General features: G+C 45.9%; 40 protein-coding genes and 1 riboswitch (1 of these 41 only partly in view). Of the genes, 26 read left to right on the top strand and 14 right to left on the bottom strand.

The features are described from left to right. From AABW11_RS14360 to AABW11_RS14300, 13 genes are all read left to right on the top strand, one after another. A protein-coding gene (locus AABW11_RS14360) for a tetratricopeptide repeat protein (protein WP_340105815.1) crosses the window boundary here: on the top strand, nt 1–824 show its 3' portion. The gene continues 397 nt to the left of window position 1, outside the view; 824 of the gene's 1,221 nt are visible here — the last part of the coding sequence; its start codon lies beyond the left edge, outside the window; its stop codon occupies nt 822–824. Between the two features lie 12 nt (nt 825–836). Continuing rightward, on the top strand, nt 837–1,976 hold the full coding sequence (locus AABW11_RS14355) for a cystathionine gamma-synthase (RefSeq protein ID WP_340105814.1): 1,140 nt from the start codon (nt 837–839) through the stop codon (nt 1,974–1,976). 15 nt (nt 1,977–1,991) lie between these two features. After that, nucleotides 1,992–3,170, top strand: coding sequence for an acetyl-CoA C-acyltransferase (locus AABW11_RS14350; protein ID WP_340105813.1), 1,179 nt, complete (start codon nt 1,992–1,994; stop codon nt 3,168–3,170). Nucleotides 3,171–3,543: 373 nt separating this feature from the next. Beyond that, on the top strand, nt 3,544–7,437 hold the full coding sequence (gene porU, locus AABW11_RS14345) for a type IX secretion system sortase PorU (protein ID WP_340105812.1): 3,894 nt from the start codon (nt 3,544–3,546) through the stop codon (nt 7,435–7,437). A gap of 55 nt (nt 7,438–7,492) precedes the next feature. Beyond that, nucleotides 7,493–8,629, top strand: a complete 1,137-nt coding sequence (porV, locus tag AABW11_RS14340) for a type IX secretion system outer membrane channel protein PorV (RefSeq protein WP_340105811.1) — start codon at nt 7,493–7,495, stop codon at nt 8,627–8,629. Between the two features lie 25 nt (nt 8,630–8,654). After that, nucleotides 8,655–11,873 carry a T9SS-dependent M6-like inactivated metalloprotease gene (locus AABW11_RS14335; RefSeq protein WP_340105810.1) on the top strand — a complete coding sequence of 1,073 codons (3,219 nt, stop codon included), beginning with the start codon at nt 8,655–8,657 and terminating at the stop codon, nt 11,871–11,873. Next, the gene (locus AABW11_RS14330; protein WP_340105809.1) at nt 11,874–15,248 is read left to right on the top strand and encodes a hypothetical protein; all 3,375 of its coding nucleotides are present in this window, start codon (nt 11,874–11,876) and stop codon (nt 15,246–15,248) included. Continuing rightward, complete coding sequence (locus AABW11_RS14325) at nt 15,245–16,210, top strand: hypothetical protein (RefSeq protein WP_340105808.1); 966 nt, start codon at nt 15,245–15,247, stop codon at nt 16,208–16,210. Before AABW11_RS14330 ends, AABW11_RS14325 begins: the two co-directional genes overlap by 4 nt. A 27-nt stretch (nt 16,211–16,237) precedes the next feature. Further along, nucleotides 16,238–17,083: a PASTA domain-containing protein gene (locus AABW11_RS14320; protein ID WP_340105807.1), complete on the top strand. Its 846-nt coding sequence runs from the start codon at nt 16,238–16,240 to the stop codon at nt 17,081–17,083. 14 nt (nt 17,084–17,097) lie between these two features. Continuing rightward, entirely contained in the window at nt 17,098–17,787 is a 690-nt protein-coding gene (gene rpe, locus AABW11_RS14315; RefSeq protein WP_340105806.1) for a ribulose-phosphate 3-epimerase, read from the top strand. Nucleotides 17,788–18,101: 314 nt separating this feature from the next. Then, entirely contained in the window at nt 18,102–19,010 is a 909-nt protein-coding gene (locus tag AABW11_RS14310) for a PhoH family protein (protein ID WP_340105805.1), read from the top strand. A gap of 32 nt (nt 19,011–19,042) precedes the next feature. Further along, complete coding sequence (locus tag AABW11_RS14305) at nt 19,043–19,834, top strand: MBL fold metallo-hydrolase (RefSeq protein WP_340105804.1); 792 nt, start codon at nt 19,043–19,045, stop codon at nt 19,832–19,834. Next, the gene (locus AABW11_RS14300; protein WP_340105803.1) at nt 19,831–20,622 is read left to right on the top strand and encodes a purine-nucleoside phosphorylase; all 792 of its coding nucleotides are present in this window, start codon (nt 19,831–19,833) and stop codon (nt 20,620–20,622) included. The genes AABW11_RS14305 and AABW11_RS14300 overlap by 4 nt, the downstream gene beginning before the upstream one ends. 1,153 nt (nt 20,623–21,775) lie before the next feature. Here AABW11_RS14300 and AABW11_RS14295 read toward each other — a convergent pair. Continuing rightward, nucleotides 21,776–23,254 carry a hypothetical protein gene (locus AABW11_RS14295; RefSeq protein ID WP_340105802.1) on the bottom strand — a complete coding sequence of 493 codons (1,479 nt, stop codon included), beginning with the start codon at nt 23,252–23,254 and terminating at the stop codon, nt 21,776–21,778. Between the two features lie 481 nt (nt 23,255–23,735). After that, nucleotides 23,736–25,031, bottom strand: a complete 1,296-nt coding sequence (locus AABW11_RS14290) for a hypothetical protein (protein ID WP_340105801.1) — start codon at nt 25,029–25,031, stop codon at nt 23,736–23,738. A 660-nt stretch (nt 25,032–25,691) separates the two neighbouring features. On the opposite strand from AABW11_RS14290, the gene AABW11_RS14285 reads away from it, so the two are divergent. The 3 genes from AABW11_RS14285 (at nt 25,692) to AABW11_RS14275 (ending at nt 28,253) form a co-directional block, all read left to right on the top strand. Then, complete coding sequence (locus AABW11_RS14285) at nt 25,692–27,056, top strand: TrpB-like pyridoxal phosphate-dependent enzyme (RefSeq protein WP_445263781.1); 1,365 nt, start codon at nt 25,692–25,694, stop codon at nt 27,054–27,056. 665 nt (nt 27,057–27,721) lie between these two features. Beyond that, nucleotides 27,722–27,949, top strand: a complete 228-nt coding sequence (locus AABW11_RS14280; RefSeq protein ID WP_340105799.1) for an addiction module protein — start codon at nt 27,722–27,724, stop codon at nt 27,947–27,949. A gap of 1 nt (nt 27,950) precedes the next feature. Continuing rightward, nucleotides 27,951–28,253: a type II toxin-antitoxin system RelE/ParE family toxin gene (locus AABW11_RS14275; protein ID WP_340105798.1), complete on the top strand. Its 303-nt coding sequence runs from the start codon at nt 27,951–27,953 to the stop codon at nt 28,251–28,253. Nucleotides 28,254–29,127: 874 nt separating this feature from the next. Here AABW11_RS14275 and AABW11_RS14270 read toward each other — a convergent pair. Beyond that, complete coding sequence (locus AABW11_RS14270; RefSeq protein ID WP_340105797.1) at nt 29,128–32,589, bottom strand: DEAD/DEAH box helicase; 3,462 nt, start codon at nt 32,587–32,589, stop codon at nt 29,128–29,130. A 410-nt stretch (nt 32,590–32,999) separates the two neighbouring features. Then, on the bottom strand, nt 33,000–34,088 hold the full coding sequence (locus tag AABW11_RS14265; RefSeq protein WP_340105796.1) for a Fic family protein: 1,089 nt from the start codon (nt 34,086–34,088) through the stop codon (nt 33,000–33,002). Nucleotides 34,089–34,847: 759 nt separating this feature from the next. On the opposite strand from AABW11_RS14265, the gene AABW11_RS14260 reads away from it, so the two are divergent. Beyond that, nucleotides 34,848–35,984: a Fic family protein gene (locus tag AABW11_RS14260; protein ID WP_340105795.1), complete on the top strand. Its 1,137-nt coding sequence runs from the start codon at nt 34,848–34,850 to the stop codon at nt 35,982–35,984. A gap of 533 nt (nt 35,985–36,517) precedes the next feature. Here the strand turns inward: AABW11_RS14260 and AABW11_RS14255 are convergent. Next, nucleotides 36,518–38,443, bottom strand: a complete 1,926-nt coding sequence (locus AABW11_RS14255) for a histidine kinase dimerization/phosphoacceptor domain -containing protein (RefSeq protein ID WP_340105794.1) — start codon at nt 38,441–38,443, stop codon at nt 36,518–36,520. Nucleotides 38,444–38,976: 533 nt separating this feature from the next. On the opposite strand from AABW11_RS14255, the gene AABW11_RS14250 reads away from it, so the two are divergent. Next, complete coding sequence (locus tag AABW11_RS14250; RefSeq protein WP_340105793.1) at nt 38,977–39,627, top strand: septal ring lytic transglycosylase RlpA family protein; 651 nt, start codon at nt 38,977–38,979, stop codon at nt 39,625–39,627. A 268-nt stretch (nt 39,628–39,895) separates the two neighbouring features. Here the strand turns inward: AABW11_RS14250 and AABW11_RS14245 are convergent, their stop codons facing one another. Then, entirely contained in the window at nt 39,896–40,267 is a 372-nt protein-coding gene (locus AABW11_RS14245) for a four helix bundle protein (protein WP_340105792.1), read from the bottom strand. Between the two features lie 256 nt (nt 40,268–40,523). Here AABW11_RS14245 and AABW11_RS14240 point away from each other — a divergent pair, with 256 nt between their 5' ends. Next, entirely contained in the window at nt 40,524–41,060 is a 537-nt protein-coding gene (locus tag AABW11_RS14240; protein WP_445263779.1) for a DUF6933 domain-containing protein, read from the top strand. Nucleotides 41,061–41,290: 230 nt separating this feature from the next. Here the strand turns inward: AABW11_RS14240 and proX are convergent, their stop codons facing one another. Continuing rightward, nucleotides 41,291–43,369, bottom strand: a complete 2,079-nt coding sequence (proX, locus tag AABW11_RS14235; protein ID WP_340105790.1) for a glycine betaine/L-proline ABC transporter substrate-binding protein ProX — start codon at nt 43,367–43,369, stop codon at nt 41,291–41,293. 221 nt (nt 43,370–43,590) lie between these two features. Continuing rightward, nucleotides 43,591–43,926 carry a ribonuclease E inhibitor RraB gene (locus tag AABW11_RS14230; protein ID WP_340105789.1) on the bottom strand — a complete coding sequence of 112 codons (336 nt, stop codon included), beginning with the start codon at nt 43,924–43,926 and terminating at the stop codon, nt 43,591–43,593. A 270-nt stretch (nt 43,927–44,196) separates the two neighbouring features. On the opposite strand from AABW11_RS14230, the gene AABW11_RS14225 reads away from it, so the two are divergent. The 6 genes from AABW11_RS14225 (at nt 44,197) to AABW11_RS14200 (ending at nt 51,002) form a co-directional block, all read left to right on the top strand. Further along, a complete protein-coding gene (locus AABW11_RS14225) occupies nt 44,197–45,321 on the top strand; it encodes an HNH endonuclease domain-containing protein (protein WP_340105788.1) in 1,125 nt (374 codons plus the stop codon). 15 nt (nt 45,322–45,336) lie between these two features. Next, complete coding sequence (locus tag AABW11_RS14220; protein WP_340105787.1) at nt 45,337–45,708, top strand: HIT family protein; 372 nt, start codon at nt 45,337–45,339, stop codon at nt 45,706–45,708. 24 nt (nt 45,709–45,732) lie between these two features. Beyond that, the gene (locus AABW11_RS14215) at nt 45,733–48,834 is read left to right on the top strand and encodes a DEAD/DEAH box helicase (RefSeq protein ID WP_340105786.1); all 3,102 of its coding nucleotides are present in this window, start codon (nt 45,733–45,735) and stop codon (nt 48,832–48,834) included. Between the two features lie 5 nt (nt 48,835–48,839). Next, on the top strand, nt 48,840–49,085 hold the full coding sequence (locus AABW11_RS14210) for a hypothetical protein (protein WP_340105785.1): 246 nt from the start codon (nt 48,840–48,842) through the stop codon (nt 49,083–49,085). Nucleotides 49,086–49,956: 871 nt separating this feature from the next. Next, nucleotides 49,957–50,193 carry a DUF433 domain-containing protein gene (locus tag AABW11_RS14205; RefSeq protein WP_340105784.1) on the top strand — a complete coding sequence of 79 codons (237 nt, stop codon included), beginning with the start codon at nt 49,957–49,959 and terminating at the stop codon, nt 50,191–50,193. 151 nt (nt 50,194–50,344) lie between these two features. Continuing rightward, nucleotides 50,345–50,461: riboswitch (SAM-I-IV-variant riboswitch) on the top strand. Between the two features lie 124 nt (nt 50,462–50,585). Continuing rightward, nucleotides 50,586–51,002: a hypothetical protein gene (locus AABW11_RS14200; protein WP_340105783.1), complete on the top strand. Its 417-nt coding sequence runs from the start codon at nt 50,586–50,588 to the stop codon at nt 51,000–51,002. 694 nt (nt 51,003–51,696) lie between these two features. On the opposite strand, the gene AABW11_RS14195 is transcribed toward AABW11_RS14200, so the two are convergent. Together AABW11_RS14195 and AABW11_RS14190 are read right to left on the bottom strand one after the other, a co-directional pair. After that, the gene (locus AABW11_RS14195) at nt 51,697–51,834 is read right to left on the bottom strand and encodes a hypothetical protein (RefSeq protein WP_340105782.1); all 138 of its coding nucleotides are present in this window, start codon (nt 51,832–51,834) and stop codon (nt 51,697–51,699) included. 551 nt (nt 51,835–52,385) lie between these two features. After that, complete coding sequence (locus AABW11_RS14190) at nt 52,386–53,573, bottom strand: ATP-binding protein (RefSeq protein ID WP_340105781.1); 1,188 nt, start codon at nt 53,571–53,573, stop codon at nt 52,386–52,388. Nucleotides 53,574–54,380: 807 nt separating this feature from the next. Here AABW11_RS14190 and AABW11_RS14185 point away from each other — a divergent pair. Next, the gene (locus AABW11_RS14185) at nt 54,381–54,617 is read left to right on the top strand and encodes a DUF433 domain-containing protein (RefSeq protein WP_340105780.1); all 237 of its coding nucleotides are present in this window, start codon (nt 54,381–54,383) and stop codon (nt 54,615–54,617) included. A gap of 984 nt (nt 54,618–55,601) precedes the next feature. Here the strand turns inward: AABW11_RS14185 and AABW11_RS20170 are convergent. From AABW11_RS20170 to AABW11_RS14170, 4 genes are all read right to left on the bottom strand, one after another. Beyond that, a complete protein-coding gene (locus tag AABW11_RS20170) occupies nt 55,602–55,745 on the bottom strand; it encodes a DUF3368 domain-containing protein (RefSeq protein WP_445263780.1) in 144 nt (47 codons plus the stop codon). Nucleotides 55,746–55,922: 177 nt separating this feature from the next. Beyond that, entirely contained in the window at nt 55,923–56,321 is a 399-nt protein-coding gene (locus AABW11_RS14180) for a hypothetical protein (protein WP_340105779.1), read from the bottom strand. Next, a complete protein-coding gene (locus AABW11_RS14175) occupies nt 56,305–56,532 on the bottom strand; it encodes a UPF0175 family protein (RefSeq protein WP_340105778.1) in 228 nt (75 codons plus the stop codon). The genes AABW11_RS14180 and AABW11_RS14175 overlap by 17 nt, the downstream gene beginning before the upstream one ends. 890 nt (nt 56,533–57,422) lie before the next feature. After that, nucleotides 57,423–57,641, bottom strand: coding sequence for a hypothetical protein (locus AABW11_RS14170; RefSeq protein WP_340105777.1), 219 nt, complete (start codon nt 57,639–57,641; stop codon nt 57,423–57,425). Nucleotides 57,642–57,671 lie beyond the last annotated feature (30 nt).

Here is a 57,671-nt window from a genome sequence, read left to right as displayed (position 1 = left end):
ACTCATTTGATCAGTATTTTGACCGGGTTATTGCTCATTTCAAGAATGCCGTCACCATCATACCGGACAGCATTGTTACCTACAACCTGATGGCTACGACGTACTACAGGCACGGCAATTTATCTGAAGCCATTAATACTTTGGAAGCCATTGAAGACAAAGGCTTTACACGCCCTCCCGAAACCTGCGAAAAGCTTGCATACCTCTATCTTGAGGCAGGCCAAATTGAGCAGTCAGTCAAAATTTATGAGACTCTTTCTGCAAATAACCCGGAATCAGAGATCTACCAGCAGGGCCTTGTAAACAGCTATATCCTGGGCGACATGCACACAGACGCAATCGCTTTACTGGAAGAGCTAACCGACGTTTATCCCAACAGGGTTCAGTATCGTGAGGCCCTTGCGACAGAGCGGTTCTACCAAATGAGGCATCGCATTTATGATGAAACACAAAATCCCGGATTTGAAACGTACGCTGATCAGGAGATTGATGAGTTGCTTTCGCAGTTAAACGAAATCGGCAGTATTTACAGAGATATTGATGAAACCTTACCGTCGTCTGAAGAGCGTCAGCAACGTATCGCCGCATTTTACGTAAGTGCTGCCGATATGCTTAATGAGCTGCAGCCACATGTAACCGATACCGCCAGCGCAAGACTGACTGAGCAGGAAGAGTTTTATCTGAGAGAATCAATTCCGTACTGGCAATCGCTTTATGAAGCAAATTCGGATCGAGCTGCCTACGCATACAGCCTGATAGAAGTTTATACCGAACTAGGCATGGAAAGCGAAGCAGAATTGTTGGAGCAACAAATCAATTTCTAAAAAAAGTATGATATGAAGTTCAATACTAAGACAATTCACGCCGGCCAGGCACCTGAAGCGACTACAGGTGCAGTAATGCCACCGATATTTCAAACCTCAACTTACGCACAAAAAGCGCCTAATGATCATCAGGGCTACGATTATGCACGTGTTGGGAATCCAACCCGCACAGCTCTCGAAAAAATGATTGCCGGGCTTGAAAATGCAGATCATGGTATCTGCTTTTCCAGCGGAGTTGCTGCAATTGATGCCATTATCAGAACCTTATCGCCAGGCGACCACGTTATTTCAAGTAACGATCTTTATGGCGGAACGTACCGGCTTTTTACTAAAATGTTTGAGCCTGTCGGCATCACATTTTCGTTTGTTGATATGACCGACAACAGCAAAGTTAAAGAGGCTATCACCGATCAAACCAAACTGATCTGGATCGAAACACCCACCAACCCGCTGCTGCGCGTTGCCGATATTGAAACACTGGCTTCAATGGCGAAAAAGCATAATATTTTAACGGCCGTGGATAACACCTTTGCCTCCCCGTACCTGCAGCAGCCACTTGATTTGGGTGCCGATATTGCGATCCACTCCACAACTAAATACCTGGGCGGACATTCCGATACCATTGGCGGAGCCGTTGCAACATCCAACGAAGACGTTGCAGAAGGATTACGCTTTCAGATCAAAACCACCGGAGCTGTTCCCGGCCCGATGGACTGCTATCTTGTTCTTCGTGGGATCAAAACCTTATCAGTACGTGTTCAGCGATCGATTGATAATGCAAAGAAAGTCGCCGATTGGCTGGTCAACTGCCCCGACGTAGCCCATGTTCATTACCCAGGTCTGGAATCACACCCACAGCACAAGCTTGCAGCAAAGCAGATGAAAGATTTTGGCGCCATGGTCTCGTTTAGCCTGAAAGATGACTCTATCGAAGCAGCGAATTCCCTGATGAGCAAAACAAAGGTGTTTACACTTGCTGAAAGTCTCGGCGGTGTTGAATCACTCGTTAGTCATCCGGCCAGTATGACGCACGGCTCCATCCCGAAAGAGGTTCGCGAGAAAGCCGGCCTGTTTGATTCCCTGATTCGTCTATCAGTTGGTATTGAAGACGCCGATGACTTAATCGACGATTTAAAACAATCTTTAAATTAATTTCCAAAGCACTTTATGAAAAATGTAGTCATTGTATCAGCCAAGCGTACACCCATTGGGTCATTCGGAGGCAGCCTGTCGTCGTTTTCAGCTCCCGAACTTGGAGCAGCCGCCATCCTTCAAGCCATCAAAGAGGCCGGAATTAAACCTGATGATGTTCAGGAAGTAGTTATGGGAAATGTATTGACAGCAGGAATCGGACAGGCACCAGCTCGCCAGGCCGCCATCAAAGCAGGCCTTTCTGACAAGACTCCCTCCACAACCGTCAATAAAGTTTGTGCATCTGGGATGAAGGCCATTATGATTGCGGCTGACCAGATTGCCCTTGGCCAATCAGACATAATGGTAGCTGGCGGGATGGAAAGCATGAGTAATGTGCCCTACTATCTCGAAAAACATCGGTTCGGCTCAAAACTGGGTCATGCTACAACTCTTGACGGCATCATTAAAGACGGCCTTTGGGATGTGTATAACGACTACCACATGGGAAATGCTGCTGAACTCTGTGCCAGTGAATGCAACATCAGCCGTGAAGAGCAAGATGAATTTGCGGTGATGTCGTATCAGCGGGCCATCGACGCCACAAACAACGGCCGGTTTGATGATGAGATTATTGAAATGAAGGTGAAAGGCCGAAAAGGCGATATCACCAAAGTGAATTCAGACGAAGAGCTCGACAAAGTCAACTTCGACAAAATACCTTCTCTTCGCCCTGTTTTTGATAAAGAAGGAACAGTCACCGCCGCAAATGCCAGCAGTATTAATGATGGTGCAGCCGCGCTTGTACTGATGAGCGAAGAGAAAGCAAAAAGTCTCGGGCTCAAACCCCTGGCTCGCATTCGCAGCCATGCCAGCGCAGCAAAAGCCCCCGAATGGTTTACCACGGCTCCGGCTGATGCCCTGCCAATTGCGTTCGAACGTGCCGGGGTAAAAAAGAGCGACATCGAGCTGTTTGAAATCAATGAAGCGTTTTCTGTTGTTTCGCTTATTAATAACCAAATACTTGAGCTGAATCCCGACATCGTGAATGTTAATGGAGGAGCTGTGAGTATCGGTCACCCGATTGGCTGTTCAGGCGCACGAATACTTGTAACGCTGCTACACGCTATGAAGCAAAAAGATGTCAGCCTTGGTGCGGCCGGTATCTGTAATGGTGGCGGTGGTGCCTCGGCAATGGTCATTGAATCTGTTTAAAATCAGATTCTTTTTTCTCCCAGATTTTAAGGGCGGTACGGCTCAAAAGCTGTACCGTTTTTTTTATGTCGCTAAGTAATTAACTTTCATGCCGATAGCGGACCGGACCTTCAAAAAATGGGTTAAGGAATTGATTTTCAAATTTCATGGGTGTATTATTCATGTGTTAAATTTAAACAAACCAACTCTATATAGAATAAAGCTACGATCACAGGACTCTTACAACTAATTAAAGAATCATGATTCAGCTTATTCTATCATTTTTTTTCGCATCAAGACATCTCCCCTTCCTAACAACAAATCGTATTTCTAGTCGAATAAAATAGATACTGTTTTTACAACATCTGATTAAAAGACTTAACGGTTTATTGTAATGCGTATAGCATCAATTCAAACAATCTTACTCCTGGTATCGCTTGTTCTTTATAGCGGTGCGGATGCTCAGCAGCTTCGTAAAGCGGCAGAAACAGACCGTTATACCGAGTATACGTTCTCGAATGACAGCCTCAAAGCCGTACACGCCCACGATTTTTTGATTGATGGCAGCCTGTCAGAATCCTATGAGGTCATCACACAACACTTGGTAACAAAACGATTCAGCAGTGATTCTCAATCTTTGATTCAATCGTTTTCTCTCTCACCCGACCAAACACCACTTTTTGAGGTAACAAACGCCGGAATCTACAGAGGGCAACAAAAAGCCAACCTTCTGTTCCATGCTGTTAGGTATAGCGAAAGTAATCCTGAAGAGATGATTGTAGTCAAAAACGCCCGATTCAGGATTTACAAGACACCGCGTACAAATCAGCGGCCTATCGTTTCACAAATGCAATTGGCACAAGATACCTCCACTCCTCTTTCTGATGGGGAATGGTATAAAATTCCCGTTTCTGAAAAAGGAATTTACGCTCTTGGCTCTGATTATTTAATAGAACTGGGCATAACAGTTGAACAGCTTAATCCCGAAAATATTCAGATCTGGACAACCCCCGGGGGTGAACTGCCCAGACTCAATGCTGCTGAACGCCCTCAGCTAGCTCAGATTCCCATTCTTGTGGAAGGAGAAGCAGACGGCAGTTTTGATGAGTCGGACCGGGTAATTTTCTATGCCGATTCTCCTCACCAGGAATTCAGAGATACAGAGTCCAACTCATTTTCACATCAACTCCATCGGTACAGTGAAAATAATTACGTGTTCCTAAGGATTGACGGTTCGGAGGAATCACTTCGTCAGGAAACAACTGATGTGACCGGAACCGGGCCTGTAATCACCGAGTTTAGAGACTTTAGATGGATTGAAGAAGAACTTGCCAAATCCGAACCTACGATCCGTTCAGGGCTGGAATGGTACGGGATGCGGCTGAGTAACTCAGCAGGCCAGCGGCAACGCACAATTTTTGATGACACGATTCCGGGACTGATTTCCGGCCGGACGATGGATATCGACATTCGATTTATTGGCCGCAGCACGCAGTCGATGGGTATGAGCTTTTCCTATGGCAATGAGAATTTAGGATCTTCGAGCGTGTTACCCATTAATAATTACAGATCTGAAGAGGGCATTTCTGGACGGTCTCGAACCTTGAGGGCAGCAGCAACGGTTCAGGATTCAGAGCAAATTCAGCTTACCGGGCAGCTCAATGCATCAGATCCGACCAGCGAAGGAATGATCGACTGGATCAGGCTCTCGTACGACCGGCAGCTTATCACCGACAACGATTATCTCTACGTTTACTCACCGGGTAATGTCACTGGACAGGTTGCTACATATGAACTTCGCGGCTTCACGGCCCAGCCGCTGGTTATGGAGGTGTCGGACCCGCTTCAGCCCGAGTTACTTGATGTATCAGGAACTGCTGCGGAGATCAGTTTTTCCTACAATCATACCGAAGATAACCGATTCATAGCGCAGGCATCGTATTTTACACCGGAACCCGGTGAGCGTATTCCAAACCAAAATTTACGGGGAATATCCATCAACCCGGATTACGTAATCGTCACCTCCGAATTTTATACCGATCTTGCCAGCGAGTGGGCCGACTACCGCAGGGAAAAAGATGGATATGAGGTTGCCGTTGTCACTCAGGAGCAAATATTTAATGAATTTTCGGGAGCCACACCGGATGTGACCGCTATCCGGGATTACATCAAATTTCTTTATGACCTATCCATGGAATCGGGCCAGGAGCCGCTTCAGAATTTGCTGCTTTTTGGAGATGCAACCTACGACTACAAGAATATTGTTGGTGGATCACTTGTGAATCATGTATTTACATTTCAGAGTGACGAATCCCTGCACAGGATAAACAGCTATGGAAGCGACGATTATTACGGCTTTCTTGATGATACTGAAGGAGAATGGCTGCCAAACAGAAGCAACGAACGGCTGGATATCGGGGTCGGGCGATTTCCTGTTTCAACCCTTGCCGAAGCCCGGGTGTTGATGAATAAGATAAGAACGTACGAGAGCCCGGAAACAACCGGCGACTGGAAAACACGATTTACATTTGTTTCGGATGATGACTTTCCCGATGTGCAGACCAATCGTGACCTTCATCTGTTGAATGCAGACGGCACGGCCCAGGTCATTGACGTGGTAGAATCAGCCACTAAAATTAATAAGATTCACATGCTCTCCTACCCTGTAGAAACATCGGCAGCCGGCCGCAGGGTACCCGGTGCCAGCAATGATATGATTCGTTCCTTTAACGAGGGCTCGCTTATTATCAATTATTCGGGACACGGCGGACAGTTTGTTCTTGCCGATGAGCAGCTTTTTACCACGGAGATGATTTCGAGGTTAAAAAATAGAGACCGACTCTCAATCTTTGTGACTGCCACATGCCAGTTCGGCCGGTTTGATGACACCAGCGCACGGTCCGGGGCAGAACAAACACTTTTATGGGCAGAGGGCGGTATAGTATCAGCCCTGACCACAACCCGGGTTGTTTACACAAGTTCTACGGCGGGAAGTAATAATTTCGGGTTAAATATTCAGCTTACGCGAAAGATGCTCGAGCGCGACGAAAACGGCCTGCCGCTTCGCTTAGGCAACATCTACAAAAACACAAAGAATACAAGCCAGGGATCCGGCTTTAACGCACGAAAATTTATTCTGCTGGGCGATCCGGCCATGCGCATCGGGCTTCCTGAACAGAGGACAGAAATCACCCGGATTAACGACGTTGATCTTCAACAATTTCCGGACAGTACACTTCAGATTCGTGCACTTGACACTATGAGTTTAGCAGGACAAGTTACAGACAGCCAGGGTAATTATCTGCCCGGTTTTAGCGGCCAAACCACTATAACCGTATTTGATTCGGAGCGGGTAGTAAGTCTTCCAGACAGAGATTGGGTACAGGAAGGACGGTGCTACACCGGCGACTGTAAGTATACTGTTGAAAACGACATTCTGTTCAATGGACGGGTATCGGTAGAAAACGGCCGGTTCAACACGGAATTCATTATCCCGCGTGACATCTCCTTCACGCCTGACAATGGCAGGGTACTCGCGTACACATCCACAAACGGTACAGATGGTGCCGGCTCTGTAAGTAACGTCATTTTTAATGGTATCAACGAAGACGCGCCTGCAGATTCAGACGGGCCGACACTCGATGCCTATCTAAACGACAGAAATTTTGTTAACGGAAACTTGGTGGGCAGCTCATCGACGCTCATCGTAGACCTCGAAGATGAAGCAGGAATCAACACAACAGGAACAGGAGTAGGACATGAGATCATAGCTACAATCGATACAAATCCTCGTAAAACCGTCGTTTTAAACGAATTTTATCAGAGCAATCTTGATGATTTTCGGAAAGGACGTATCGAGTATCCCCTCGACGAACTGCCGCAGGGGAGTTACACGCTAACCGTTCGGGCATGGGACGTTTACAACAATCCGGAGGAGGCGACTATCCACTTCGAAGTTGCCGACAGTGATGAGCTGAAAATCCGGAATGTGTATAACTATCCAAATCCCATGAGCCGCAACACGCGGTTTATATTCGAACACAATCAACCCGGCAATCAGCTTGATATAAGTATCCGTATTTATACACTCAGCGGAATGCCGGTCACGCACCTGCAAGAATCACAAATAACCTCGAATTCTTATGCTAACATTGAATGGAATGGTCTTGACCGGGATTATGATCGCCTGGCTAATGGTACTTATATTTATGTGCTTAGGGTTGGAACAGATACCCCAGAAGGAAAGCAAACAGAGGAAAAAATCGAAAAACTTGTCATAATCCGATAACAACACATTAAGTAAGGAATATTTCCGTTATATTTTATAAAACTCTAGATTTATTATGCGAAAAATAGCTTTATCTCTTACTGCACTGTTTTTAATGACAGGTGCATTCTTTACATCTAACGCACAAGTTGGCATTACAGCTGTACCTTTTCTGCAGATTGAACCTGACTCCCGCGGAGCCGGAATGGGAAATACAGGTGTAGCCATCGCCGATAATGCGTCTGCTATGTTTTGGAACCCTGCCGGGCTTGCCTACCAGAGCCAGAACCAAATCAGTATTACACACGCCAACTGGCTGCCTGCCTTTAACGCAGACCTTTTCTATGATTATGCTGTAGGAACGTACTACGTAGAAGGAATTGGTACCATTGGTGGTCACATCACGTTTCTGAATCTTGGTGAGCAGGTGCGTACAAGTTCTGATAATGTAGAACTTGGCCGCTTTAATAGTTTTGAACTTGCCGGCGGCCTGTCTTACGGTTTTGAGATAAATGAAAATTTCGCTCTCGGTACGGGCTTTCGATTTATCTACAGCTCGCTGGCTGAAGGTGATGTGGGCGGCCAGAAAATCAATCCCGGAGCCAGTGTTGGGGTCGATCTTGCGGCACTCTATAAGTCCAATCCATTTCAGATCGGTTCACGAAATGCGAACGTAAACGCGGGATTCAATCTCTCAAATATTGGTCCGAGCATTCAATACACCGATAACGCCCAGAAAGACCCCCTCCCAACTGTATTGCGTGCAGGATGGGCATTTACAACTGAGCTTGACTCACGCGGCTACAATACGCTGACAATCGCTAATGACGTGTCCAAAATTATGGCGCGTAATGAGCAGACAAGCGGTGATGGTGAAGGCGGAGATACATTTGAAGCGATGAGTTCTTTTGAAGCCCTTTTCAACTCCTGGGGCTCTTTCGAGCGCGATAACGGAACTGAAGTGGTTACGCTTAGCCTGCTCGATCAGCTTATGTTTGGAACAGGGCTCGAGTACTGGTATAACAATCAGTTTGCGCTGAGAACCGGCTACTACCATGAGCATGAAAATAATGGAAACCGCCGATTCCTCACCTTTGGTGCCGGACTGCGCTATAACATCGTTGGCGTTGACTTTAGCTACATTTACACTATAGAGGAAGATCACCCGCTTGCAAACACTATTCGATTAAGCCTGTTGCTTACGTTTGAATAATCGCTCATTTTTTTAGCAACGTTTTATGGCTTTATCAACTTTAGTAAGCAGCACGTCTCGAGGAATTGTGCTGCTTATTTTTTTATTTCTTGGGCCCGATCACCTCTATTCTCAAGTATCTCTATCTCCATATTCTGTGGCTTCCAAGGTTAATTCTGTTTCTAACAGTACCCTTTCGGATGGGACACTCCATATTGTTGCGGTGAGGGTTGAGTTTCAGCCCGATACAACGCGGTTTACCTCCGGCGACGGAACTTTTTCGGACGACAGCATTCCCTACCTGCAAAATGAATCTGTAACGATCGATCCCCTTCCCCACGATAAACCATATTTCGAAGCTCACCTTGAGTTTGCAAAAAACTACTTTTCCAGGATGTCTGATGGTGCATTGAATATCAGCTATCAGCTTCTTGATGATGTGTACCGCCTCCCGCAGCGTATGGAAACTTACTCTCCGATTGGCGAAGACCCCGGCTCTGAGCCTCTTGCCGATCTCGCACGTGATGCCTGGGAAAATGTTGCTGAATCGGGTAATCTCGAATTGGGCCTGAATCCGGGTGATCAAATAGCGTTTGTGCTTTTTCATGCGGGCGTGGGACGGGATATCGAACTTACAGGAACCATTCTCGATAAAACACCGCAGGACATTCCCTCGGTTTACATCAGCAGAGATGCATTTGGCCGCCTGTTTGACGACCCATCATTCAGCGGGTTCCCCATCGATAACGGAAATTTACTGGTAGACAACACGCTTATTCTTCCCCGGACGCTTACACGCGCAGGTGAGGATGTGACCGGCTCTGAAGTTATTTTGCAGCTCTCCATAAACGGAATGGTTACCGCACAGATCGGCAGCCACATAGGTCTGCCCGACCTTTTCAATACTGAAACAGGAGAATCAGGCATCGGGAGGTTTGGCCTGATGGATGGCGCCGGCATATTTGCCTACAACGGACTGTTTCCGCCTGAACTCTCAGCCTGGGAAAAAAAACATATGGGATGGGCAGATCCGGTTGAAATCGACTACAACCATGACGGAGCCATCACACTGCCCGCTTCATCCCTGCGCCAGCCGAATAGTATTGCAAAGGTATCTCTATCGAGCCAGGAGTACTTTTTGATTGAAAACAGACACCGCGAAGCCGATGGAAACGGTACAGGAACCACCCTGACCTTTCAGCGTCCCAATGGCAGCCGGGAGACACGAACATACACCAATACCGACACCACATTTGTGTTTCAGCTATCAGACTTTTCAGAAGAACTCATTCCGGGCGTCGTTGTTGATGTATCGAATTACGACTTCGCGCTGCCCGGTGGACCAGCCGAAGTGCTGGAGGAAACGGATGGAAATGATGAAAGAATTCTGAACGGCGGGATGCTAATCTGGCACATTGATGAGGGCATCATTCAGCAGCGCCTCTCCGCCAACCGCGGGATAAATGACGATCCGGATGCAAAGGGTGTGAATTTGATGGAGGCCGACGGTGCCCAGGATATTGGACGGCCGACTGCCATCGGTTTTTTTGAAAACGAAGTAAACGGGTCAGCCTTCGATTTTTGGTGGAGCGGCAACGATGCGTCGGTCATTACATCTACGCAGACTATCACGCTTTATGAAAACCGGTTCGGGCCGGATACAACTCCAGACAATGACAGTAATTCAGGGGCCGAGTCTCCTTTTGAGCTGTTTGATTTTTCTGATAATCTGCCTTTAGCAAACGTCAACATACAGCCTTTCAATACCGGTGAGAATCTCTATGAAGTTATTGAAACTACCCGCTTGGGAAGTTTAGGATTTTCAACACCTGCAAATGATCCATACTGGAACAGCTATCCACTATCTATTGTAGCCCTCACCGGGGATAGGGAATCTGAGTCTGTTATTCCGTCAAGAAACGGTCTTCTATATAGATTTTCGCAGGGCGATATCCTTGGGTTTACGGAAAACTATTCCCCACAGCAACCATTGGTAACATCCAATTATAATATTTTTGCCTTGGCCCCAAATCCCGCATCAAGCAGCCAGGAATTTGTCGTTAAATTTATTGAGCGTAATAGACGAGGTTTCTCATCCTTTTGGGAATTTGCAATTGAACCTAATCAAGGATTCGTGAGCAGTCCAGTCCCAAATTTTGTGCAATTTGATGGAACAGATACCAGAGCCACAATAGCCTCAAAAACGATTGAGCCTGATTTTTACTCCGCACCCGGATTCCGCACTGCCCAAATTCAGGGGTATGAATCTTTTTTATCAAATGACGGTGAGATTTCAATCACGACTCCATCAGGATCTTTAAACGGAAATATGTTACTGCCAAACAGTCCATACAGCAAAAAGCATATTGGATTGATTGAAAACCAGGACGGCACCTATAAAACGTACCTGTTGATTGAGAACGATATCATATTGATCGATACTGAATCGGGTAGTGACATGCAACAACGAGTACTTCATAGCTCAGAACATCTTGAATGGCCCGCACTTGTTGATCTGAATGCATCAGGCAATATTGATTTTATTTTTGTTGATCGGGAAAGAAACGAGATTGTAGCCAAAAATCTTAATGGTGCTGTTCTCTCAGGCTTTCCAATCCAGGCGCCTGAGGATGCTATTTTCAGAGGAACACCACTTATTTCGGATATCGACAGTAATGGCGAACCGGATTTCATCATCGCAGCTCAAGCCTCAGAATCGTTGAATCTATATGCTTACAACTCAGACGGCGACCCCATCGAAGGATTTCCACTGCTTGTTGGCGGATACCCTGATACATCAGTAGAGTTCATTCACCCAGCCATGAATGACGAGTATTTAACGGCGGTGAGTCCTGCCGGTGATTTCAGGGTTTGGCGGTTTCCCAACGCTCAAAACACGCAGTGGGAATCGCGGTACGGAAACGGCGGAACTAACAATCTGACGGGCCGGCTTTTAGATTCGGATGTTCAGGAACCTGCCTTTACGGTTTTGAACAAACAGGAAACGTACAACTGGCCCAATCCTGCATCAGACGAAACATATGTACGATTTCAAACATCAGAGCCGGGTGATGTTCAGATCCGGATCACCACAACGAGCGGCCGTTTGATTTACAACCAAACTCATCCGTCACGCGGCGGCTCACCCGAAGAAATCCGAATCGATACATCAGGCTGGGGAAGCGGCGGCTATCTCGCCGTGATTGAAGCAACGGTTAACGGTGACACTGAACGCAAACTTGTAAAAATAGCGGTGGCCCGATAAGTGACTTTCAGACGACTAACATACCATGCCGCTATCTCTCTTTCGCTATTGTGGCTGATTCCTGCGGCCGGTGCCCTGGCTCAAACCAGTCCGCAGTTTTATGATTATCCGCATAACCATCTCCCATGGTTCACTATCGAAAGCGAGCATTTTGAGATTCATTACCAGAAAGGAAGTGAACGCAGCGGCCAGGTTGTATCCAGAATCTCCGAAGAGATTTACGAACCCATCACCTCACTCTACAACTACGAGCCTGACGGTAAGATCAGTATTGTGCTGCGAGATCGCGAAGACTATTCCAATGGTGCCGCTTTTTTCTTTGATGATAAAATTGAAATTTGGCTTCCCGCGCTCGATACTCCCCTTCGCGGCACGCATAACTGGCTGAGAAATGTTATCACCCACGAGTATACGCACATTGTGCAGCTCCAGGCGTCTATGACGCGTACGAAGACTGTGCCGGCTATTTATTTGCAATGGCTATCATACGAAGGTGTTCGCCGTCCGGACGTGCTGTATGGATTTCCCAACGGCATCATAACAATGCCTTTTGCGTCGGTTGCCATCCCGGCGTGGTATGCGGAGGGAACGGCCCAATATCAGCGGGCGGGCTTGTCTTACGATTACTGGGATTCGCACCGTGATATGCTTTTGCGATCGCGCATCCTAAACGACACCTATCTCTCCTTTACGGATATGGGGATTTTCTCATCAAAAACGAGCATTGAGCGGGAGACCAACTACAACCAGGGATTTGGATTCGTAATCTACCTTGCCGACCGGTTCGGTGAACAGGTGATTGCCGACATTTCTCATGCAGCGGCTGACAGTGGTAAAACAGATTTTTCGAAAGTTATAGAAGCCGCTACAGGTATACCCGGTACGGCCCTGTTTGCTGACTGGATTGAAGAACGAAAAGAGCATTACCGGCTTCAAACCGCCGGTCTAAGCTACGAAGAGGTTGAGCATGTTGTGCCTAACGGATACTTCAATTTTTACCCAACGTTCGCTCCGGATTCCACCACCTTTGGTTATCTCACCAACTGGAATAGAGATTATGGAACAACGGCACTTGTTGTCCAAACCGACTCCGGCAGCGTGTCGATTGATAATGTGGGCGGACTACAGGATATGGATTCCGATCAATCCTATCGAATGGCACACGGTTTCGGCGCAAACCTCTCTCTTGATTTTATCAGCAACAAGTTCTCTTTTTCATCCGACAGCAAAGAGCTCGTTTACAGCCGGTCTGAGAAGAACAGGGTTGGGGAAACCTACCAGGATCTCTATCTGTTTGATCTCGAAACCGAAAATAAGCGGCAGATCACGCAAAGCGCCCGAATACAGGATCCGGCATGGCATCCATCAAGCCGGCAGGCTGCAGCAGTTCAACAGACAGACGGTACTCAGAATCTCGTGCTTGTCAACCTTGATGATGGAACAACCGAACTACTGACGAATTTTGATTCCGGTGAAACTGTCTTTACACCGGTCTGGCACCCTGATGGCACCACAATCTATATCGCCTCGGCTCTTGATGGAAATCGTAACCTCTATTCATACAGCATAGACTCTCGTGAACTCACGGCGCTTTTTGAAAGTAAATACGTTGATTACAGAGATCCATCGATCGATCCCCAGGGCAATTTTCTCTATTTCTCTTCTGATGATGAAGGAATATTCAATATTTACCGGACTGATCTGGGTTCAAATGTGACTGAAAAAATTACCTCGGTCATAGGCGGTGCATTTATGCCTGCTGTTAAAGGGGATCAGCTCTATTTTTCTCATTATATCAACGATGGATATAAGATTTCAAAAATGACTCTGCCGGATGAGCCCGAGGTCGTCGCTCTTACCGCCCCAGAATCGGCTCCCCTGTTCACAGAAGGTACTGCCGACAACATGATGGAGCGCCTCCAGGTGTTAAATCGCCGCAGTGATACAGATATTGGATCACTTCCTTTTGAGCCATCATCAAACCAAACCGAACCTGTCGAATTTGACATTGACACTGAGTTTGAACCGGACAGCCGTACCTGGAGTCCCTATTCGGAAACCATCACCAGCCTTAACATCTTTCCTGTGGTCAGGTTTGATAATTATTCTAAATTAAACGGTGGCAATGCCGATCTGCTTACCTCTGGCCAGTTCGGCTCACTTGGTGAAAATCTCTGGCGGGATATGAAGCTTGGCGCCTACTTCTCATCTCGCGATGTCACTGAAAAGATCAGCCTCTTTGGCGGTGCTCTTTTTGGATTTGGCTCGACCCCGGCCGATGGCGTTGGCGACTTTATTTCTCCCGGGCGACTCAACGACCTCGACAGAGATATCTTTCTTATTTTTGAGCATCGCGGCATTCCGTTTATCGAAACCAGCTGGTCGCCCACGGTCAGCATTGAGCTTTACAACCTGAAGCGAAATGTTCGAGACGGACTCTCGATCGAAGAATTTCCGTGCACCTCATGCCTTCCCGTTACTAAAAATGTAGACATTCGATACTCAATCTGGGAAGCTAATCTCTTTTTACGAAGTAAGCTGAACCGCTGGAGCCTGCTGGAACTTGGCGCCAACTACTCTCCATACAGCGTGTCAACCGATGGGTTTTTATCGGAAGAATTGCAGCAGTTTGTTCCCGGAAGCACGTCGGACTATTTTAAAGGGAACACCTTCTCGGCCTCTTATATCGCCGAACTGATTGAGCCGTCCAGAAATATGGATATCACCCCAATCGGAATTAAAGGTCAGTTTACCTACCGCTTCCAGCCGAGTCGCCTGCTTAACGAATTTGAAGTGAATGACGGTATACTTTCGCCTGTCTACGATAAGATTTCGAACCACTCGCTTGAGCTGAAATATCGCCAGGGTTTTTCATTGCGCGGGGATGATGCGGCTATGATTACCACACGTGCATTTTCGTACCTCAATAAGCCAGACGACTACTTCTATCTTGATTACATCGGCGGGCTAACCGGCTTGCGATCCTATCCATTTTTTGCCGTTGGAGGACAGCGCACAGCGTTTCTTCGTGCCTCATACCTGACCCCCCTGTTCCAATCGATCAACAAACAGGTAGGGCCGTACACGATAGACAAAGTATTTGCACATTTTTACGTCGAAACGGGAAATGGCTGGGGCGGCCCGCTTGACATTGGCAACGGGCTAAAGTCCGGCATTGGTACTGAACTTCGGTTTGCCTTTAATAGCTACTACCTGTTTCCCATGAAGTTTTTTATTAACGGCACCTATGGACTAAATCGCTTTGATATTCGTTTCCCTGATGACTTCATTACCGGCTCCGGAGATAGCACGGTGTCTTATGGCCGTGAATTTTTGCTCTATTTCGGTTTAACGTTCGATTTTGATCTTTTATGAAACTAATCGCTGCAACCATTTTTATATCACTCTGGCTGCCTGCCCTGATTTTTTCTCAGCCGCTGATATCGAACCTTGAGCCGCATCAACAAGCAGAACAGCAGCCGGCCGCTTCTATCTCTGAATCTGATTTTATCCGGCCGGTTTTGATGCGGGATCAAACCAGCCCGGCGTATGATAACAGCATTCAGAAGCTTTTTACAGAAAAACCAGGCCTTGCCCTGCTTTCATCAGGATTGATTCCGGGAAGCGGTCAGTTCGTAAATAAGAACTGGATCCGCGGCGGCCTGTACGCGGCTCTTGAAGTGGCGGCCATTTACATGGTCGTAGAATTTGATAACCGGGGCGATCGCGGCAAGCGTCGCTACGAGACATACGCCGATCAAAACTGGAGCGTTACGCAGTATGCAAAATGGCTGGTAGACTATCACGACGTAAACGGACTCGATAATTCTGCCCTTGAAAATCTACGAACGATGGTGGATGGAGTTGAGCCGGCATTTGATACAGACACCGACTGGAATAATATTGACCTTGATATCCTGAGGGCTGTGGAAAGGCAAAGCCGGTTTGTGACGCCGGATAACCTGTCCAATAGTAATTTTTCGCATATCCTGCCGGCATATGGTTCCCAGCAGTATTACGAGCTTATTTCAAAATACTACCAGTTCCAGTCGGGATGGCAGGATTATTATAGCTTTCACGAGGCAAACAGTACCAGCCCGTTTCTTATCTCTAGAGACGGAACGTATGCAAGCAACATGTTCTTCCGCGGAGCATCACTGGCCGATGATTTCAATAACGATTTTCGGACATCAAAAAACTTCCGGCTTATATTAATAGCAAACCATGTTCTATCTGCTTTTGACAGTTTTTTCACATTTAAACTGAAACAAAACCAGGTTCAGGCAACTACAAGTATGGCTCCCTCGCAGTATCTTCAGCTGAAAGTCAATTTCTAAACTCTATTTACATTTTTTAATTACTTCATGGATATCATCAAAAAAATTCTGACCAGCAAATGGTTCTACTATATTTTGGGTGGCGGCACTCTATTTGCGATCCTGATTGGTGCGCTGGCCAACTTTGTCATTATGCCGGAATACACCAACTACAATGAGGGCGTTACCGTCCCCGATGTGACTAAAATATCGCTGGATGACGCCCAGACGCTTCTCACAGATTACGGGCTTCGCTATGAGGTTCTCGACAGGCGGGCAAACTCCGCTTTTCCGGCCAACTATATTATTGACCAGTCGCCGCAGCCGCTGCAGCTTGTGAAACCAAATCGTAAAGTATATCTGACCGTAAACACCGAAGTGAGTCCTAAAGCGGTGGTTCCTAAAGTGGTGGATTTATCATTCAGAAACGCAAAAATACAGCTCGAAAACTACGGCTTTACTCTTGGAACGACGAGCTATGAATCAAACCGGTTTAGAAATACGGTTCTCAGGCAGTCACTTACGCCTGGTGATACTGTTGACCGCGGTGCAGCTGTGAACCTTGTGATTAGTGACGGTCTTGGCGACAGGAGGGTTACCATTCCTGACATTGTAGGATTGAGGCTTTCCCAGGCGCAACAACGGTTACGCCAGACGGGGTTGCGAGTTGGAGAAATTCGTTTTCAACCGAGTAGAGAAGAGCCAAATACTGTGTTATCTTTCAGCCCCGACGTTGAAGAGCTCACTGAAGGTGAAGAGCTTACCCTGCTGGTGGCTGAACGTTTTGACGCGCGTGAGGAGTCCGAATCGGGTGCCGTGGGTGCAGACACAACGATGTCCGCCTCCGATTCTATGCAGAGAATTCAGGCTGATTCAACTGACAATAATAACTGACATACATTTAATTAATGGCATTCGAAACCCCATTATTAGCACCATCACTTCTTGCTGCTGACTTTACCCGATTAGGTGAAGAGATTAATGATTGTCTTTCGGCAGGCGCACAATGGCTTCATTGCGATATTATGGACGGTCATTTTGTGCCGAACATCAGCTACGGCCCGTTTATCGTTGATGCGGTAAGAAGCGCTGCTCCCGATACTTTTTTGGATGTTCACCTGATGATTGAGAATCCTGATAAATACGTTGTGCCCTTTTCTAAAGCCGGCGCGAACATGATTACGGTTCACCAGGAAATATGCCCGCACCTTCACAGCACTATTCAGCACATTAAAAGTACCGGGTGCCAGGCCGGGGTTGCCATCAACCCGGCGACGTCAGTTGACCTGCTCTACCCCATTTTGCCTGATGTAGACATGGTACTGGTGATGAGCGTAAATCCCGGATTTGGCGGACAGTCTTTCATTGATGCGTCCTATCAAAAAGTCTACAAGCTAAATGAAATTCGAAAGCAGATGAATATGACGTACCTGATTGAAGTGGATGGCGGCGTTCAATCAAATAATGCAACCAAGCTGATACAAAAGGGAGCTGATGTTTTGGTTGCAGGAAGCAGTGTATTTAAAGCAGAGAGCATTCCGGGGGCCATCAAAGAAATCAGAGCCAGAATGAATGCCGGCAGAGCCGATATAGTTTAATCTGACTAATAATCTGCTTATTTTGGGGAGCTAGGCAAAGAAGTCTTCCGCCGGCTGGCGGAGAGATTGCCCCGAAGGGATCCCAATGGAAAGAGGGGTGTTCATCGGTTTTTCAAAAATCTGATAAACATCCCCCTATGTCCCCTTTATTAAGGGGGATTCTGATATTTATTAATTAATCTCGAATTCAGATTTAATCTTTTATTTCCACTTTAGAACACAGGCTTATCAAAACAGAAGAAGAAGATCAGAAGAAAACAATTCAAATTGAAAACGCTGACCCGATTGTTGTTCTCGGGTTTGATGATAAAAATTTGTCACAGCTCGAAAAAGCATTTCCGGACGCCACCATAACGGCTCGGGGCAATAAAATTAAGCTGAAAGGACCCGAAGGTGACGTTGAAGACCTTGCTGATATCATTCGCGAGATGATATCCATGGTAAAGCGCGGCAGCCAGCTCTCATCGCAGGATATATCAACACTGCTTGCACTGGCTGATAAAGTGGAAAGCACAAAATCGTTATCGTCACCTACCTTTGAGCAGGATACCGGCGACATTATACTTCATACACACACCGGTGAGGCCGTATCGGCAAAAACTTCCGGGCAGCGCAACATCGTAAAGGCTTCTGAAAATAACGACATCCTATTTGCCATTGGCCCGGCGGGAACGGGGAAAACATATACATCCGTGGCACTTGCGGTCCGTGCCCTAAAGCAGCGCCAGGTGAAACGTATTATCCTTGCCCGGCCGGCTGTGGAGGCGGGCGAGAATCTTGGATTTCTGCCCGGCGACCTGAAAGAGAAAATCGATCCATACCTCCGCCCTCTTTATGATGCCCTCGAAGAGATGATTGAGTATGATAAGCTGGAGTTTCAGCTGTCGAAAAATGTGATCGAAATTGCCCCACTCGCATATATGCGTGGCCGAACATTGAATAACGCGTTTGTTATTCTTGATGAAGCCCAGAACGCTACCAACACGCAGATGAAAATGTTTCTGACCCGGATTGGCTACAACAGCCGGGCAATTATAACGGGCGACATCACCCAAACTGACCTGCCAAGAAAACAGGAATCCGGTCTCATCGTTATTCAAAATATCCTGAAAGATATCGACGGAATTTCGTTTGTTTATCTTGATCAAAGCGATGTAGTCCGTCATAAACTTGTACGCGACATTATCGAAGCGTACGATAAGTTTGAAGATAAAAAACGATAACTTTCAGTTCAGCTACCGACCGACGCAAACTCATGGTTAAAGTAATCCCCCTTTATGAAGGAACGTTCTCAGTTGCCATCGACAAAATTTTCAGGCGAATAGACAAAAGCGATCCCCCGCACAAAAACGCCCTTAAACTCTCCATTAACCCGTTTTTGATACAGGACGACAATCAAAATATTTTGTTTGATGCTGGCCTTGGTGATCTCCTCGGGCAGGATACAAGTATTGATATGATTCTGGGTAATCTTGAGGAGCAGGGTGTTTTAGATTTTGAAGTCACCGACGTTTTTCTAAGCCATCTCCACTTTGACCATATGGGTGGACTGGCTCATCAAAAAAACGGTTATTGGGAGCTTACGTTTTCTGAGGCTGATATATGGGTCTCTGAGGCAGGATGGAAAAAGCTGTCTGAATCAATAGACTCACAGGATGAGCGAAAACGAGACTTTTTTCACTTTTTAGACAGTCATGCAAATCTCCAGATGTTAACCGGGAATTCATCAAACCCAATATCAAATATTCGGGTTGAAACTATTGGCGGCCATACGGAACATCATCAGGCTCTTTACTACGAAAATGTGGACCACAAGTACGTGATGGCGGGAGACGTCATCGGTACGCGCAGCGCTATCAATCGATCGTATGCGGCCAAGTATGATTTTGACCCCAAGCAGAGTATGAAGGTCCGAAAAGAAATCCAGGAGCTATCGTACAGTGAGGGACATGTTATTATGGCCTATCACGAAACAGATAATCCGATGTTCAGGCTTACAGGGTACGATGACAATAAAGGGTACAAAATAGAGAATATTAGCGCATGACATTACCCGGCAATATCTACAGTATTAAACAATTCCTTCTTGAACAGTCATTTCCAGAGACAATTGAAGCAGCGGTCATTCTCGGCTCCGGACTTGGAGAGTTCTCAACCGTCATTGAAAATCCAGTTTCGATTGCATACGGTGATATTCCCGATTTCCCACAAACATCCGTGCAGGGACATTCCGGAGAGCTTATTTCCGGAACAGTAGCCGGAAAGTCCGTGATCGCTTTTTCCGGGCGGTTTCATCGTTACGAGGGACACCCTTATTCAAAAACAGTATTGCCGGTCCACCTGGCTCAAGCATTCGATGCCGGCAAACTCATCATCTCAAATGCGGCTGGTGCCATCAACACTGGCTTTAGGGTTGGAGATTTGATGGTAATTGATGATGTTTTCAGGTTGTTTGAGCATGTTTCGGCAGCTCCATCTGAAACATTTCGATACAATCATGGAGAAACAGCTGCGCGTGTTCGCCGTATAGCAGCTTCAATTGGACTGGAAGTTCAGCGGGGAACCTATCTATTTGCGCAAGGGCCATCCTACGAGACGAAGTCCGAAATAAGGGCATTCAGGATTCTGGGCGGGGATGTGGTTGGAATGAGTACACTGCCTGAACTTGTGGAAGCGGCCCGGCTGCAACTGCCTGCCGCAGCCATTTCCATGGTCACTAATATGGCAGCGGGCGTAGTGGCAGGAAAGCTGGATCATAAACACGTGAAAGCAGCGGCCGAAAGCCGCAAAGATGACTTTGCGCGGTTGGTTACCGAGCTGATAAAAGAGTTGTAAACGTTTTGGACACAAACCTGCCCTCCGCACGTGTGAGACTTCGAAAAGCGGGCCACTGGTAAGAAGTAAGAGGACCTGATAGAGTGCGTTAGCTCCTGTAAGCGTTCGGGTTACAAATATAGCGAGTAACGAATATTGAAGGCCGAATGTCGAAGTAAAAAACTTCCTTATTCGACATTTGATATTCAGTGTTCGATATTTGGTCAAAAACCGAGGCTTGACAGCGTGCGAAGCTCCTGTAAGTGTCCGGGTTAAATATATCGAATAACGAATATTGAAGGCCGAATTTGGAGGTGATTCCTAATATACCGGGATAACTTCTAATTCCTGCATTAACACCTTCTCAAGACTCATGACTCCTTAACCCGCAACTCTTCAAGGAGCTCTCTGCGTTCGCACGCTTGGAGGTTGCTCAACTCACGAGAGGATAGGTCTTACGATAGATTTCTGAATGAATTGAGCTTATTAATTCAAGCCATTTTACACAGCGCTGCATTGCCGTACCTCTCTTAAAGGGGTTCTGCGCATGATATGAAATATCCTATTCTTGTTCGAACTTTAAACCCTGCCACTGGTCCACCTTTCAACTGAGCAAAGTTAGGAGATCGCGGATCGGAGTCCGCGATGACGGTATCACGTTTCTGAGTCTGATAAACGCGTCATACCGCACCACGATGCGGTATCTCCCATTCTTGTTCGAACTGTAAACCCTGCCACTGGTCCACCTTTCAACTGAGCAAAGTTAGGAGATCGCGGATCGGGGTCCGCGATGACGGTATCACGTTTGTGAGTCTGATCAACGCGTCATGCCGCACCACGATGCGGTATCTCCCATTCGTGTTCGAACTTTGAACCTTGCTATTGCTTCACCTTTCAAATGAACTAAGTTAGGAGATCGCAGTCAGAGTCCGCGATGATGGTACCACGTTCGTGAGTCTGATCAACGCGTCATGCCGCACCCTGATGCGGTATCTTCCGTTCAATATCGAACTTTAAACCCTGCCACTGGTCCGCCTTTCAACTGAACTAAGTTAGGAGATCGCGGATCGGAGTCCGCGATGACGTTGATGTGTATGCGAGATTACTACAGAATTTAGTTCTTAAAACGTTTAAATCCCCTCTCGGGTCGGCGACCCGAGCTACATGGTCTCAATCACATCAGTGACTTTTGATTTCCATACTTATCTAAATACTGTTTCAGCTTCACTTTCTTGCGGGTACTTTCGCTGGTCATATAGCGAAGTTTTCCAAAGATGGGCCTCTCCTGCCACGCCCGGTCGAATCGTCCCAGACACCAGAAGATGCCCGAATAACTGTTGGGGTCGCGTCCGTCGATGGCATATATATTGTTCAGATCAATCATGTACTCTGCCGCCGTTTCATAATCCGGGGTCCATTCAATGATCTTTTTACCCCAGAGCATTCGCAGATAGTTGTGAATAATTCCCTCCTCCCGCAGCTGTGTTTGCGCCGCGTTCCAGATTTCGTCGTGGGTCTGGGAATCTTTAAACTCATCGTAGCTGTAAATATACTCTCTGGGATCATCGCGGTGCTCATCCATGGTTTTCTGAACCCAGTCGGGCAAACTGCTGATCTGGTCATAATCGGGCCTGTGGTGGGCAAAATGGTAGCCTACTTCCCGCCAGGTAATCACCTCATCAAGAAAACCATCTACGTTGGGATCACCATTGAAAAAGCCGCCGGTTGAGCCTTTATTAAATGTGATTTTATCCAGGTCCCACCCTTTAGGCTGATGCTCCAGTACAGCCTGTACAATTTCATGCTCCGAAATTTTACCAAAATGCAGCCACGGGCTCAGCTGACTGGTTTTCTTCTCGTCCGGATCATTGCGTTTGTCGTCATACTCCAGCAACGCATTTTTGATAAATTGCCCGAGCATCCCGGTGGCCGCTGACCGTGTTCCTTTCAAATCGATGGGATGAACGTCGTGGTCGATGTCGAGACTTGAAATAAATTCCGGTATGTTATTCAGTGCTTCTTTAGCGCTGGGTAGTTCATCAAATATAGACTTCTCGAAATTAATTTTTTTACCGTTTTCAAGTTCGTCCAGTGGATTCTGCTTAGGCGGATGTGTATACGCCTCAATAAAATGCTTCTGCATAATCTTTCGGAAGAAATAAGCGCTGTATGGATCTTTTTCGGTGAGCCCGAGCGGGATCAGGCCGTTGCTGTCAACTGTGATGTAAGGAAGATCCATCTTATCGGGATATCGCTCATTCCGGTCCCTCATAATAAAGACCGGGTATTCGTCTGTGACCAGCACAGATGCGTTAGATGCAAGATTTTTCAACAGGTCTTCGTACTGTCCCGGCTCTTCTTCCACAAACGACACGTAGTTCAAATCCTGGTCGGTTGCATACTCCAAATGCTCCTTCATTCCCTGCATCATAAACGTATGCGAACGGTCGGTTGCCCAGGGATAGTCGCATGAGAACGCCTCAAGGATCAGGAGCGGCTTGTCCAGTTTATTGGCCCAGCCGACAGCATATTCCAGTGCAAAATTGTAGTGGAATCGCCGATTGATCTGCATCCAGTAGAGGACATAATCTCTATCGGTATTGGGTTCATGTTCGTTTCGTTTAAAGACGCGGTGGCTATTGAAGTTTTTCATGGTGTTAGTAACAAGAGTTGAAGAATTTCAATTCCGGACTACCCTGGCAAGAATTCAGTACCTGATCATGCGATAGCTTCTGTCGGCGTTCCGTTTTCGGACTCACCCCCGGCCCCTCTCTACGTTGAAAAGCGCTCCGCAAAAAAGGGGGACTCGTTGGCTGGCTACGAATCTAAAACAACGTGTCATGCCGTACAACGATGCTGTATCTCCCGTTCTTGTTCGAACTGTAATCCCTGCCACTGGTCCACCTTTCAACTGAACTAAGTTAGGAGATCGCGGATCGGGGCCCGCGATGACGATACCACGTTCGTGAGTCTGATCAACGCCTCATGCCGCACCCTGATGCGGTATCTCCCATTCTTGTTCGAATTTTAAACCCTGCCACTAGTCCACCTTTCAACTGAAGTAAGTTAGGAGATCGCGGATCGGGGCCCGCGATGACAGTACCATGCTCTAAACCTCTTTATCTCGCCGGATTTCACACCCGAACGAATTTGTTATACAGGTTGGTTACTCGCACCTGGTCAGGGTAATCGGCATCGTAGATGTCAGCATTTGAGGACGTGGTGCGGGTTTCGAGCAAGGAAAAGCGCTCGAGGGCTGCAAACAGATCTTCGTAGAGGAGATCAAACTCTATTTCGGTACCGCCATCTTCTCCAAATTGAAGTTCGAGCTTCACCGAAAAAAGCAGAATATCATGAATCAGCTCTTCAATGGATACCCATTCCTGCGCGTGCTCCCTTAACTGACACAAAATAAACGGCACACTATACTGCAAATGCGGAAATTCGAATGTACTGCCCAGGTAGCCCAGGTTCATGTCTTTAAAATATGTAGAGAAAAGCCGCCGGTAAAGCTCTCCCGCGTTCTCATCTTCCAGAAGATACTCAAGATCATCTTTTAAGCGGATTCTTATATCGCCATCTTTCTCTTCAATCAGGCCTGACAGTGTGAGCATCACCCGGATGCCGTGTAGCAGCCAAACATCTGTTTCGTCAAGCTTTCCATTTTTGTAGGTTCTTATATTTTCGATGTAATTCTCCGGCCAGCGCATCTCTTCCAGTAATGTGCGCACCACTTTCCGTTTTAAGTTCCCAACCCGTGTCAGCTGAAACGTTTCCTCATCATTCAGGATCATCAGAAACCGGCGGGCATTATAGAAAAAGAAGCTCTGTTCTACCTCTTCCTTTGGCAGATCGCCTTTCAGGTAAATCGGGGAGTCGGGTTGAAGCCAATTGCACTCTAGCATTTCTTTAATCTTTTCTGATGACGGCCCTATGCTGTGCTCCGCAATTTGATCATATGGATCTAAATAATACTCAAAATCATCAAACGGGCCGGATAGCTCATTATCCAGGAAATCATAAAATAGATCGTCTTCCCAATAATCCTCTCCTTCAATGTCTGCAAAGAACCGCTCCAGGAATCGCTCTTTTTCATATTCCCCGAGATGACTATTATCCCACATCGTCCCCTCATAGTTGATAAGAGCCCCTCTATCCCCGCATCGCCGGCACGTCCATCGAACCTGTTTTGGCAGATCAATTTGAGTAACCTCTATAGTGCCATCGCACAGTTCGCCATCCTCCATCTCTTTCCGGCAGAAAAATCCAGACTCCAGTTTGGTCCCTGAGGGTACCGCTGTAGCTAACTGCACATATTCGGTGTAGATATCCATCAGCTCCTCCTCTTCCTCGGGCATAAAAAGGAAGGCTTCAGAAATTGGATCCGGAAACTCTGAGACGTCGATGATGGTCATGTTCTCTTTTTTCATGACGGTGTGCATTTGTTGAAGAGGATTACTTTTTCAAATGTACTATTTGGCTTATAAAATATCGACCGCTGATTGATAATTATCGAATAAATTGATTTTCTGGATTATTTCGTAAGTCATGCCGCACCCCTCCCTAACAAAGGGATCTCTGCGGGGGATGCGGCATCTCCCGTTCTCGTTCGATCTGTACAACCTACCGTTGGCAAACTGCTTCTCAGGGCGTAAATGGGAGATCGCGGATCGGGGCCCGCGATGACGAAACCACGTTTGTGAACCTAATCAAAGCGTCATGCCGCACTCCTTCTCGCACAGTACAACTGCAGGGCGACTCTATCCTGTTTAGAGTCCCTTTTTTTTGAGAATAAGAAAGAAATAAAGTGAATTCAATATCTGTCTCTCCCTTTACCTGGATCCATCTCAAACAAAGGCTTGTCAAAACTCATACCGATAACAAAGAGACCCTTCGGCTGAGATTGGGGTGACAGGTGCGTTGGTTGGGGATGTTAAGAAGCAATAGGCTATCAATTCATAAGGTGTTTCCAGGCCTTTCGGGTCGGCGACCCGAGCAACATTTCCATGTTGGAATTTCTCTATTCCTTATTATTTTAAGCAGTCTTCTGACGTTAACCAGAATTGTATCTAAAAAAACTCTACCCCGTTATGAATCGAAAAATCCTGCTCAACGAGTCCGACATTCCCACGCACTGGTATAATATTGTGGCCGATATGCCCAACAAGCCGCTGCCGCCGCTGAATCCTAAAACACGCGAGCCGGCCGGACCGGATGACCTGAGCCCGATCTTTCCGATGGGCCTTATTGAGCAGGAGATGTCGGCAGAGCAGTATATTGAGATTCCGGACGAGGTTCGGGAGATCTACAAAATATGGCGCCCTACCCCGCTTTTTCGTGCCACTGGTCTCGAGAAGATGCTCGACACCCCCGCAAAAATCTACTATAAGTACGAAGGCGTAAGTCCGAGCGGATCGCATAAACCGAACACCGCCGTTCCCCAGGCCTACTACAACAAACAGGAAGGCGTGAAAAGTATAACCACCGAGACGGGCGCCGGCCAGTGGGGTACTGCCCTTGCGTTTGCCTGCTCCCAGTTTGATATGAACTGTGAGGTGTACATGGTACGGATCAGCTACGACCAGAAGCCGTATCGCAAGATTATGATGAATACCTTTGGCGCAGAGGTGTACCCATCACCAAGCGACCGTACCGAAGCCGGGCGGAAAATCCTGGCCGAAACACCCGACACCAGCGGAAGCCTGGGCATTGCCATCTCAGAGGCGATTGAGCGGGCCGTGGGCGATGACCAGACCAAATATTCACTGGGATCGGTGCTAAACCATGTGCTGCTTCACCAGACCATCATCGGCCAGGAGACGATCAAACAGATGGAATATACGGGCGATTATCCCGACATCATCGTGGCACCTCTGGGCGGCGGGTCCAATTTTGCGGGCATCACCTTTCCATTTCTGAAAAACAACCTGACTGACGGCCAGACCACACGTTTTGTGGCCGTGGAGCCTGCCTCCTGCCCCAAGCTGACCCGCGGGAAATTTATGTACGATCACGGCGACAGTGCCGGCTACACACCGCTGCTGCCGATGTACACGCTGGGCCACAACTTTACACCGGCCGCCATCCATGCGGGCGGACTCCGCTACCACGGTGCGAGTGTACTGTGCAGTCAGCTGCTCAAGGATGATCTGATTGAAGCGGTTGCCCTGCAGCAGCTTGAATGTTTCGAGGCGGGAGTGCTATTTGCCAAGGCGGAAGGAATTATCGGAGCGCCTGAAGCCAATCACGCCATAGCGCAGGTGATTCGTGAGGCCAAGAAGGCCAAAGAGGAAGGAACCGAAAAAACGATCCTGTTCAACATGTGCGGTCACGGTTTTGTGGATATGTCGGCCTATGAGGATTACTTTGCCGGCAAGCTCAGCGACCATGAGATCGAGGAAGAAACGCTTACTGAGAATATTAAGGAGATTGAGGATCTGCAGCCGGGAGAGTGAGATTTGAGTCTTGAGTCTTGAGGCGTGAGGCGTGAGTCCTAAAAACGCGGCATACCGCACCCCTCCCTAACAACGGGATCCCTTATACGGGGGATGCGTTATCTCCCATTCTTGGCGAAATTATGAAACCTGCTATTGGTTTACGTTTTACCTAAGCAAAGCTGGGAGATCGCGGATCAGGGCCCGCGATGACGTTGATGTGGAAAGACGACCTGACAGAATGCGCCATCTTCTGGCAGCGTCCGGTTTTATTGATTCATGGCCTTATTACGATATTTGGCTTAATCAAAGCTCATGATTGTTGAATGGGAGTGAGTCTTCTCGGATGAGAGCTTCGATTTACTTGGCTTGATGCAAACCAATATTAATATATCTTAGTGCTTTACGAATCCTTCTCGGGTCAGGCGACCCGAGCTACATGGCGACTCGAGAAACGTGGACTCACCTCCTAGTCTTGGAGTTTGAGTTAAATCAGTTTTCATAAGAAACCGGGTACATTGCGTCTCAAATCGAGGGCATTGAGTTACACAAAAGATCATATGCCAGGGACTGCGATGATGTTTTACTCGGTGAATAATTGATGGCAGAATAAAACGTTTTACACAAGTACTTTAAATTACGACATGCTTTATCTACATTAAAAAAAAGTCAATCCATCTTTTACAATGCCAATACCTGAATCAATTGAGAAAAATGTTTTAAATCTTGACAAAAAAGACCGTCTTCAGCTTTTACTTAAACTGCTTGAGAGTCTTGAGACGACATCACAGAGTGAAAATCGAATAGAAGAATGGGTACATGAAGCAGATACACGTTATCATGTATGGAAAGCGGGAGAGATGAAAACAGTTTCTGAAGACGAGGCTTTCCGGGAACTTCGCAAAAAGCCATGAGATGATTATTGAGTTTTTTGATGCTGCTTTACGCGATTTAAAAAAGAGCAAAGAGTACTATTCGAAAATAGATTACGGTCTTGGAGAACACTTCCTCAACGATATTGAAGGTGCCCTTAATAGCATCAAAAAGTTTCCAAAAGCTTCTGCGAAACATCATAAATTTTCTCACCTGAGGCTGAAGCATTGCAAACGGTTTCCTTTTACGATTATCTATCATCCTGATTTCGATACAAATATAGTATTCATTGTTGCAGTAGCTCATCAAAAACAAGAACCAAACCACTGGTCTGGCCGGATCTGATAAGTTAGTGATAGAAGCACAATCTGTGCAATTGCTTTTGTCAAAGCCCGGCGTTTTGAATATCGAATAATTAATATTGAACGCCGAATGTCGAACGGTTGGAATATCGAATTCTAAGGAAACCGACGAGGACCTGACAGCATGCGACAGCTTCTGGCAGTGTCCGTGGATGGTAAGTGTTTTGGGCGGCGTGGTCAAACCTTGCAAGAATGGAAGCGTAATACGCCGCCCTTCCACTCCAAAACGCCCTGTCATGTCGACCGAATCCCGGCGTCCTTTTCGATGGAATGAGCGGAGACACCTGTCCGACACCCGGCTGATCTCCTCGTACTGGGATCCGTCTTGAACAACGCTTTACAAAACTTTTTTCAAAAAAATCCCTCAGCTCCATCCGGAATGACAGGTGCGTCGTTTTAAAGATATTCAGTCGTAAGGGGATACCAATTTTTAGTGTGTTTCGAGACCTCTCGGGTCAGCGACCCGAGCTACGTGGACTCACTCCAATCCCAAACGACGCGTCATGGCGCACCATGATACGGCATCTCCCATTCCTGCCCGAACCGTAAACCCTGCCATTGGTTCACTTTTTATCTACGCGAAGTTAGGAGATCGCGGATCAGGGTCCGCGATGACGATATTAAGATTCTAAGCCCAAACAACGTGTCATACCGCACCCAGATGCGGTATCTCCCATTCTTGCCCGACCTGTGAATTCTGTCAATGGCTCAACTTTTATTTATGTAAAGTCAGGAGATCGCGGCTCCCCCGCAAGGGATCCCTTTGGGAAGAGCCCGCGATGACGGTCGTGGGTTTGATTATTGAGCTTCAATAAAACTTCGTCTCGGGTCGGGTAGGCGACCCGAGCTACGTGGACTCACTCAAATAGCGCGATCAAGTCCTCTTTTTCAAGCTCTTTGAAGATGCCCGACTCAGCAACGACCAGTTTATCGGCCAGCTCCCGTTTGCGATCCTGCAGCCGGAGGATTTTCTCTTCAACTGACCCGGGCGTCATAAACCGGTAGACAAACACATTTTCTTTCTGCCCGATTCGGTGCGTCCGGTCCATCGCCTGGCGTTCAGCCGCGGGATTCCACCATGGATCCATAATAAAAACGTAGTCGGCGCCGGTCAGGTTTAATCCTTCACCTCCGGCTTTCAGGCTGATCAAAAAGAGCTTTTTTGACTCATCTGACTGAAATCGATCTACCCTCTCCTGACGGTCTTTGGTCTGGCCGTCAAGGTACTCATAGCTCCAGTTTTGCTTCTTAACTTCCGCCTCTACCAGCTTGAGAAAGCCCACAAATTGCGAAAACACAAGCGCCCGGTGGCCTTCACTAATCAATTCCGACGCGAGTTCTGTAAACCGTTCCAGCTTTGCTGATGGCGCATTTTCACCCTGAATCAGTTTGGGTGCGCAGCTGATTTGTCTCAGGCGAAGAAGGCCTTCCAGCACGGTAAATCGCGCCTTGTCGATCCCTTTTTCATCTATCGAATCATTTACCATTTCGCGATACACGTTCCGATATTTTTCGTAGAGCAGGTGCTGGGCGTGATCCATAGGACAATCGACCAGCGAAGAGGTGAGTGGCGGCAGATCGGTGGCCACCTGCTTTTTAGTGCGCCTCAAAATAAACGGCGACACCATTTTATGCAGCATCTTCTCCGCCATCTTATCACCCTCTTTTTCGATCGGCTTTACCCACCGATCGCGAAATGATTTTTGATTTCCTAACAGACCAGGATTCAAAAACTCAAATTGTGGCCAGAGATCCATCGTGGTGTTTTGCACCGGGGTTCCCGTCAGACAAAGCCGGTTTTTTGCGCTGATCTTACGAAGCGCCCGAAACGTCTTGCTGTTGGGATTGCGAATGGTATGCGATTCATCAAGTATGGCGTAGTCGAACGTCTTTTTGCTTAGCAGGTCGATGTCATTTCTCATCGTACCATACGTCGTAATGAGCAGATCCACATCAGGCAGCTCCTCTTTTTCTTCGGCACGATCGGTGCCGTGGTGGATATTAACTGTAAAATCCGGTACAAACTTTCCCGCTTCAGCCATCCAGTTTTGCACGACTGATCGCGGCGCGATAATCAGGCTGTTCAACCGCTTACCTTCCATTTCGGACACTTTTTTGAGCATGGCCAGCACCTGGATCGTTTTTCCAAGCCCCATATCATCGGCCAGTATACCTCCAAAACTGTAGCGGTTCAAAAAAGTCATCCAGGAGAGGCCGGCGGATTGATATGACCGAAGATCACCCTTAAGCCCTTCGGGTGAAGAAACGTCTTCAATCTGTTCAAACGACCGGATACGTTCGGCGTATTCCTCAAAACCGACGTCAGCCTCGTAGTTGTCCGCCTCTTTCCCAATTTCCTTTACCACAGGCGCGGCGATGCGCGAAACTTTCGCATGACCTTTATCCATATCACCTTCTGTGAGTTTCAATAGCTTTTTAAGCTGCTCTACCCACTTCTCCGGCAGTTCGCCCAGCGAATCATCAGCCAGCCTGACGTACGTTTTGTTTTTCACCAACACGCGTTCAATATCGCTCATGCTGAGCTCCATATCCCCAAACGACAGAGAGCCCTCCACCTCAAACCACTGTTCACCGCTCGACACGCGGAAGGAGCTGGACGTCATCTTTTTAGGCGGAGCGTAACGGATAAGATCTTTCTGGCCAAAGATCTGGAATCCTGACTCCGAAAGTTCAGGCAGCTGCTCCAGTGCCCACTCCAGCGGGTCACCTTCAGGATTAAAGTGCCACGACCCGCCATTTTTCACCAGGCCGTGATCTGCCAGCTTTTGCAAAAACTGCTCCTCTTTTTCCCGGTTCCGCCGAACAGACATCAGCAGCGGACTCTCCTCATCCTGTTTACCAGAGAGCTCAGCCGGTGTCAGCAGTTCATCCCCGGCATACATACTATCAATTTCAAATCCGTCGTACCCAATTTTGAGTTCTGCCTGAAGTGTGTCACCGAACTCACTCAGGTAGAGACGCGGCTCCGGATCGGGTACAGAACCGCGAACTTTCAGATCATCCGAAAATTCAATTTCCATGCCTGTCTCCTGCATCATCGGGTAGAGATCTCTCAGAAAAGATTCCAATCTTTCTTCCGGTACTTTAATAGACTTTCCTTTCGTAGAATTATAAAGCTGAAGTGCCAGGTCGTTTGCCTTCAGTTTTGCAATCTTACCATCGGTCAAAATCCATACGGGATCGGTATTCACAAACTCCACATTTTCATCCCCATAAAACGTGCCGTCACATTCTATTTTGCAATCAATATTGAGTGAGGTTCTGTTCTGTGCATCGGAGCTGCTGCTTCGGCTAATAAGAACCTTAAGCTGAAATGTCTCTTTTAGAAACGGTGTTAGTTCAGACGGTTTTTTATCCAGTTTTACGAAGAGCGGGCGATCTTTTGCCAGGTCCAGAACCTCCCCGATCGACACTGATTTGCTTGAACGCGCTTCACTATAATACGTTCTTACACTATAGGACTGCCTTAAGAGATTCACAATCATCTGGTCCCTGGAGTTTTCCGGCGAGACCATTGACCAGGGATCGATGTGCCTAGTGCCATAACCTGAGCTCTTCTTCATGCTATTGAGCAGCGGATAGACCTTTTTCGGATAGAGATCCCACTGGCCGTTTTTCCGAACCAGCATGTACTCCAGCTCCTCACCGCCCGGGGAATATCCATTGCTGAGGGACTGTTTTAGCGTTTTTTCAAGCTGCCGATACGCGGGACTGGCTCCTTCACCCTCTTGAAACAAATCCAGCCGCTGTTTTTCTGCCAGCGCAAAGGCTGCCGCAACCACATGCTTACATACAGTTCTGCTGTATATCAATGTACGAAAAGCCGGACACTCACAACTCTCCTCATCCTCAATGGTTCGGTCAGCTGGAATAGTAACACGGTACTTTCGTGATCCAACCACAACAATCTCATACTCTTCTGACAATGCCGTTTTTGTGATCGTTTCAACCCGGTTCTCTTTGAAATAATCGAGTCCCCGGTTGTATGTCTTGTACTCAGTATACTGTCTTAAGCTCAGCAGATACTCCTCCAGCTCGGGTTCCACGCCCAGCATACCATCCTGATCAGGATTTATTGGCGTCGGTTTTTTCTTGAAATCGAACGGCAAATTGTGGAGAAATTCCAGTATTTCATGATGCCGCTTTTTACCGATACCCGGCAAGTCAATAATATCATCCAAATCCACCTGCAGCAGATCTTCAAGGCAGAGAATATTGGCTTTATCAAGGGTTGAAACAGTTTGGGAATCCAGCCTCATCAAAACCGGATCTTTTACTCGCGAATAGTAGCTGTACATAGATAGAATCGTCGTAAAATTGGGATAAACTGTGCAAACTACAGAGCTGCAATCTCAGGTTTCTTTAATCAATAAAAGTAAGAAAAAGCCGGCTCAAAAAAAGAACAGACAAATATCGAATATTGAATAACCAACGCCGAATATCGAAGTGCTGTTTCCTTCATCATTCGAAATTCAATATTCAGTGTTCGATATTTGTCAATCCCTGGCAGCATGCGCCGGCTCCTGTCCCTACTAAGGGATCTCCAATTTCTGGCCCAACTCAATATCCCGCCATTGAATAACTCTTTCCCAATGCACAAATGGGAGATAGCGGTTCGGGTTCCGCGATGACAGTACCACGTTTCTAAGCCTCATCAACGCGTCAACGAATCAACGATTTTTTGGCTCTCACAACTGCAGTTTTTCCCTTATGTTGCCAGCAACTCGTACAGCCCCACGTTCAAAAACAAGTTTTCGCGGCCCACTTGTTTGCTTTTCAAAATCCCTGCATCTTCCAGCTCTCGCAGATAGTCAGCGGCTGTCTGACGTTTGGCAATTCCGCGATCCACAAGATGTTTCACCTTGCAATACGGCTGTTCGAAAATCAGCTCTATCAGCTCCTTCGAGTAGACGCGGTCTGGCAGCCTCTCTCGCGCAAGATCAAGCGTGGACTCCAGCAGTGTCATGATCTCACTGATCTGTTGCATCGTCTGCCGGGACGTTGTTTCCACCGCTTCCAGCATGAACAAAATCCACGGCTCCCACTCCCCGTCTTCGGTTACCCCTCGCAAAAGCCGGTAGTACGCCTGCTTCTGGCTGATGATGGCGTCACTAAGGTATAGCACCGGCTGGTTCAGCAATCCTTTGTCAATCAGGTAGAGAATATTAATGAGCCTGCCCGTGCGGCCATTTCCATCCTCAAACGGATGAATTGCTTCAAACTGGTAGTGTGCCACCGCCATTTTTATCAGCGGGTCCACACGATCCTGAGCGTTGAAATAGTGCTCCAGGTTTTCAAGAAAATTGCGGATCAGCCCTTCACCCTCCGGCGGCCAATAGATGATCTTTCGCGAATTTGGATTGGCGATCACCGTGCCCGAATCCTTACGAATACCCTCTGTGGTCTCTTTGATGGTTTGCATCAGCATTATAAACAGATCGGTCGTAAGCGACCGCTCCCTCTCCCCCAGGCGTTCCACCCCCTGCCAGAGCGCCTGACGATAACGTAGCACCTCTTTAGTCTGAGGATCCACTTGCGTATCGTCTGCGGAGAGTGCCGTGAAAAGTTTGTCATTGGTTGTGACCACATTCTCGATCTCCGAACTCGATTTCGCTTCCTGCAGCGTAATGGAATTCACCAGCATCGATGGGTTGGGAAGGCTTTCCGATTTGCCTTTCAGCTCACCCAGCACCCGGTTTGCCCTGATGGCCGCTTTCAAGACGGCGGGGGTTTCTATTTCAGCCTCGGGAGGAAGCGGCGGTAAGGTGTTGTACGGTTTATCCGGGCTGTAGGACATGTCGATGGTTTCGATAGGTTTATTTAATGTGTCGAAATATACGTTTTTTATCGACACATAAAAGAAACATGTCGATAGCGTGAACAGGTTACAAGTGAGTTGATAAGTGTATTTGCTAATCCATTAATTAGGAATTTCGGGACTCGCTATCAAAAAAATAGAATATCGAATATTGAATCACGAACGCCGAATATCGAAGTGCGATTCCTTCGACGTTCGTTATTGATTATTCAATAATCGATATTTCCCTCACTCCTTCGACATTCGTCATTCAATATTCAGTGTTCGATATTTGTCAATCCCTGACAGCATGCCTCAGCTTCTGTCAGCGTCCGACTTTAAGGCTGGAAAAAAGGACCTTGCAGAGTGCGATAGCTCCTGCAAGAGTCTGGGGTTGGACTCACCCCTTGGTCCCCTCTCTCCGCTCGCAAAGAAGGGAACTCATTAACTGACTTTAAAACCTAAACAACGCGTCATGCCGCATCCCGAGGCATCGGGACGGCATCTCCCATTCCTGCCCGAACTGTAAACCCAGCTTTTGTTCATCTTTCAACTGAGCAAAGTCAGGGGATCGCGGATCAAGGGTCCGCGATGACGGTTGTGAGATTATGATTTGTATCAGCGTTTATAAAAAGTACATGGATTTTAAGGCCGCATCACCCCCAAACATTAATTATTTGCATTTTTAATGTTTACTATTCTAAATTCCATTACTTTAAGGCCGGAATACTACCCATACATTAATAATATTGAGTTTTAATGCCCGATAAATCCCTTTACCCTATCAATCCCGATCGAACCCAGCCGTGGAATGATCTGCCGGATCTGCCCATTGCCCCGGAACTCTACCGGGATGTGGAGATCTACGAGCAGCTTGGCCAGGCAAAGGAGGCGCTGGCGCTGCTAACCGGACGAAGTATCGCCATTCCAAACCCGGCGATGCTGATCAACTCCATCACCCTGCAGGAGGCGAAGGTATCCAGTGAGATTGAAAATGTGTTCACTACCGATGATGAGCTCTACAAGGCGGTGAGCGACTCCGCAAACGATCACGAAGCTTCTCCATCCACAAAAGAGGTGCTACGCTATCGGGAAGCATTATGGGACGGTCATCACTACCTGAAAGAGAACGGGACCTTCGACCGCGACTATTTTATCCGTCTCTACCGCATTATCCAGGAGAGCGGAGATGGGATACGTCCCCCGTTTGCACGGACTTTCATCCGCATGGGCGGCACGGGACCGAATGCGGGAAAGCCGGCCTTTACGCCTCCCCGCGGAAAAGATGTGGTAGAGGCCAAGCTGGATAACCTTGTCGATTTCCTGAATAGCCCCGAATCAGAGCCGGCAGATCCGCTGCTGAAAATGTGCATTGCCCACTACCAGTTTGAGGTGATCCACCCGTTTCGCGACGGCAACGGGCGTGTGGGGCGCATCATGAATATTCATATTGTCACACAAAACTCCCAGCTTGATCTTCCAATTCTCTATTTGAGCCGGTACATCCTGGAACACAAACAGGAGTATTATGAGTACCTGGCCGGGATCTCACGAGCAGGCCACTGGAAGACATGGATCCTGTTTATGCTGAACGCTGTGGAGTGGACCTCCCGGCTCACGTTGCGTAAAGTCAACGATATCATCGAAAACCGGGAGGAGATTCTGCAGGTCATACGCGACCAGACCAACATCCGCCGCCCCGAAGACCTGGCCGAGGCGATCTTTACACAACCCTACACCAAAGTAACCCACCTGACTGACCGCGGCCTCTACGCTGAAAATACCGCGCGTAACTATCTGAATGAGCTGGCCGATCTGCAGGTGCTGAATAAGAAAGAGATCAAAGGACGGCACTACTATATTAACCCGGCATTGACCGAGATTTTGGCGTATTGATGCTCGGTGCATGAAACTGAGGACCTTCAAGCGTGCGTAGCTCCTTGCAGCGTCCGCTTTAAAGGCCTGAGATACGTCGTTGATTCGTTTATTAGAAAATTCGGGAAATATGAAAAATGGGATTCGCTATCTGAATTGGTATTCATCATCACCAATTCAACATTCGTTATTCCATGTTCGATATTTGTTATTCTATTCCGAACACTGGCAAATCGCATTGCAGTGCGAATATGGGAGATCGCGGATCAGGGTCCGCGATGACGATATGACGATAGGTTAATGAACTTACAAGACGTGTTGGGTCTCGATGACGGTATTAAGTTTCTAAACCTAATCAACGCGTCATGCCACACCATGATGCGGTATCTCCCATTCCTGCCTGAACTGTGAATTCTGACAATGGATAACTCTTCCGCAGTGCAAAAATGTGAGATCGCGGGTCCGAGCCCGCGATGACGGTCGTAGGTTAGGTTAATGAGCATTAATATAACGTCGTCTCGGGTCAGGCGACCCGAGCTACAAGGCGGCCCGAGTTACGTAAACTGACCATCAGAACTCCCTTTTCCATTAGTCTTGGCAAACACGAGGGAAATCATGGCTCTATCGGTTTTATTATCTATGGTGTAGGTACCGCCAAACTGGTTCAGCAAAGAGCGAAATAGCTGTAGCCCGATGTCGTCTGCGTCATCGTCTGACTCAGTAAGTGTAAAACAAGACTTACCGGATGTCTGAATCTTAAGCGTCACATTGCCCCTGTTTTCTGAAAGATTAATTGACACCGGATGCTCGTCATCGTTAATAGAGCCATAAATCAGCTGGTTGATGGCCAGGGCAAACGGTATGGCCTGGTTGATATTCAGATCCACCCGCGTTGCATCAATGTCGATATCAAGCCGATCTTTCCCCGCGGACCCTGATGATACCGCAATCGACACAAGATCCTTCAGAAGGTCACCAAACGGCACTCGTGAAAAAGAGTCACTTTGATACAGGTTTTCATGGACCAGCGCAAGGGATTTAATCCGCGTTAATACCGATTGAATCGATGTAAGTTCTACCTCAGAATCAAGAGTACTCATTTCAAGCTGCATGATGCCGGATATCATAGCAAGATTGTTTTTTACGCGGTGATGAATCTCTGCAAGCATCATCTCTTTTTCCAGGAGTGACTCCCTGATTTTCTTCTCTGTCTCTTTTTGCCGGGTGATGTTCTGCAATATCCCCGATACTTTCACAACCGCGCCCAGCTCATTCCGCACCGCCTCACCCCGCTCTATCACGTGAATGGTGTCTCCACTCTTCGTCATGCAGCGATGTTCAAAGGGATCCATCGTCCCGCCTCCAACAACCTTCGCTACAGCCTTTTCAACAATGCACCTGTCCTCTTCCGGCACCATGGTCAAAAACTCGGCTACAGATGGCGTGTATGTTTCATGAGAAGTTCCAATCATGTTATGCATCTCTTTAGACCAGACAAGCCGGTCGTCCTGCGGATACCACTCCCAATGCCCGATGTCCGCAATACGCTGGGCCGTTTGCAGAACTTTCAGCGTTTCTCGGTGAGTTTCTTCGACCTCTTTTACCTCTTGGATATTTCGCCCTGTGGCATACCACAATCTCTCTTTTTCAGAGATCACAATTTCAAACCAGAGGGACTCGCCATTCTTGCATCTCACCTGTGTTTGATGGGTAAATCGCCGGCCTGATGCGGCATCCTGCTGCGCCCACTCATTCAGCTGATCAAAAAATTCGGTGCCCGGACCCAGGGTTGCCAGGGGTTTTCCTTTGAGCTCCCCCGGCTGATATCCCAGCAGCTGATCCATTTCGGCATTGAGATCTGTAATCTGGAACAGGTCCGGGTTGATGATGAACATCAGGTCGGCCGAATTTCTCAGGAATGTGGCTTTTTTCTCAAGTTCCCTGTTCTTTTTCTTCAGGTTCAGCCGCGCCTCAACTTCTCCGGCAAGGATCTGGAGACTTTCCAGCTGGTGATCAGTGAGCTCCCGTGGCTTTCGGTCTATCACGCAGAGTGAGCCGATATTGTGGCCTCCTGATCCTTTGATATTATATCCTGCATAAAACCTGAAATTAGGATCTTTTACCACCAGCGGGGAATCCCTGAACCGGTCGTCCTCCAGGGTGTCGGGGACAATCATCCTGTGGTCGGCCTGGATGGTATGGCTGCAAAAAGCCACATCCCTTGGCAGATCAGTAATTTCAATACCAACCGATGCCTGTGTCCATTGCCGGTCGTCGGCAACCAGGTTGATCATGCTGATTGGAGAATCACAGATGCGGGCGGCAAGACGAACAAGCGAATCCAGGTCGTCATCCTTTTCGATGGGAAGCACCTGGTATGAGGAGAGCTCCCTGAGTCGTTGTTCTTCCGCTAATTCAGAAGTATTGTCTTTAAAATTGGTAACACGAGAAACGTTTTTCAGAGTCGATGAAACAGCCAAGATACGTTGAATAGGTTCGGTTCATAAATGCATTACGGCGAGATTTATTCGCAGCCGAAAGCGAGACCTAAAGCATTGCGTGTCATGTTTATCGGGAAAATTGACGCTGTGCTTAACAAAGATAGGAGTATTTTTTTGTATTTGCTCTGTCAAAATCGGACGTCACATTAGCACTAACCCAGGACCTGACAGCATGCGCCAGCTTCTGTCAGCGTCCGGCTTTAAGGTTGAAAAAAGGTCCTGACAGAGTGTGCCAGCCCTTGCAAGAGTCCGGTTTAGAATATCGAACACTGAATAACCAACACCGAATGTCTAAGTGCGTTTCCTTCATCATTCGATATTCATTATTCAGTGTTCATTATTTCCTCCTTTGACATTCGTTATTCATCTGCTCATCATTCGACATTCACCGCCTTCGATATTCGTCATTCAATATTCAGTGTTCGATATTCAATATTCGTTATTCATGATTCGATATTCGATATTTCAATATTTTGTAATCTACACGTTAGTTCTCACGTAAAATTCCGCTCATGAAACAGAAACTATTACTCGTTCTACTTCCCGCCATATTCATCTTGGTTGTTGCCGGCTGTTACGAACATCCCAAACAAGAAAAAATAGAGCAAGGGGATGTTATCCAGACCGGAAAGGCGAGCTGGTACGGGCCGGGATTTCACGGGCGCCTCACCTCCAGCCGTGAACGGTATGACCAGGACAAACTGACGGCCGCACACAGAACGCTCCCTTTTGACACCATCGTGGAGGTGGTTAATAAAGAGAATAACGAGACGGTTGAGGTGCGCATCAACGACCGGGGTCCGTATGCGGGCAACCGAATCATTGACCTCTCTCGAGCAGCGGCCGATGAGATTGGCATGATCGACGAGGGAGTGGCCGAGGTGGAATTGATTCTTGTTGAGGCGGGCGGACCGATGCCTGAAGATATAAACCAGCGGACGTACACCATTCAGCTCGGAGAGTATAACCTGGAATCGTACGCCGCTCAGTTTGCCGACGAGGTGGGAGACGGCGTTCGTGTAGAGCAGCGATTTCCGCGCGGCAACGACCAGCCCGTCTATATGATCTACTACGGCAGCTACACCTCCATGAGCAGCGCCAGAGAAGATCTCGAAGACCTGCGCGACCGCGGATTTGACGGCTTTGTTCGAAGAACAAACTGAGGACAAATATCGAATAATGAATAATGAACGGTTTAAAATATCGAATAACGAATAACAAACGCCGAATATCGAAGGCTTAGAATATCGAATCCGTCGAAGGCCGGACAAGTAATGAATAACCAACGCCGAATGTCGAACAGTTCGACATTCGATATTCAATATTCATCTGTTCGTTATTCCCTTCCTCCTTCATCATTCGTTATTCATTATTCAGTATTCAGTATTCAGTATTCGATATTCCCCGTCTTCGACATTCGTTATTCATTATTCAATGTTCATTATTCTTTTTGGCGGTTTGAATGCTTTTTACAAAAATTGCAATCAGCTCGTTAACTTCATTGAGGGTATTGATGATCTGGTTTGCATCCTTCAGAAACCCCTTCTTCCGCATGATCTTCATATTTATCCTTGTCTCGCGCAGCTCCTTCAACATTATGCTGATTTTATGAATAAAATCTTTTCGTGATTCCGCACTCTGCGCCTCACCATACACCAAAGCCGGCGACGTTCCTGACCGAATGGTTTGTCCCGATAAATATCTGCCGGCATCTGTTCGCGGAAGTGCTTCTGCAATATCAATTGACTGCGCAGCAAATTCGATCAAACGGTCTTCTAAGTCATAATTTTCTCTCTTCATCATACTCTCCATTGATAAGTTGTCTCCGCTTCTGTTTCAATAGTATGATCAAATTTTCGCATTTCACTTACAAAAATCTTTCAAAGATCGAATCCGTCGAAGGCCGGACAAGTAATGAATAACCAACGCCGAATGTCGAACAGTTCGACATTCGATATTCAATATTCATCTGTTCGATATTCGATATTCCCCGGTGTTCGGCATTCGACATTCATCTGTTCAATATTCAGCGTTTGTTACAATTTCCTTACCTTCCGGCATGATCTTTATACGCTGCACCCAAAAACTATTGAAACGAATGAACGGTACGGATCCCCTGCCCGAATCTCAAGAAGAACCCACTTCAGACGGACGGCTGGGCGAGTGGTATGCCAACGTGAAATCTCTGCCGTTCCGGGGAAAATCGGTGGTGATCTTTTTTAATGTAAACACCTACATCACGATCCTTGTGCCGGGCAACGGAACCCGGAAGATGCTGCCGGAATTTGTTGAGCGAACCGGCCGCCTGCTGCAATGGCTGGATGTTCCGCAACCCCTCATTGATGAAGAGATGGACGCGATGCAGGAGATCCGCCTGCTCAAAACCGACAGCCGAAGTATCCTGGGAAGCATGAATGATGTCGCTCATCATCTTGATGCTTATGTTGATTACCACAGACTTTCATCCGCGGAACAGATGGATTGGGATCGCCAGGAAAGAATTCTTACTGAACATATTTTTGGCGCGATTAACAAACGCAGGTCTGAGGGCGTCACCTATCCAAAACATTTGGTGAAGAAGATTTTTGAGATTTAATGGCAAAAACTGAGGACCTGTCAGCGTGCGCCAGCTCCTGTCCCGAGGGATCACTTTGTGGCCAGCGTCCGGGTTTTCGGACTCACCCCTTGATCCCCTCTCTACTCGCTCGGCTCGCAAAGAGGGGAAACGCGTTAAATGAATCAAGCCACAATTTGGGCGTCATACCGCACTCTGATGCGGTATCTCCAATTCTTGACCGAACGATGAATCCTGCCAGTGGCAAAATCTTAATTCCCGAACCATCGATTTTTTATCTGCTGATATTCACCGTTTTCCAGCAAGTTTAAATACCCCAGGTTGATCTCTTTTCGGAGTTCACTGCCCCTGGGAAGGGCAAAGCCATAGTACTGTTGCTGAAAAAGCTGTCCCGTAACCATCACCTCTCCATACCCTTCTCCGGAAGCAAAATGCTGTAGAACGGGAGCATCATACACTATAGCGTCCGTTTTTCCATCTATAAGTGCCTCGGCCGCTTCGCGCACCGTGGGGTAGGTTGAAGGGCGTATTCCGTTCTCCGTCAAATAATAGTCAGCAGCGCTGTTGCTCACGGTCGCCACTTTATGTCCATAAAGATCTTCCACATTTTGAATGTTACTTTCTATTTCCTGCAGCGTAATCGTACTCGTTACGGTTGCTGTGAAGTAGGAAAATGCAAAGTAGCCTGCAAATATCCATATCAGCCCGAAAATACGGCCGGGAATTCCCTTTGGGGTTTTATCACCGTAGCCAACCGTGGTCACCGTAACCGCCGCCCACCATATGGACACCCCGAGACCGTTCCAGTAGCTGTTGGGAAAGTCACCGCCATTGTTTTTCTCGGAAAACCAGATAATGTGGGCGGAGATAAGAAGAATTCCGAAAAAGAAAATAAAAATGAACATGACCTCTTTTGAAAAAATAATGCCGAGTATAGCAATTGGAATGGTGCTGATGCTGCTCTCCTTCTGCGGAATCATAATCTGCAGACCGGTTTCGTAGTACGAGTGCGAAAACTCCAGCATCTCTTCACGGGATGACGTAATTCCCAACGCCGCCGTAGCAACATCCGCCTCCCCGCGTTTTACATCATCCAGCATTTTTGCAATGCTGTTCACACTGTATATGGAATACTCGAGGCCAATCTCTTCAGCAATCGCATCAAACACGTCGATGCTAAATCCGCTATATTTACGATCTTGATAGACAACGAGCGGTTCTACCTGCTGCGTTACAACCCGAATGTGGCGTTTACCATCGGCTGAAGAGTCGCCACCGGCAAAGGGTGACCCGCCGGACCCGTTCATCTCTCCAAAAGGATCTTCAAATCCCGCCATCGCAAGCCGACTGCGCAAATCCGCTTTGTGGTTGTTTATCCACACCCGGGCGTGTTCCCGAATGTCCTGCAGGCTTCCGTCACCTTCCGCCATCGCCGCGTTCTGCTGCTGGATATCTTGAAGAGAGATCCGCAGCTGCTCAAACAGCGCCCTGAGATCGGGATACTCCCTTAGAAAATCGCGGTTTGCCACTACACGGATGTCATTCAGATCATACCCAAGCGTAATGGGGTTTCGGGCGGCGCCCTCAAGATCGTTGATCTGCTGCCTTCCGCCAGCTGGCGGAACATGAAGCCAGAGAACCTCGCTGCCCGGCGATATTTCCCCAAGCGTCCAGTTTGGGGTCCACGTATAGAGCAGGAGCGGCTCTCCATTTTTGAGTCCTTCAATTGCGTTGCCGGCCATAGGGTTGTAATCGCCATATATCTGCTCCGTCGTTTCCTGCAGCCCCAGCTGTTCCAGATGATCGTTGATACGCGCATGACAGCTCCAGTCGATATTACACCCAATAAGGTCGGCTTTACCGTTTCCGTCACGATCGAAATGCTCCGCAATTTCAGGGTCCCGCAGCTGAGCAAGCGACTCTATCCCCAACGAATCCGCCGATTTGGCATCTACCAAATAGCCCTGAAGTGCTCCCTGCTCCACTTCATACCCAACCGGTTCAATCTTGTTGTACAGACCGCGCCGGCTGATCAACGGATCATGAAGTGGAAACCAGCCATTGACCCAAAAGTCGACCTCACCGGACGCTGCTGCACTATAGAATTCTTCTGCCGTCATTGTTTGTGCGGGAGCAACATCGTATCCCATCTCCCCGGCAAGCAGGCGAAAGACCTCGGCCTGAAACCATCCGGTATCCCACGTAGCCCGGGCCACCTGCAGCTCTTCCTCCTGGTTAACCTGATCCTGGGCATGAACCCCGGCCAGAAAACCGGATATTAAAATGATTGCTAAGGATTCAACTATCACTTTCCAATACGTCAGGGGCATATCTGTCTATATCTTTATTTTAGAGCGGCTCTAAAATAGTTGATATTATTGGGATTACACAGAAGAGTCGGTAAGGTGGGCGTTGAGAGGACTGATTTTCATGATGTTTTCCTTTTGTTTTAATATCGAATCATGAATATTGAACAAGGGAATATCGAATAACGAATCATGAACGCCGAATTCGAACAGTTCGACATTCGATATTGAATATTCAGTGTTCGTTATTCGGTTTCAATCCTTGTTTCCCACCCGTCGTACGTTACTTCAAACCGGTTGGCGATGTCGTTGAAATAGGTCCAGAGATTGTTCATCGTTTCCATCGTCGGGCGCATCCACTTTTCGGCGATGAGCAGATAGTCGGGTGCATCGCCGCATGACGTACCGCAGTATTCAATTCTCATCCCCAGTTCCTGCAGATGATGTGCAAGGCGGTAGATATTTTCTTCCGAGTCGGAATAGAACCAGAACGTTGTAGGACGCTCGGCGTCTGGATCAGCATCCAATTGTTCAATAATCTCCTGAATCTCTTTGTTCATTTTTGATATGATCGGGTCCATTGGCTTCTCCTGATTTTTTAGAATATCGAACACCCAATATTTAACGCCGAATGTCGAAAGCTTCGCTATTCGAAATTCAGTGTTCGATATTCAACTGTCTCTTTTCTGTATGAGCGAAAAACCGCCAATGCCTTACAGTTTTTATCAAAGATGGTAGATTCTAACAGTTTACGATCGGTGTTTCTTTTTTGATCTGGATTGGTATCTTGGGGCAAGCGTGATTTAGTACTAATCAGCCGGTCAGATATTCCGGCAACTATCATCCAGGCTTTGAATACGCAGATTCTTACAGCTATTCTTTCTAAAGACAGCAAGGACTCAACCTACAAGTATGCTCTGTTGCGTGCGATGGTTCAGTGTGTGACGGACCAAAACCCTCATAAAGGGAAAGCTGAAAATAACTGGATTTCGTATCCTTTTGGGCTTCTGATTTATTACTGGATCCTCTACTATTATCCGATATTTTCCTCTGATATTTTTATTCCTCAAAAGAATGGTGAAAGTCCGGAACTTAGAAGAGGTACCACGATCGCCTTCCGCCGTGAATTCAATTCCGTGATTGAATTTTATAAGGATAAAGGCGGTCTTCCCCAGTTTCGGTTTGATCTGATTCACGTAGGATTACCTGAAACGGTACAAAGAAAAGTAATTGTTCTACTCAGAGAGATTCAGAAAACTATCAAAAAAATGCCCATGAAGCATCTGGGTTTCTATGAGTTTGGAAAGCATTACAGCCTGGTGAATTTCAACACTGAAACCATCAAAACACCCTCCTATTACGGATTGATTCAAGAGGCTGGTCAATTTTATATTCTTCCTGAACTCCATCAGCTTTTAGATGAAATCGGCCCTCTGATTATTGGACAGGATTCAATTATTGATGGCTGGGCAGAGTTTACAGCACAGGCTTCACGACGGGTTGAAGGAGTTGACCCGATACCGAAGGAAAAAATATTGACTGTGCTGACAAAAGCCGTACAGGTACCACGGGATATTACCCAGGTGAAGAAAATTCTCAGAGGTACGGAAAGCGACAGTATCCGTTGTATCTGGACAGGCGTTCGATTGTCAAACAGATATCATATTGATCACGCGGTACCGTTTAGTCTGTGGCAGAATAATAATCTGTGGAATTTGGTTCCGGTAAAATCCTCGATTAACCTGAGTAAAAGTGACCGGATACCCTCCCCGAAACTGATTCATGAAAGCTCGGACAGGATTAAAGAAGTTTGGAAGCTTTATTCCGGAAAGTTCGGCAAACAGTTTGAACAGGAGATTTATGAAGGGCTCGGCACCGGGCTTGATAATAATATGGACGATGCGATTCATGCATTGATGAACAAAAGTGAATACCTGATCGAAAAACGTGGATTTCAGAAATTTGAACCGAAGTAAACCGAAAATCGCCAGATGAGTTTAACCGTATTTTCAGAGATACCGGAATCCGACTGGCGCCACAGCAGCCGACATTTTTTTATTATGCCTGACAAATACCCGGTAAGCAGCGGCCACCTACTGATTATTTCAAAAGAGCACCGCCGTGATTTTTTTGAACTGATTGATGAAGAGAAAAAAGAACTGCCGGAACTGATTACCACGGCAAAAAAACTGATTGAAAAAGAACACAATCCAACCGGCTACAACATTGGGATGAACTGCGGTGCCTCAGCAGGACAAACGGTCTTTCATTTCCACTGTCATGTTATTCCAAGGTATGATGGAGATATGGATGATCCGCGTGGTGGCGTGAGGCATTCGATCGAGGGAAAGGGGTATTATTGACAACTATATTTTTACTAGAAAAGCATGATTAAAGAATTTCTTCAAGAAGGTTTATACGACGAATTACTATCCAAAAAGAAAAAAGAACTTCTGAAAAGTGAGATATTTGACAAGCAATTAGAGGAGGTTGACCCTGCAGAGTTTTCAACATATGCTGCAATTTATCTTGAACGGTTTCTCAGAATTACGCTTGACAATTTTAAAGAGAAAGAACGTATTGAAAAAGGCTTAGAGCTGTGCAATTCGTTCATAAAACAACTAGGAGAAATCAATAAGAATTTTGATGAAAGTGATTTTGCTACAGAAGAAATTCTTCTATCTGTACTAAATCGGGAAGGCAATAGTATCAGAAAAGCCAGTGATTTAAACCACCCTGGGATTCCACTCTCCCAATCTGCACTACTTGTTAATGCCCGTGATGAATATAGAATTGGATTCGAATTAAAGAAGGAATTAAAAAGTGCAGACCGTATCGATTTTATCTGTTCGTTTATCAAATGGTCTGGTTTAAGATTACTCAAAGAGGAGATAAGGAAATGCATAGATCAGGAAGTTGAAGTTCGAGTCATAACAACTGTATACATGGGAGCAAGTGATAAAAAGGCAATTGATGAACTCCAAGAAATGGGGGCTAAAGTAAAAGTCTCATATGATACTAGACGAACAAGGCTTCATGCAAAAGCTTGGTTGTTTCATAGAGATACGGGATACAGCACCGCATATGTAGGTTCATCAAATCTTTCTGCAAGCGCCCAGACAGATGGACTAGAATGGAATGTTCGAATTTCAAATATTGAATCACCACACTTGATTCAGAAATTTGAAGCTTCTTTTGAAAGCTACTGGAACAGTGAAGAATTCAAGACTTATAATGGAAGCGAAAAAGAAAAGAAAGTCCTTAGCGAGGCGTTAAATCAAGAGAATACGGTAAATTTTGATCAAACCTTTTTTGATATAAAACCTTATTCATTCCAACAAGAGATTTTAGAGAAGCTTGAATTGGAACGACTGGTTAAAGAGAACAAGAAGAATTTAGTTGTAGCAGCAACAGGTACTGGAAAAACTGTTATTTCCGCCTTTGATTATAAGAACTTCACAAATGAATTTGATGGTGAGCCTAAATTACTTTTTGTTGCTCATCGAAAAGAAATATTAAAGCAGAGTCTTCAAACATTTCGTCAAGTTTTAAAAGAGTCGAATTTCGGTGAACTTTTGGTGGATGGGTTTATGCCTAATGGTTGGAATCATGTTTTTGCATCTATTCAATCACTTCATTCCGGGGAATTTAAATTCAAACCGAATCACTTCGACGCGGTAATAATTGATGAGTTTCATCATGCTGAAGCAAGTACTTATCGAAGGCTCTTGGACTATATTGAACCTCAATATTTGTTGGGATTAACTGCTACACCAGAACGGACCGATGGCAGAAATGTCATGGACTTCTTTGATGGTAAGGCAACTGCTGAGTTAAGAGTTTGGGATGCAATTGAAAAAGGGTTGCTTTCACCTTTTCAATATTTTGGTGTTCATGATAACACAGATTTGTCAAACGTAAACTGGGTTCGAGGAAGGTATGATCAAAAGGAACTAGAAGAACTGTACACAAGTTCAGACGACCGTATTGCCTTCATTGAAAAAGAGCTAAATGACAAAGTTAAGAATCCACTTGAAATGAAAGCTTTAGGGTTTTGTGTGGGAGTTCAACACGCAGAATATATGGCCAATAAGTTCAATGCAATGGGAATTCCAAGTATTCATTTATCAGGAAATTCGGATCGAAGTATTCGGGATTCAGCAATTTCTGAACTTAGAAAAGGAAAAGTTAACGCTGTTTTTACTGTCGACTTATTTAATGAAGGAGTTGATATCCCCGAAGTTGATACCATTTTATTTTTACGACCAACTGAAAGCTCTATACTTTTCACCCAACAGCTTGGAAGAGGTCTCAGGTTGTCTGAAGGAAAAGAATGTTTAACTGTACTTGATTTTATAGGCTACTCAAATAAGAAATTCAGCTACTCTAAAAAGTTTAGTTCCCTGGTAAATGTTCATGGCAGAAAACTTGAACGACATGTTAAAAATGAATTCCCTGTACTTCCAACTGGATGTGCGATAGAATTGGATAAGGTTTCTCAGGAGATTGTTTTGAATAATATTAAAGATTCTATTGCGTCAAACAGACCACAAATCCTTTCACTTTACAATAATGTAGATAGGCCAAATTCATTACTGCAGTTTTTCGACAAAACAGAACTTCATTTAGAAGATTTCTATAAAAATAATCTTTATTTCACACAACTTAAAAGAGATGCAGGAATCCTTAAAACTGAACAAACAGATGAAGAAAAATCATTTGGCCGTTCTATTATCCGAAGCATTCACCTTGATAGTGTTTCAAGATTAAAGTGGAGCATTAATTTCTTTTCTTTCTCAGAAGCTCCATCAATTAATAATCTGACTGACAAAGAATTATCATTTCTAAAAATGTGGGCGGCTAATTTCGGTGAAAGAGAAGATATAAGTCGACTTGAAAAATTAATTCACAAATTTTGGTCTTACCCTGAATTAGTCCAAGAGTATCAGGAATTAATGGAGTGCCTATTAAATGAAGTAACTCATAAAACAAGGTTCTGGGAAAACCCCAATAATATTCACTTAGAGTTACACTCTAGATACGGTCGTGGTGAAATTATGGCTGCTTTCAATGATATTCGAAAAGGAAAATTATATCTACCAAGGGAAGGAGTTTACTATCACAAAGAAACGAAATGTAATCTGCTTTTCGTGACATTAAATAAAAGTGAGAAAGAGTACTCACCATCTACAATGTATCGCGATTATGCAATTTCAGATACTTTGTTTCACTGGCAAACTCAAAGTAATACTAAACCAACCACCAAAAAGGGCATTCGCCATTTAGAACATAGAGAAAAGGGAATTACACCACTACTATTCATTAGAAATCAAAGACGTGACGAAAGGAGAGAAACTGAACCATACTTTTTTGTAGGTCCAGTAAGTTTAAAAAAATGGGAAGGTTCTCAGCCTATGGACATTGTGTGGAAAGTGGAAGAGCCACTTCCAGCAGATATTTATAAAGCTACTGCTGTTAACAAAAATTGAAAGTTATGAATCAAATCGATCAAACCAATTGTGAGTATTTAACCGCTAATAAAACAATTGAAACAATACAAATTTCAAGCGATGAATACGAATTAGTTGTTCGTGTTTTTAACTACAAAGGAGTTTCATTCAGAGTATTTAATTCGGTACTAAGTTTTGAAGGGTTTTGGAAAGGATTGAATGATGGAGATTATCATTTTAATTCGGAAAAAGAATTAGATCACTGGTTAAGAACATTCACAATCAATTGATTCCTTACCGACTATCAAATGTTCATCCTCCCCTCTTCTAAAGGAGCCTGGCCGGTTCGGAAAAACTGGATTGGAGGCATCAGAAATTTGTAGGGATTTAGTGATTAGTTGATTTGGTGTTTAGTGGATTAGGGAATTTGGTGGTTGGTAAATTAGGTGAATAGTGGAATTGGAAGTTTTCAAACAGTGGAACAGCCACTCCCCTATTTATGAATTTGTTAGGCCCCGGAAACCGCTGGTATCCATCAACTCAAAAATAAGTCAAAATGGCAGTCGGGAAGAGTTCGGAAGCTACTCTGTGATCGCCTGATCGCTCCGTATCAAGTCCGGACCATCTCCATACCAAGTCCGTACCAAGTCCAAGAAATTTTGGACTGGGTGTGGCGTTGGTTAGGCGATGAACGGGGTGGAAATGGCGGGTAGTTTTGGGGGGTGGGGTTTCTGTCAATTTGGCAAATTTGGGTGAGGGAGGGTTTGGGTGATGGAGTGAGGGAGAGATGGGGAGATGGGGAGATGGATGAATTGTGGAACTGTTGAACTGTGGAATTGTGCCGTTGAACTTTTGAGTATTGCACTTACGCGCAATGTTGAATTGTGGAACTGGTGAACTGTTTGTCACGATTCTGAGTGCAGACAAAATCAAATCATTCAGAGACTCCATTATAAGATACGGCAGGCTTTACTTGTTGCTGGCACTGTCAACCGGATGGGCGAACCGATCATAAACCTGCGGATCAAAAATATTGACGGTAACCATTTCTGATATCGGAATTCCGGTCTGAAAGCCATTTTTATTCAGAAACTTCCTTCAGTTTTCTTTTTTCCTGAATCGGATGTAATTTGATACATAATTTTAGTCTATCTCATGATCATGAAATCTGAAAAATTGCTTCAAAGAGTAACATTTGATCAGTCAGTATTAACCGGAAAACCAATCATTCGCGGAATGAGAATATCCGTTGAAATGATTCTCGATCTGTTGGCAAAAGGAGCCACCGTACAGGAAATATTAGAGGATTACCCTGAACTTGAAACGGACGATATTCGTGCTGCTTTGCTATATGCCAAACGATTGGTTAGCGGAGAAGAAATCGTAGATATGGTGTAGCTGTGAGGTTTTTAGGTGAAGTGGTAAATTATGGAACTGGTGAATTGTTGAACTGTCGAACTGTTTATTTGATGCTACTCTTTTATAAGTATAGGTCTCTCTACATTTTCTAATTTGTCCTGTTCTGGCAAACCCCCTACTTTTATTTATCAAACAACATCAAGAAATCCATCGGAACTTCCGGCGGATTGCCAACCGACCTTCCCGGGCACGGTGGTTCAGCGATGTGGAACTGGCTGCATTCAGCCATTCAAACCACGGGGCCCATCTCAGGCACATGATCTTGGTGTAACAATCAAACCCGGCACATAACCTTTGTTACACATGCAGCCATTCAATGACAATGACAACGCCATCAGCGGTATCAGCTATAAAGAATCACACTTATCTTCGTGAATAATCCGGGTAAGCAGCTTCAGGAAAGTTTCGCAGGCAATGCAGCAAGAACCCTGGGCTACTTCCATAAATGCATGATCACAGAGCTTAAGGACGTCCGTCACGGGATGATTATCCTGGAGATATCCTACCCTGACGACACCGAACTCGAACGGGTGGACCGCGTGGCAGCCCTGCAGTACCTCTTCGCAGAACCCATGGCGCCGGATTTCTGGGAGATCACCTTTGTCCACATGGTCGAGTATCACACAACCGGTCCCGGCGGATACATGGGCATGTGCGGTAACATCTTTTACGACCAGGGACGAGGATACGTTGAGGGGGAGAGCAGTTTCGCACGTCACTACTTTACCGATCGGCTATACGATACGGGTGACCTTTATGAGATTTTATGTGAAACTGAAATTGATTGAGGGAGAGATGGAGTGAGGGAGTGAATGAGGGAGTGATGGAGAGAACAAGACCTGCAAGAGTGCGAACGCAGTGAGCTCCTGGCAGAGTCTTGTGCTTGTTGTGAAGGAGTGAGGGAGTGAGGGAGAGCCGGTTGAATTGTGGAATTGTGAAATTGTTGAACTGTGGAACTGAAACGGGGCTTGATTCTAATCTATTCGTTATTTTCTGCGGCGCGGTGGTAAGCCTGGTTCTATTTCTGTGTTTTGTGCGCCGCGCTCTTCTTAACCAGTCCCCTTGTCATCTCGACTAAGCGAATAAAATGAGCGCGCGGAGAGATCTCCTGGTTATCGGTATGAGTTTTGAAAAGACTTTGTTTAAAATGGATCCCAGCACAGGGAGATATCTCGGTGCATTCTCCGCCAGCCGGCGGATCTTTTACTCAATATGACAAAGGAGAATTATTATGACGGGCGGCGTATCTGACTCTGATTTTTTGCACGAATTCGTCTTACGCCGCCTGTTTAAATGACTATCGCGGCGCCGTGGGGAATCCGGTTCTATTTCCGTCTCTTGCGCGCTGTGTTCTACCCTGCGGGCTCCTTGTCACACCGGGCGCAGCCGAGCGGTCTGTCCGCCAACCGGCTGATCTCCATGCGATTGGCGGGAATTTTGGAGAGGCTTTGTTTAAAATGGATCGTGGAATTGTTGAACTGGTTAACTGACAAACTGTTGAACTGTTGAACTGTTTTCTTTAAGCCGATCAACATCAGGCATCACTTCCAGCCACGCTAACTCTCCCATCGAGCCGCCGGTCTTAAAAAAATTGATAAATAAGTATTCATGTGCTGTCATGAAGGCTATTTATAAACTGCTTTTACTTTGCTTTGATTATATATTATATAACACTAGACTATCATCACTTATACAATAAAAATCTCATTTGTCCGTGTGGGGGAAATGCCTGTATATTAATTGGAGTTGCCAAAAACAAAAGCCTCTCTCGATAGCAGCTGTTCAAAACTCTTGCCTCTCTCCCACCCTGACAGCATCTTTAATCGCTGAAATAGATCTACACTGTCGAACTGTGACATCGTGGAACTGGTGAATTATTTTCTGCGGCGCTGTGGAGGATTCAGTTCGATGTCTGTGTCTTGTGCGCCGTGCTCTGCCCTCACCGTGATTTTGTTATCTCGACCGCAGGCCGCGTTTTTTAGCCGAAACGGAGTTCATCTTTTCCACCGCGATTACGATTATAGGCAGAAGTCTTGAAAAACAGTTATTCAAGATGACTATAATCACAGAAAGATATCTTCTACTCAGCTTCACAATTCAACAATCCCACAGACTACTCTCGATTTTCAATGATATCTGATTTGTCAGTCACATTTTTCCTGCATTACGCATCAATCAATCAGGGACTCCCCTTCGCCACTCCAATTCTCCAAAAACTTTTCTATCCCCACTACATCAATGTGTTCATGCACTGGGTAGCGGTCACTGCCGGGCGTAATTATAGCGTTTCGGGTGGTTTGATTGTCTTCGATGACGTTGTGGAATCCTTTTGATGGTTTAGGCGATTGGTTGAGCTTAATATCGATACACATCAGTGGTTTTTCATCTTTTACCACAACCAGGTCAGCTTCCGCTCCCTGGTGCGTGCGGTAAAAATAAAAGGAGTACGTATCGGGTGCGGTTGCAAGGATTTGTTGCAAAACGAATCCCTCCCATGACCCTCCTGCAGCAGGATGAGCGCGAAGAGATTCCTCACTGTCGATATTAAGCAGTGCATGAAGAACTCCCGTATCCCTTATGTAGACCTTTGGCGATTTAACCAGCCTTTTTTTTACATTCCGATGCCAGGGCTGTAATCTGCGAATTATATATGCGTATTCAAGATAATCGAGATACTTTGAGATGGTGGGTGATGACACACCTACGGATCGTGCCAGGTTCTCCTGGTTCAAAAGCTGACCGTTTTGGTGAGCCAGCATTTTCAGAAAGTTCTTTAGCTTTCCGAGATCTGTATTCAATCCAAGCATCGGAAGGTCACGTTCGATTAGCGTGCGAATGTAATCCTGAAGCCAGCGTTGCCGGTAGGATTTTTTGTCAGTCAAAAATGCTTCAGGAAAACCTCCCTGGATCCAAAGCCGGGGAATATCATATTGAGCCGATATTTCCGGCCACGTGAAAGGCGTTAATTCTTCATAGGTGATCCGGCCCGCCAAGGATTCCGAGGATTCCCGAATTAAGACAGGTGATGCAGATCCCAGAAGCAAAAATCTACCGGGTCGTCGGTCGCGATCAATGACAGACCGAAGAATGGAAAATAAGTCGGGTCTTCGCTGTATTTCATCAATAATGATCAGGTGGTCATCAAATCGCTCAAAAAAGAGTTCCGGATCTGCAAGCTTTCCTTCATCCCGGGGAGATTCAAGATCGAGATGCAGCGTCTTGCCATAAAATTCTTTGGCAATATGTTTTGCTAAGGTGGTTTTCCCAACCTGTCGAGCACCTGTCAGAGCTACGACCGGAAAGTTTTCCAGAAGCTCAATGATCGCATTTTTCTTTGATCTTTGAATTGTGTCCTTCATGAAAAACCCAGTTTTTGATTTTGAATTTCATGGTTAATTTAAATTAGTTCCATGAATATTTAAAATACAATTTTGGATTTTCATGGTTAAGGTGATGGATGAATTGTGGAACTGTCGAATTGTTTTATTTAAGCTGATAAACATCAGGCACTGCCTCTGGCCACACTAACTCTCCCATAGAGCCGTCGGTCTTAAAAAAATTGATAAATAAGTATTCATGTGCTGTCATGAAGGCTATTTATTGACTGCTTTTACTTTGCTTTGATTATATATTATATAATATTAGACTATCATCACTTATACAATAAAAATCTCATTTGTCCGTGTGGGGTAAATGCCTGTATATTAGTAGGAGTTGTTATGAAACATAAGCCCTTCTTTTAAGCAATACTTCATTTTCTACCTTCCTCCTTTGCCCTACCAAGTTTCTATTCGCTGATAAAACTATGCTGTGGATTTGTTGAACTGTGGAACTGTGGAACTGTGCCGTTGAACTTTTGAGTATTATACTTACGTGCAATGTTGAATTGTGGAACTGTCGAACTGTTTGTCGCGATTCTGAGTGCAGGCAAAATCAAATTATTCAGAGACTCCATTATAAGATACGGCATGCTTTAATTGTTGCTGGTACTGTCATAGGGATGGGCAAACCGATCATATACCTGCGGATCAAAAATATTGACGGTCACAATTTCTGATATCGGTATTCCTGTCTGAAAATCATGTATATCCAGAAACTTGTTTAGGTTTTCATTTTTTCCCGAATCGAATGTAATTTGATATATAATTTTAGTCTATCTCAAGATCATGAAATCTGAAAAATTGCTTCAAAGAATAACATTTGATCAGTCAGTATTAACCGGAAAACCAACCATTCGCGGAATGAGAATATCCGTTGAAATGATTCTAGATCTGTTGGCAAAAGGAGCTTCCGTACAGGAAATATTAGAGGATTACCCTGAACTTGAAACGAATGATATTCGTGCTGCTTTGCTATATGCCAAACGATTGGTTAGCGGAGAGGAAATCGTAGATATGGTATAGCTGTGAAGTTTTTATTGGATGTAAATGCGAGCGGTTCTGTAGCAGAGTTCTTATTAGAGAAAGGGTATAATGTTAGGATGTTGTAGGTATGATGGAGTGAGAGAGTGACGGAGAGAAAGAGGAAAAGTGGAATCGTCGAATCGTGGACCTGTAGAATTGTTTGTGGGCCTGGATAGACTTTGGACATCAACGATTCCATTTTTGAATAGCACTATTGCTTGGATTTTCAATTTGCGGGCAGTGGATCGGAGAGATTGGTTCAAATTAAAATCCGGTATAGCAGAATAGGATGCAATATTACCTATCTTAAATGCACTGTTAATGGCATACCAAAATCTACTATTCAACTATTACCCTATCATTACATGTACATTGTAAATTACGTTTGGTCAAGTGGGTCAAATAGCTGTACGTTGTAGGAGTTGTTTCAAACAAAGCCCGTTTTTTGAGCAATACGTCATTTTCTATCCTCCTCCTTTGCCTACCAAGTTTCTATTCGCTGATTAAACCATGCTGTGGAATTGTTGAACTGGTGAATTGTTTAACTGTCGAGATTTTTTGCCCATAAAAAAGCGACATCACTATCCAAATCAATCCCCACTCTCCTATCAAGCCGCCTGCTATCAGTTTCAATTGGTGTCAGCTTATCGCATTCGGACCGTCTATAGGCTTATCTTACATATCTATATATGTATATAGATAACCATCAACCTACTATTACCTATACATTGTAAATCCCATTTGGCCGAGTGGGTCAAATAGCTGTATTTTATTAGGAGTTGCTTTAAACAAAGCCCGTATTTTGAGCAATACGTCATTTTCTATTCTCCTCCTTTGCCCTACCAAGTTTCTATTCGCTGATAAAACTATGCTGTGGAATTGTTGAACTGGTGAATTGTCCCTCGCTGTTCACCGAAATTTTGCGCAACAAGAAAAACAGTGGCTGTTAGACTGGGAATGATTTGGGCATTATCGGTTGTACTACTATTCACCCGCTTCCTTCATGATGGTATTAAGGAGGTTTTTATCAATTCTGAAATTTGTTTCATCGATCTTTCTAAGAATGGGCTTTACACTGGAGATAATTCCCTCTTTTTTTGCTCGTAAAAATGAACTACCTCGGGGCAGAGCCCGCGAGGTATCAAATTAGAACACCATAACTTTTTGGTCAATATGGAGTTTATTTTGGAGTGTCCCCCTTTGAAGGGGGCAATGGGGGATGATTCATTGTGGATCAGAACCAAGTTATTTGATAGTTCAAAACTCAGAAAGTCATCCCCCGACTCACTCCGTTCGCTTCCCCCTTCAAAGGGGGACTTTTGTCTTTTCCGACCCAGAGGGTCGGGGAATTAAACCACTTTTGATTAAACCTAATGTACCTGAATAACGCACCTTGAGCTTATCGGCAGCTTTTCTCCCTTTAAGATCATCAATTATCACAATTGAATTATCGATTGAAAGAGATAAGGCAAGAACACTTGCTTCTCCCCTGTCGAGTTTCAGTTTGTTTATTTTTTGATACAGACCAGGGAGTGGCTCTTCGATTTTCATCCATACCGGAAGTGCAGTCTTGAACTCTACCGCCACCGTTGGAGTCGTAACTACCGTTCTGCCGGGTAGTTTCAAGAGCCCAAGTTCATCGATTTTGGAAAGAAGTATAAGACAGCTTGTATCCGGAAGAATTGAATCAGAATTGCTCTGCATCCCTGAGGATTTCAGAAAGAGAATAGTTGATCAGAGACACACCGTAGATGGAAAGTATATCGGCGAATTCTGTTTTTGAAAGTTCTGCCATTTCTGCTGCCTGGCCTAAAGTGAGCTTGCCTGCTTCATACAATTTGGCCGCAAGGAATTTTTTTGTTTCCCCCTCATCAAGGTCAAAATCTTTAGGTATACTCAGTGTGATCTCTTTCATAACAGAAACTAATAAAAATTAGATCAAAATACATTTTTACGGGAAATGCGTGTCATGGGGAGATGGATAAATTGTGAAATTGGTGAACTGTTGAATTGTGGAACTGTTGTCTGTATATCAGTAAGTACCGGCACTATATAGAGCTACGTCAATTCTCACATCAAGCCGACGGTCGTCAAAAAATCCTTCCCATTGGTATCAGCTCATCACATACAGACTGTCAATAGATAAGTTTTAAATGGCTATATAAACATATAGACTATCATCAACTTACTGTTACTTATACATTGTAAATCCCGTTTGGCCAAGTGAGTCAAATAGCGGTATGTTATTAAGAGTTGCCCTAAACAAAGCCCGTCTTTTGAGCAATACGTCATTTTCTATTCTCCTCCTTTGCCCTACAAGTTTCTATTCGCTGATAAAACTATGCTGTGGAATTGTTGAACTGGTGAACTGTGTAACTGTCGAGATTTTTTGCCCATAAAAAAGCGACATCACTATCCAAATCAATCCCCACTCTCCTATCAAGCCGCCTGCTATCAAAACAATCGTTTCAATTGGTGTCAGCTTATCGCATGCAGACTGTCAATAGACTTATATTGCATTTTTATATTTGTATATAGATCAACATCAAACTACTATTACCTATACATTGTAAATCCCATTTGGCCGAGTGGGTCCAATAGCTGTATGTTATTAGAAGTTGCTTCAAACAAAGCACGTCTTTTTAGCAACGCGTCATTTTCTATTCTCCTCCTTTGCCCTATCAAGTTTCTATTCGCTGATAAAACTATGCTGTGGAATTGTTGAACTGGTGAACTGTGTAACTGTGAAACTGTAAAACGCTGCGTTGGCGGGCGTCGTGAAACAGACCGAAAGCAGACTCCCAGTTACTTTCTTACTTTGATGACCCATTCTCGTAGTTCATCGCTAAATTCGTCAAGGTCCTGCTCTTTCATCAGGCCGTGACCGAGCAACAGGAGGATATGCATACCCATATCGGATTTTGAGTATCCATCGAGGCAGTCTCTCAGGATCTTGTCCTGCTTCTTCATAGCATCATACGCGTCCCAAAACTGCTCTGTTGGCGTGCGCTTTTCATCGTTCAAGATAGCAGTGAAGGTTTTATTTTGCTCGGC

Origin of the sequence: Rhodohalobacter sp. 8-1, from assembly GCF_038150125.1 — a bacterium.
In the GTDB taxonomy this organism is placed as follows: Bacteria; Bacteroidota; Rhodothermia; order Balneolales; family Balneolaceae; genus SW132.
The sequence above is the reverse complement of the archived record's forward strand: the minus strand, read 5'-3'. Positions and strand labels throughout refer to the sequence as shown.

Excerpts from the sequence above, each read along its gene's own strand:
- AABW11_RS14215 (WP_340105786.1), top strand. The coding sequence starts at position 45,733 with ATGATTAAAGAATTTCTTCAAGAAGGTTTATACGACGAATTACTATCC.
- AABW11_RS14240 (WP_445263779.1), top strand. The coding sequence starts at position 40,524 with ATGATCTTTATACGCTGCACCCAAAAACTATTGAAACGAATGAACGGT.
- AABW11_RS14295 (WP_340105802.1), bottom strand. The coding sequence starts at position 23,254 with ATGAAAAACTTCAATAGCCACCGCGTCTTTAAACGAAACGAACATGAA.
- AABW11_RS14230 (WP_340105789.1), bottom strand. The coding sequence starts at position 43,926 with ATGGACCCGATCATATCAAAAATGAACAAAGAGATTCAGGAGATTATT.
- AABW11_RS14280 (WP_340105799.1), top strand. The coding sequence starts at position 27,722 with ATGCCAATACCTGAATCAATTGAGAAAAATGTTTTAAATCTTGACAAA.
- AABW11_RS14270 (WP_340105797.1), bottom strand. The coding sequence starts at position 32,589 with ATGTACAGCTACTATTCGCGAGTAAAAGATCCGGTTTTGATGAGGCTG.
- AABW11_RS14210 (WP_340105785.1), top strand. The coding sequence starts at position 48,840 with ATGAATCAAATCGATCAAACCAATTGTGAGTATTTAACCGCTAATAAA.
- AABW11_RS14265 (WP_340105796.1), bottom strand. The coding sequence starts at position 34,088 with ATGTCCTACAGCCCGGATAAACCGTACAACACCTTACCGCCGCTTCCT.
- AABW11_RS14350 (WP_340105813.1), top strand. The coding sequence starts at position 1,992 with ATGAAAAATGTAGTCATTGTATCAGCCAAGCGTACACCCATTGGGTCA.
- proX (WP_340105790.1), bottom strand. The coding sequence starts at position 43,369 with ATGCCCCTGACGTATTGGAAAGTGATAGTTGAATCCTTAGCAATCATT.
- AABW11_RS14300 (WP_340105803.1), top strand. The coding sequence starts at position 19,831 with ATGACATTACCCGGCAATATCTACAGTATTAAACAATTCCTTCTTGAA.
- AABW11_RS14185 (WP_340105780.1), top strand. The coding sequence starts at position 54,381 with ATGAAATCTGAAAAATTGCTTCAAAGAATAACATTTGATCAGTCAGTA.
- AABW11_RS14285 (WP_445263781.1), top strand. The coding sequence starts at position 25,692 with ATGAATCGAAAAATCCTGCTCAACGAGTCCGACATTCCCACGCACTGG.
- AABW11_RS14175 (WP_340105778.1), bottom strand. The coding sequence starts at position 56,532 with ATGAAAGAGATCACACTGAGTATACCTAAAGATTTTGACCTTGATGAG.
- AABW11_RS14245 (WP_340105792.1), bottom strand. The coding sequence starts at position 40,267 with ATGATGAAGAGAGAAAATTATGACTTAGAAGACCGTTTGATCGAATTT.
- AABW11_RS14220 (WP_340105787.1), top strand. The coding sequence starts at position 45,337 with ATGAGTTTAACCGTATTTTCAGAGATACCGGAATCCGACTGGCGCCAC.
- AABW11_RS14320 (WP_340105807.1), top strand. The coding sequence starts at position 16,238 with ATGGATATCATCAAAAAAATTCTGACCAGCAAATGGTTCTACTATATT.
- AABW11_RS14290 (WP_340105801.1), bottom strand. The coding sequence starts at position 25,031 with ATGAAAAAAGAGAACATGACCATCATCGACGTCTCAGAGTTTCCGGAT.
- AABW11_RS14205 (WP_340105784.1), top strand. The coding sequence starts at position 49,957 with ATGAAATCTGAAAAATTGCTTCAAAGAGTAACATTTGATCAGTCAGTA.
- AABW11_RS14190 (WP_340105781.1), bottom strand. The coding sequence starts at position 53,573 with ATGAAGGACACAATTCAAAGATCAAAGAAAAATGCGATCATTGAGCTT.
- rpe (WP_340105806.1), top strand. The coding sequence starts at position 17,098 with ATGGCATTCGAAACCCCATTATTAGCACCATCACTTCTTGCTGCTGAC.
- AABW11_RS14195 (WP_340105782.1), bottom strand. The coding sequence starts at position 51,834 with ATGACAGCACATGAATACTTATTTATCAATTTTTTTAAGACCGGCGGC.
- AABW11_RS14325 (WP_340105808.1), top strand. The coding sequence starts at position 15,245 with ATGAAACTAATCGCTGCAACCATTTTTATATCACTCTGGCTGCCTGCC.
- AABW11_RS14355 (WP_340105814.1), top strand. The coding sequence starts at position 837 with ATGAAGTTCAATACTAAGACAATTCACGCCGGCCAGGCACCTGAAGCG.
- AABW11_RS14180 (WP_340105779.1), bottom strand. The coding sequence starts at position 56,321 with ATGCAGAGCAATTCTGATTCAATTCTTCCGGATACAAGCTGTCTTATA.
- AABW11_RS14305 (WP_340105804.1), top strand. The coding sequence starts at position 19,043 with ATGGTTAAAGTAATCCCCCTTTATGAAGGAACGTTCTCAGTTGCCATC.
- AABW11_RS14335 (WP_340105810.1), top strand. The coding sequence starts at position 8,655 with ATGGCTTTATCAACTTTAGTAAGCAGCACGTCTCGAGGAATTGTGCTG.
- porV (WP_340105811.1), top strand. The coding sequence starts at position 7,493 with ATGCGAAAAATAGCTTTATCTCTTACTGCACTGTTTTTAATGACAGGT.
- AABW11_RS14260 (WP_340105795.1), top strand. The coding sequence starts at position 34,848 with ATGCCCGATAAATCCCTTTACCCTATCAATCCCGATCGAACCCAGCCG.
- AABW11_RS14275 (WP_340105798.1), top strand. The coding sequence starts at position 27,951 with ATGATTATTGAGTTTTTTGATGCTGCTTTACGCGATTTAAAAAAGAGC.
- AABW11_RS14250 (WP_340105793.1), top strand. The coding sequence starts at position 38,977 with ATGAAACAGAAACTATTACTCGTTCTACTTCCCGCCATATTCATCTTG.
- porU (WP_340105812.1), top strand. The coding sequence starts at position 3,544 with ATGCGTATAGCATCAATTCAAACAATCTTACTCCTGGTATCGCTTGTT.